At 72.0% G+C, this 57,671-nt stretch carries 54 protein-coding genes, 2 pseudogenes and 1 riboswitch (1 of these 57 cut by a window edge); of the genes and pseudogenes, 48 read left to right on the forward strand and 8 right to left on the reverse strand.

Annotation, left to right across the window (positions count from 1 at the left end):
• Both mltG and PCA76_RS11955 read left to right on the forward strand, forming a co-directional pair.
• Positions 1–90, forward strand: partial view of an endolytic transglycosylase MltG gene (gene mltG / locus PCA76_RS11950; RefSeq protein WP_272617566.1) — the 3' portion only. Its footprint begins 1,107 nt before the window's first position; 90 of the gene's 1,197 nt are visible here — the last part of the coding sequence; its start codon lies beyond the left edge, outside the window; the stop codon is at positions 88–90.
• Between the two features lie 427 nt (positions 91–517).
• Complete coding sequence (locus PCA76_RS11955) at positions 518–1,342, forward strand: shikimate dehydrogenase (RefSeq protein ID WP_272617568.1); 825 nt, start codon at positions 518–520, stop codon at positions 1,340–1,342.
• Positions 1,343–1,413: 71 nt separating this feature from the next.
• Here the strand turns inward: PCA76_RS11955 and PCA76_RS11960 are convergent, their stop codons facing one another.
• Positions 1,414–1,731, reverse strand: coding sequence for a hypothetical protein (locus PCA76_RS11960; protein ID WP_272617571.1), 318 nt, complete (start codon positions 1,729–1,731; stop codon positions 1,414–1,416).
• 494 nt (positions 1,732–2,225) lie between these two features.
• Between PCA76_RS11960 and PCA76_RS11965 the strand changes: the two genes are divergently transcribed.
• The 13 genes from PCA76_RS11965 (at position 2,226) to PCA76_RS12025 (ending at position 17,572) form a co-directional block, all read left to right on the forward strand.
• Positions 2,226–3,932 (forward strand): glycosyl hydrolase, encoded by a 1,707-nt coding sequence (locus tag PCA76_RS11965; RefSeq protein ID WP_272617573.1) that lies wholly within the window; start codon positions 2,226–2,228, stop codon positions 3,930–3,932.
• A 222-nt stretch (positions 3,933–4,154) separates the two neighbouring features.
• Positions 4,155–6,092: a hypothetical protein gene (locus tag PCA76_RS11970; RefSeq protein ID WP_272617575.1), complete on the forward strand. Its 1,938-nt coding sequence runs from the start codon at positions 4,155–4,157 to the stop codon at positions 6,090–6,092.
• Positions 6,093–6,187: 95 nt separating this feature from the next.
• Positions 6,188–6,739, forward strand: a complete 552-nt coding sequence (locus tag PCA76_RS11975; RefSeq protein WP_272617577.1) for an acyltransferase — start codon at positions 6,188–6,190, stop codon at positions 6,737–6,739.
• Entirely contained in the window at positions 6,732–8,330 is a 1,599-nt protein-coding gene (locus PCA76_RS11980) for a lipopolysaccharide biosynthesis protein (RefSeq protein WP_272617579.1), read from the forward strand. The genes PCA76_RS11975 and PCA76_RS11980 overlap by 8 nt, the downstream gene beginning before the upstream one ends.
• Positions 8,331–8,377: 47 nt before the next feature.
• Positions 8,378–9,691 carry an O-antigen ligase family protein gene (locus tag PCA76_RS11985; protein ID WP_272619330.1) on the forward strand — a complete coding sequence of 438 codons (1,314 nt, stop codon included), beginning with the start codon at positions 8,378–8,380 and terminating at the stop codon, positions 9,689–9,691.
• Positions 9,688–11,331, forward strand: a complete 1,644-nt coding sequence (locus PCA76_RS11990) for a lipopolysaccharide biosynthesis protein (protein WP_272617581.1) — start codon at positions 9,688–9,690, stop codon at positions 11,329–11,331. The genes PCA76_RS11985 and PCA76_RS11990 overlap by 4 nt, the downstream gene beginning before the upstream one ends.
• 8 nt (positions 11,332–11,339) lie before the next feature.
• Positions 11,340–12,242 (forward strand): sulfotransferase domain-containing protein, encoded by a 903-nt coding sequence (locus tag PCA76_RS11995; protein WP_272619332.1) that lies wholly within the window; start codon positions 11,340–11,342, stop codon positions 12,240–12,242.
• Positions 12,239–13,501: a hypothetical protein gene (locus tag PCA76_RS12000; RefSeq protein WP_272617583.1), complete on the forward strand. Its 1,263-nt coding sequence runs from the start codon at positions 12,239–12,241 to the stop codon at positions 13,499–13,501. Before PCA76_RS11995 ends, PCA76_RS12000 begins: the two co-directional genes overlap by 4 nt.
• Before the next feature lie 215 nt (positions 13,502–13,716).
• Positions 13,717–14,196, forward strand: coding sequence for a UDP-N-acetylglucosamine--LPS N-acetylglucosamine transferase (locus PCA76_RS12005; protein ID WP_442930222.1), 480 nt, complete (start codon positions 13,717–13,719; stop codon positions 14,194–14,196).
• Complete coding sequence (locus PCA76_RS12010) at positions 14,193–14,867, forward strand: glycosyltransferase (protein WP_272617587.1); 675 nt, start codon at positions 14,193–14,195, stop codon at positions 14,865–14,867. Before PCA76_RS12005 ends, PCA76_RS12010 begins: the two co-directional genes overlap by 4 nt.
• Complete coding sequence (locus PCA76_RS12015; protein WP_272617590.1) at positions 14,864–15,787, forward strand: glycosyltransferase family 2 protein; 924 nt, start codon at positions 14,864–14,866, stop codon at positions 15,785–15,787. Before PCA76_RS12010 ends, PCA76_RS12015 begins: the two co-directional genes overlap by 4 nt.
• Before the next feature lie 103 nt (positions 15,788–15,890).
• Positions 15,891–17,069, forward strand: a complete 1,179-nt coding sequence (gene aroC, locus PCA76_RS12020; RefSeq protein WP_272617592.1) for a chorismate synthase — start codon at positions 15,891–15,893, stop codon at positions 17,067–17,069.
• The gene (locus PCA76_RS12025; protein ID WP_272617594.1) at positions 17,069–17,572 is read left to right on the forward strand and encodes a shikimate kinase; all 504 of its coding nucleotides are present in this window, start codon (positions 17,069–17,071) and stop codon (positions 17,570–17,572) included. Before aroC ends, PCA76_RS12025 begins: the two co-directional genes overlap by 1 nt.
• A 42-nt stretch (positions 17,573–17,614) precedes the next feature.
• On the opposite strand, the gene PCA76_RS12030 is transcribed toward PCA76_RS12025, so the two are convergent.
• Complete coding sequence (locus tag PCA76_RS12030; protein ID WP_272617596.1) at positions 17,615–18,343, reverse strand: alpha/beta fold hydrolase; 729 nt, start codon at positions 18,341–18,343, stop codon at positions 17,615–17,617.
• Positions 18,344–18,422: 79 nt separating this feature from the next.
• Between PCA76_RS12030 and PCA76_RS12035 the strand changes: the two genes are divergently transcribed.
• From PCA76_RS12035 to nusB, 5 genes are all read left to right on the forward strand, one after another.
• Entirely contained in the window at positions 18,423–19,421 is a 999-nt protein-coding gene (locus PCA76_RS12035; RefSeq protein ID WP_272617598.1) for a helix-turn-helix transcriptional regulator, read from the forward strand.
• 10 nt (positions 19,422–19,431) lie between these two features.
• A complete protein-coding gene (aroB, locus tag PCA76_RS12040; RefSeq protein ID WP_272617600.1) occupies positions 19,432–20,511 on the forward strand; it encodes a 3-dehydroquinate synthase in 1,080 nt (359 codons plus the stop codon).
• Positions 20,508–20,933: a type II 3-dehydroquinate dehydratase gene (aroQ, locus tag PCA76_RS12045; RefSeq protein ID WP_272617602.1), complete on the forward strand. Its 426-nt coding sequence runs from the start codon at positions 20,508–20,510 to the stop codon at positions 20,931–20,933. The genes aroB and aroQ overlap by 4 nt, the downstream gene beginning before the upstream one ends.
• 86 nt (positions 20,934–21,019) lie before the next feature.
• A complete protein-coding gene (gene efp, locus PCA76_RS12050) occupies positions 21,020–21,577 on the forward strand; it encodes an elongation factor P (RefSeq protein ID WP_007458344.1) in 558 nt (185 codons plus the stop codon).
• Positions 21,578–21,600: 23 nt separating this feature from the next.
• The gene (gene nusB, locus PCA76_RS12055) at positions 21,601–22,011 is read left to right on the forward strand and encodes a transcription antitermination factor NusB (RefSeq protein ID WP_184188983.1); all 411 of its coding nucleotides are present in this window, start codon (positions 21,601–21,603) and stop codon (positions 22,009–22,011) included.
• 86 nt (positions 22,012–22,097) lie between these two features.
• On the opposite strand, the gene bldD is transcribed toward nusB, so the two are convergent.
• Positions 22,098–22,586 (reverse strand): transcriptional regulator BldD, encoded by a 489-nt coding sequence (gene bldD / locus PCA76_RS12060; protein ID WP_007458348.1) that lies wholly within the window; start codon positions 22,584–22,586, stop codon positions 22,098–22,100.
• 289 nt (positions 22,587–22,875) lie between these two features.
• Between bldD and pyrR the strand changes: the two genes are divergently transcribed.
• The 19 genes and pseudogenes from pyrR to PCA76_RS12155 all read left to right on the forward strand — a co-directional run bounded on the left by pyrR (position 22,876) and on the right by PCA76_RS12155 (position 45,087).
• Positions 22,876–23,460 (forward strand): bifunctional pyr operon transcriptional regulator/uracil phosphoribosyltransferase PyrR, encoded by a 585-nt coding sequence (gene pyrR / locus PCA76_RS12065; protein ID WP_272617613.1) that lies wholly within the window; start codon positions 22,876–22,878, stop codon positions 23,458–23,460.
• On the forward strand, positions 23,457–24,383 hold the full coding sequence (locus PCA76_RS12070; protein ID WP_204944570.1) for an aspartate carbamoyltransferase catalytic subunit: 927 nt from the start codon (positions 23,457–23,459) through the stop codon (positions 24,381–24,383). Before pyrR ends, PCA76_RS12070 begins: the two co-directional genes overlap by 4 nt.
• Positions 24,380–25,657, forward strand: coding sequence for a dihydroorotase (locus PCA76_RS12075; protein ID WP_272617617.1), 1,278 nt, complete (start codon positions 24,380–24,382; stop codon positions 25,655–25,657). Before PCA76_RS12070 ends, PCA76_RS12075 begins: the two co-directional genes overlap by 4 nt.
• Positions 25,658–25,715: 58 nt before the next feature.
• Positions 25,716–26,909, forward strand: coding sequence for a glutamine-hydrolyzing carbamoyl-phosphate synthase small subunit (carA, locus tag PCA76_RS12080; RefSeq protein ID WP_272617619.1), 1,194 nt, complete (start codon positions 25,716–25,718; stop codon positions 26,907–26,909).
• Complete coding sequence (gene carB, locus PCA76_RS12085) at positions 26,902–30,249, forward strand: carbamoyl-phosphate synthase large subunit (protein ID WP_272617622.1); 3,348 nt, start codon at positions 26,902–26,904, stop codon at positions 30,247–30,249. The genes carA and carB overlap by 8 nt, the downstream gene beginning before the upstream one ends.
• Positions 30,246–31,261, forward strand: a pseudogene (locus tag PCA76_RS12090) (quinone-dependent dihydroorotate dehydrogenase); the annotation flags it as partial. The gene carB and the pseudogene PCA76_RS12090, both read left to right, overlap by 4 nt.
• 173 nt (positions 31,262–31,434) lie before the next feature.
• Entirely contained in the window at positions 31,435–32,709 is a 1,275-nt protein-coding gene (locus PCA76_RS12095; RefSeq protein ID WP_272617624.1) for an adenosylmethionine--8-amino-7-oxononanoate transaminase, read from the forward strand.
• Between the two features lie 72 nt (positions 32,710–32,781).
• On the forward strand, positions 32,782–33,618 hold the full coding sequence (gene pyrF / locus PCA76_RS12100; RefSeq protein WP_272617626.1) for an orotidine-5'-phosphate decarboxylase: 837 nt from the start codon (positions 32,782–32,784) through the stop codon (positions 33,616–33,618).
• Between the two features lie 178 nt (positions 33,619–33,796).
• Positions 33,797–34,114, forward strand: a complete 318-nt coding sequence (gene mihF, locus PCA76_RS12105; protein WP_030335662.1) for an integration host factor, actinobacterial type — start codon at positions 33,797–33,799, stop codon at positions 34,112–34,114.
• Positions 34,115–34,139: 25 nt separating this feature from the next.
• Complete coding sequence (locus PCA76_RS12110; RefSeq protein WP_272617629.1) at positions 34,140–34,673, forward strand: guanylate kinase; 534 nt, start codon at positions 34,140–34,142, stop codon at positions 34,671–34,673.
• Between the two features lie 64 nt (positions 34,674–34,737).
• Entirely contained in the window at positions 34,738–35,001 is a 264-nt protein-coding gene (rpoZ, locus tag PCA76_RS12115; RefSeq protein WP_074318577.1) for a DNA-directed RNA polymerase subunit omega, read from the forward strand.
• A 14-nt stretch (positions 35,002–35,015) separates the two neighbouring features.
• The gene (gene coaBC / locus PCA76_RS12120; RefSeq protein ID WP_272617632.1) at positions 35,016–36,224 is read left to right on the forward strand and encodes a bifunctional phosphopantothenoylcysteine decarboxylase/phosphopantothenate--cysteine ligase CoaBC; all 1,209 of its coding nucleotides are present in this window, start codon (positions 35,016–35,018) and stop codon (positions 36,222–36,224) included.
• Positions 36,225–36,311: 87 nt separating this feature from the next.
• A complete protein-coding gene (metK, locus tag PCA76_RS12125) occupies positions 36,312–37,505 on the forward strand; it encodes a methionine adenosyltransferase (RefSeq protein ID WP_272617634.1) in 1,194 nt (397 codons plus the stop codon).
• 59 nt (positions 37,506–37,564) lie between these two features.
• Positions 37,565–39,480, forward strand: a pseudogene (locus PCA76_RS12130) (primosomal protein N').
• Positions 39,481–39,732: 252 nt separating this feature from the next.
• Entirely contained in the window at positions 39,733–40,716 is a 984-nt protein-coding gene (locus PCA76_RS12135) for an AAA family ATPase (protein WP_272617636.1), read from the forward strand.
• Positions 40,717–40,849: 133 nt separating this feature from the next.
• Complete coding sequence (locus PCA76_RS12140) at positions 40,850–42,118, forward strand: cytochrome P450 (RefSeq protein WP_272617638.1); 1,269 nt, start codon at positions 40,850–40,852, stop codon at positions 42,116–42,118.
• A 46-nt stretch (positions 42,119–42,164) separates the two neighbouring features.
• Complete coding sequence (gene def / locus PCA76_RS12145; RefSeq protein WP_272617640.1) at positions 42,165–42,722, forward strand: peptide deformylase; 558 nt, start codon at positions 42,165–42,167, stop codon at positions 42,720–42,722.
• A 5-nt stretch (positions 42,723–42,727) separates the two neighbouring features.
• Positions 42,728–43,654, forward strand: a complete 927-nt coding sequence (fmt, locus tag PCA76_RS12150) for a methionyl-tRNA formyltransferase (RefSeq protein ID WP_272617642.1) — start codon at positions 42,728–42,730, stop codon at positions 43,652–43,654.
• On the forward strand, positions 43,609–45,087 hold the full coding sequence (locus PCA76_RS12155) for an RsmB/NOP family class I SAM-dependent RNA methyltransferase (protein WP_442930257.1): 1,479 nt from the start codon (positions 43,609–43,611) through the stop codon (positions 45,085–45,087). Before fmt ends, PCA76_RS12155 begins: the two co-directional genes overlap by 46 nt.
• A gap of 48 nt (positions 45,088–45,135) precedes the next feature.
• On the opposite strand, the gene PCA76_RS12160 is transcribed toward PCA76_RS12155, so the two are convergent.
• Both PCA76_RS12160 and PCA76_RS12165 read right to left on the reverse strand, forming a co-directional pair.
• Positions 45,136–46,032 (reverse strand): septum formation family protein, encoded by an 897-nt coding sequence (locus PCA76_RS12160; RefSeq protein WP_272619335.1) that lies wholly within the window; start codon positions 46,030–46,032, stop codon positions 45,136–45,138.
• Positions 46,033–46,115: 83 nt separating this feature from the next.
• On the reverse strand, positions 46,116–47,006 hold the full coding sequence (locus PCA76_RS12165; RefSeq protein WP_272617645.1) for a septum formation family protein: 891 nt from the start codon (positions 47,004–47,006) through the stop codon (positions 46,116–46,118).
• Positions 47,007–47,260: 254 nt separating this feature from the next.
• Here PCA76_RS12165 and rpe point away from each other — a divergent pair, with 254 nt between their 5' ends.
• The 7 genes from rpe to ribH all read left to right on the forward strand — a co-directional run bounded on the left by rpe (position 47,261) and on the right by ribH (position 53,473).
• Positions 47,261–47,941 (forward strand): ribulose-phosphate 3-epimerase, encoded by a 681-nt coding sequence (rpe, locus tag PCA76_RS12170; protein ID WP_272617648.1) that lies wholly within the window; start codon positions 47,261–47,263, stop codon positions 47,939–47,941.
• A 1-nt stretch (position 47,942) separates the two neighbouring features.
• Positions 47,943–48,899 (forward strand): GGDEF domain-containing response regulator, encoded by a 957-nt coding sequence (locus PCA76_RS12175; RefSeq protein ID WP_272617650.1) that lies wholly within the window; start codon positions 47,943–47,945, stop codon positions 48,897–48,899.
• Positions 48,900–48,977: 78 nt separating this feature from the next.
• A riboswitch (FMN riboswitch) is annotated at positions 48,978–49,148 on the forward strand.
• Positions 49,149–49,314: 166 nt separating this feature from the next.
• The gene (ribD, locus tag PCA76_RS12180) at positions 49,315–50,376 is read left to right on the forward strand and encodes a bifunctional diaminohydroxyphosphoribosylaminopyrimidine deaminase/5-amino-6-(5-phosphoribosylamino)uracil reductase RibD (RefSeq protein ID WP_272617652.1); all 1,062 of its coding nucleotides are present in this window, start codon (positions 49,315–49,317) and stop codon (positions 50,374–50,376) included.
• Between the two features lies 1 nt (position 50,377).
• Complete coding sequence (locus tag PCA76_RS12185; RefSeq protein WP_272617654.1) at positions 50,378–51,022, forward strand: riboflavin synthase; 645 nt, start codon at positions 50,378–50,380, stop codon at positions 51,020–51,022.
• The gene (gene pnuC, locus PCA76_RS12190) at positions 51,022–51,708 is read left to right on the forward strand and encodes a nicotinamide riboside transporter PnuC (protein WP_272617656.1); all 687 of its coding nucleotides are present in this window, start codon (positions 51,022–51,024) and stop codon (positions 51,706–51,708) included. Before PCA76_RS12185 ends, pnuC begins: the two co-directional genes overlap by 1 nt.
• A complete protein-coding gene (locus PCA76_RS12195; protein ID WP_272617658.1) occupies positions 51,705–52,970 on the forward strand; it encodes a bifunctional 3,4-dihydroxy-2-butanone-4-phosphate synthase/GTP cyclohydrolase II in 1,266 nt (421 codons plus the stop codon). Before pnuC ends, PCA76_RS12195 begins: the two co-directional genes overlap by 4 nt.
• Before the next feature lie 2 nt (positions 52,971–52,972).
• A complete protein-coding gene (gene ribH, locus PCA76_RS12200) occupies positions 52,973–53,473 on the forward strand; it encodes a 6,7-dimethyl-8-ribityllumazine synthase (protein ID WP_272619337.1) in 501 nt (166 codons plus the stop codon).
• A 7-nt stretch (positions 53,474–53,480) separates the two neighbouring features.
• Here ribH and PCA76_RS12205 read toward each other — a convergent pair whose 3' ends face one another.
• The 3 genes from PCA76_RS12205 to PCA76_RS12215 are packed head-to-tail and all read right to left on the reverse strand — an operon-like array spanning position 53,481 to position 55,932.
• Positions 53,481–54,224 carry an amino acid ABC transporter ATP-binding protein gene (locus PCA76_RS12205; protein ID WP_272617660.1) on the reverse strand — a complete coding sequence of 248 codons (744 nt, stop codon included), beginning with the start codon at positions 54,222–54,224 and terminating at the stop codon, positions 53,481–53,483.
• Positions 54,225–54,226: 2 nt separating this feature from the next.
• Positions 54,227–55,072, reverse strand: a complete 846-nt coding sequence (locus PCA76_RS12210) for an amino acid ABC transporter permease (protein WP_272617662.1) — start codon at positions 55,070–55,072, stop codon at positions 54,227–54,229.
• Positions 55,069–55,932: an ABC transporter substrate-binding protein gene (locus PCA76_RS12215; protein WP_272617664.1), complete on the reverse strand. Its 864-nt coding sequence runs from the start codon at positions 55,930–55,932 to the stop codon at positions 55,069–55,071. Before PCA76_RS12215 ends, PCA76_RS12210 begins: the two co-directional genes overlap by 4 nt.
• Before the next feature lie 144 nt (positions 55,933–56,076).
• Between PCA76_RS12215 and PCA76_RS12220 the strand changes: the two genes are divergently transcribed.
• Complete coding sequence (locus tag PCA76_RS12220) at positions 56,077–56,340, forward strand: phosphoribosyl-ATP diphosphatase (RefSeq protein WP_030335709.1); 264 nt, start codon at positions 56,077–56,079, stop codon at positions 56,338–56,340.
• A 47-nt stretch (positions 56,341–56,387) separates the two neighbouring features.
• Positions 56,388–57,233 carry an ATP phosphoribosyltransferase gene (hisG, locus tag PCA76_RS12225; protein WP_272617667.1) on the forward strand — a complete coding sequence of 282 codons (846 nt, stop codon included), beginning with the start codon at positions 56,388–56,390 and terminating at the stop codon, positions 57,231–57,233.
• Positions 57,234–57,671: the final 438 nt, after the last annotated feature.

Genomic DNA, 57,671 nt, shown 5'->3' on the forward strand with positions numbered 1-57,671 from the left:
ATCGACAAAAATGGCAACTCGGCCTTCGCCGAGACCTACGAGGAGCAGAAGCGGAACGAGAACAAGGCTCGGGAGGCCGGAATCATCTGAGTCTGCTGGTCGGGCCATCCTGATGGCTTGCGGGACCAACTGTCACACCGAGTTGGATAGCGATAACCATTGATCGTTATCGCCCTCAGGCTGCGGTGAGCACCACCGGTGCCGCCGGGCGAGCCGTCTACGTCAAGAATGGTGACGTCGGTGGCTACCCTTCCCTAACGGCGGTTGAGTGCCCGGCGCGAGGCGAGGGCAATCCACGCCGCCGCCGGCAATGACAAAGGCGCCCTTCCCGCGACGACCGGTCTGTGGTCGCGGGAAGGGTGCCTTTGTATTAGCGGTGACTGGCCATTGCGGCGTCATTGTCAGTGACTCTTGGTACCGCCGGCGGCGTGCTGGGTAGGGTCGCTCCGACACGTACGGGAGAGCGGGGAAATGATGCGGACCTTGACTGGGCCTCCGAAAGTAGCCGGTGGTGATCGTGTCGACCCATAGGGCCGGGGTGCTGGGCAAGCCCATCGCGCACTCCCTCTCCCCGGTGATCCACACCGCCGGTTACGCCGCCGCCGGGCTGACCGGGTGGTCGTACACCCGGATCGAGTGCGCGGCGGCGGAGCTGCCGGCCCTGGTCGCCGGCCTGGGCCGGGAGTGGGCCGGGCTGTCGGTGACCATGCCGGGCAAGGAGACGGCGCTCGCGGTGGCCGCGGAAGCCTCGCCGGTCGCCGCCGCCGTCGGCGCGGCCAACACGTTGGTACGCCGTCCGGACGGCTCCTGGTACGCGGACAACACCGACGTCGCCGGCATGGTGCAGGTGCTGACCGACGCTGGGGTGACCGCCGGCGCTGCCGTGACGGTGCTGGGTGCGGGCGGAACGGCCCGCGCCGCGCTTGCCGCAGCCGCGCAGTTGGCCTGCTCTTCGGTGACGGTGGTGGCCCGCCGACCGGAGGCGGTCGACGAGCTGAGGCCGGTCGCGGACGCGCTGGGTGTCGTGCTGACCCCCGGCGACTGGGCCGACGCGCCCCGCCACCTTGCCGCCGCCGACGTGGTCGTCTCCACCGTGCCGAAGGGGGTCGCCGACCCGCTGGCCGGCGCGGTGGCCTGGCGGTCGAGCACGGTGCTCTTCGACGCGCTCTACGACCCGTGGCCGACACCGCTGGCAACGGCCGCCGACGAGGCCGGCTGCCGGATCGTCTCTGGCCTGGATCTGCTGCTGGCCCAGGCAATCGGGCAGTTCGAGCAGTTCACCGGCGTGGCCGCGCCGAGGGCGGTGATGGCCGCCGCGCTCGCGGCGGCCATCACCACTTGACCAATCACATCATGGGGTTGGGGTAATCCACGATCCGCCACCCCAGTGAACGATTTTCGACAACAGGCAGCCTACCGGCCGCAGGTTGGCGAATCCATGATCCGAATTTTGTCCACGATCTCCCCGCGAATGTGGGCGTTACCCCTGTTCGGGGGGAGGCAGTAGGTGTTTCCGTTGGTGTAGTGCAGGAGCGCCCCGTCGTCATTGCGGGTATTCCAGACAGCGAAAGAGCCCTCGGTGTCGGAGCCGAGATCCTGGTAGCCGCTGGTGAGGACCTGGTAGGAGCCTGTGGGGTTGTCGGCGTTCCACCGCGATTCGGTGAGATAGAAGCAGACGCGGGGGTACACGCAGCCGTTCGCGGTGCCGGCGCTGGCTGCGGAAACGTCCACTGCGACCAAACCAACAGTTGCCGTCGTTGCCGCTAGCGCTGTACCTAGTAATTGCCTGATCCGCACAATTCTCCCTCGTGTAGGTAAAGCGCCTTATGTTGCCGCTGTTACGACCATAGTGAGATAGACGTTCATGGTCAACACATGACGGAAACTGATTTCCGGACCTGAATCCACCCGGGATATGCTTGTCGATGCGTGCCACGCGACTCGCGGTGTCTCCGCGGTGGCCCCAGGAGGTCGCTGATCCGAGGGCCGGCCTGGTGGCCGGGTGCGGTGTTCTTCGGTGGCAACGGGCGCGCCGCCTCGGCACGTGCGCCTCCGGCAGGGCACGCGACGGGCTCCGGTCGAAGCTGTGGCTGGGGATCTTCGCTGGTGCGGCCCGTTCCTTAGCTGACGGTTAAGACGCGCTTACGGGAAACTGTCCTACCTGCGACATGCCCTGGTCATCGATACGCTGCTCACCGTTACGGCCGCAGACACAGGGAGTTTCCTTGACCAGGCACGGACTGCATCGCATCACCCGGCTCCGCAACGGACCTCGCCGAAAGGCGATCGCCGTCGGCGTGGTCGGCGGTTCGGTGGTGGCCGGCATCGTGGCGACCATGATGCCGCTGCTGGCCAGCGACGACCTGTCGATCCGGGCGGCGGCGGACACCACCGCGACGGCCGTCTCGCAGGATGGCGACAACGCGGCCAAGACGACCCTGGCCACCTGCCCGACGCGCTGCGACGGCAACCCGCGCGGTGGCCGCGAGGCCGTCATCGAGTTCGCGGTGACCACCGTGCCGGCGGCTGCGGTCAACATCCGGGCGACGCTGCGGGTGCATGCCTGGCAGCAGTTCGCCGCCACGGTGACGGCGCACGCCTCGCCGTTGAGCGCCCGCGAGGCGCGGCCGCCCCTGGCGTCGGCCGGTGCCGCGCTGGACAGCGTGACCGGTGTGTCCAAGGGCGCCAACGAGTGGGACATCTCCAAGCTGGTCACCGGCAATGGCACCTGGACGGTCTCGCTGGCCCAGAGCGGCCTGGAAAGCCGGATCTACTGGGCGTCGGTCGAGAACCGCAACCCGGACCTGCGCCCCAGCCTGGTGATCAGCTACGACATCGGGGCCCGGCCGTCGCCGGTGCCGACCACCAAGCCGGCACCGCCGCCGTCGCCGAGCGCGTCGCCGACAACCGCCGCGCCGAAGCCGTCGCCGACCGTCGCCCCGACCCGGACGGCGACCCCGAGTGCGAGCGGCACCGTGCCGGCCGGCCGATGCGGGTCCGTGTCGGACAAGCTCGTCCCGTCCTGCGGCGCCTGGTGGGGCATGTACTCACCGGCGGGGGCGGCCGGTGGCTGGGACCACGGCAAGGCTGTCACCGACGTGGAGACGCAGGTCGGGCGCAAGTTCGACATCGTGCACCGCTACCACGACTTCTCCAACGCCGGCAGCAACGGGGCCTTCCCCGACATGTACGAGCAGCAGCAGATGCGCGAGGGTCGGCTGATGTTCTTCGCCTGGGAGTCGCGCGACTTCTCCGCTGGCACCACCCTGAAGTGGTCCGATGTCTACAGCGGCCGGCAGGACGAGACCATCGACGCGGTCGCGGGCCGGATCCGCGCCGCTGGCGTGCCGGTGTTCATGGGATTCGACCACGAGCCGGAGGACGAGCCGAACAAGGGCAGCGACGCCGACTTCGTCCGCGCCTGGCGCTACGTCTACGACCGGTTCGCCAAGGCCGGCGCGACCAACGCGGTGTGGGTCTGGACGATGATGGGCTGGTCAGGCCACTACTCCCGGTACGCCAACCTGTACCCCGGTGACCAGTACGTCGACTGGGTGGCCTACGACCCGTACAACTTCCACGTCTGCAACGGCAGCACGGTGTGGAAGAGCCCGAGTACGACCGTGGGCGGTTTCTACCAATGGTTGGACAACAACGGCATCGGTGCTGGAAAGCCCCGGATGCTCGCCGAATTCGGCACCAACTTCAATTCCGCCGACCTGGGTGCCAAGCAGCGCTGGTTCCAGGAGTTCCCGGCGGCGCTGAAGGCGCACCCGAAGATCAAGGCTGCCATCTACTTCAACTCGGCAGGCATGACCAGCCGTACGGCGACCTGCGACATGACGATGAACCACGATGCCTCGGCCTTGGCCGGCTTCGCGAAGGCCGGGCAGGACCCGTACCTGCGGCAACCCACCGGAGGTAGCCGCTGACGATCACGACGAGCTGACAGATCGGCGGTTCGCCGGGGGTCGGACATCCGATCCTCCGGCGTTCTGTCGGCTAGCAGATTCATGCACCGCCCAATCGGCGGATTTTGTTTACCAGGCTGGACGAGGCACGCTACCTCGGGTTCTCATCCATCTTGGAGGCGAAGCGTGCCCAAACTCTCGCACTTGTGGCGTTCCGCAGGACGACGTCGTACTCGGGCGGGGGTGGTCGCGCTCGCGGTCGTCGCCGCGGTTCTGGGCGTACCCACCACCACGTCGGCTGCGGTGGTACCGGTCCCGGAGACGGCGACCCTGGTGTCCGCGAACCCCGCCGACTCGACCCCGCACGCGCGGGACGGCGAAACCCGCGCCTTCGCGCAGGTGGGCAACACGGTCTTCGTCGGCGGCAGCTTCACCCAGCTCCGGCAGACCGCCAGCTCCGCGTGGGTCACGCAGCGCTACCTCTTCGCGTACGACCGGACCAGCGGCACCATGTCCACCACCTTCCTTCCGGTGCTCGACGGCGCGGTCAACACGCTTCTCGCCGGCCCCGGCGGCACGCTGATCGTCGGGGGCGCCTTCAAGAACGTCAACGGCGTCTCCCGGAAGAACCTGGTCGCCCTCAACCCGTCGACGGGCGCGATCATCGACAGCTGGGTCGGGCGCTCCGACGGCGGCGCGATCCGTGACGTGGCGTTGCACGGCAACTGGCTGTACGTGGCCGGCGCGTTCAACTGGCTCAACGGCACCGCGCACTCCGGCCTCGGCCGGCTCAACGCGACCACCGGCGCGATCGACCCGAGCTTCAGCATCGACGCCACCGTCGGTCGGCACAGCACCACGTCGTACGTCTGGACCATCGACGTCGCGCCGGACGGCAACACGCTGGTCGTCGGCGGCAACTTCACGCTCGTCAACGACCTTCCGCGCAACCAGATGGCGTTGGTGGACGTCTCCGCGACGCCGACGCTGCTCGACTGGAGCACCGAGAAGTTCGTCCCGCCGTGCGCGGCGCCGACGACCTTCGTGCACTACGTGCAGGACGTGAAGTTCGGTGGCGACGGCAGCTGGTTCGTGGTCGGCACCAACGGCGGCGCCGGCTGGCCGACCGCGTACTGCGACGCGCTGGTCCGCTTCGAGACCGCCGCGCGGGGCAGCGGGCAGCTCGCCACCTGGGTCGACTTCACCGGTAACGACACCATCACGTCGCTCGAGGTGGCGGACAACGTGATCTACCTGGGCGGGCACTTCCGCTGGGTCAACAACCCGAACGCCAGCGACAACGCCGGCCCGGGCGCGGTCGACCGGCTCGGTATCGCCGCCGTCACCCCGGCGACCGGTATGCCGGTGAACTGGAACCCGCGCCGCAGCGGCAGCGCCTCGATGCCCTCGGGCACCAGCAACTGGGGTTCGTCGGTGCCGGTGCTCTGGCGTGGCACGGACGGCCTCTACTTCGGGCACAACTCCGATGGCATGGGCGAGGAGTACCACGGCCGCCTCGGCATGTTCCCGCTCGCTGGCGGGCGTACCTTCACCGCGAAGAATCCGCCCTCCGCCACCACCGGCAACCTCTACCTGAACACCGCTCCGGGCACCGTGGCGAAGGTGCCGTTCGACGGCACCGCGCTGGGCACCCCGGCCACGGTCAGCCAGCCCGCGTACACGGCGGCCGGCGCGACCTGGCGGGTGGCCGACCGGATCTACTGGGCGCACACGGTGGCCGGCACGCCCACCGGAAGTCGGATCGACATCTCGCTGTTCAACGGCGGCGCGATCGGCTCGCCGTGGGAGGCGTCCGGCTACAACGACTGGTACAACCCGGCGTTGCTGACCGGTGCCTTCTTCCTCGACGGCCGGCTCTACTACACCCGTACCGGGGCGAACAATCTCTACTACCGCTACTTCGAGATCGATGGCAACTACCTCGGTGCCACCGAATTCGCCCTGCCGACCACCGGCGTGACCTGGTCGGCGGTGCGCGGCATGGCCTGGGTGGGCGGCCGGATCGTCTACGGTGCCACCGACGGCACCCTGCGCAGCGTGCCGTTCGACCCGACGGCCGCGCCGACCGCGGTGGTCAATGGCGCCTCGGCGACCGTCATCAGCACCGCGACGCCCGAGTTGTCCTGGTCCACCCCATCGACGTTCTTCTCCGTGCAGTAACGGTCAACCGTTCGTAACGGAGCATCGGTAGATTGTTCACGTTGGGCCGGTGGCGGGCACCACCGCCGCCGGCCCCGCGACGTGGGGGAGGGTCGTTGCTCGGCGCCGCTGGCATCCGTACGAGACGCGCGGTGCGTCTGGTCTTCGCGGTCAAACGCGGCTGGTATCAGCTCCGCTACCGGCGGTTGACGCTCGGCCGGGACGTGGAGATCCGTGGCCGGATCCGGCTGCGTCGCGGTGTACGGGTGACCATCGGTGACCGCACCCGGCTGAACAAGCTCGTCCGCTTCGCGGGCCCCGGCGAGGTCCGCATCGGCGCCGACTGTCTGCTCAATGCCACGTGGATCGGCACCTGGACGTCGGTGACCGTGGGCGACCGGTGCCTCCTGTCGGATTGCGAGCTGCTCGACAACGACTTCCACAACCTGCCACCCGCGCAGCGGCACGCACCGCCCGGCCCGCTCACCCGTGCCCCGATCGTCCTCGAGGACAACGTGTGGGTCGGTGCGCACGCCCTGGTGATGAAGGGCGTGCGGGTCGGCCGGGACAGCGTCGTGGGCGCGGCGACGGTGGTCCGTACGGACGTACCACCCGGCGTCGTGGTCGTCGGCAATCCTCAACAGACGGTGAAGAAGTTCCATGACTGATGCAGCGCCCGCCTCCTGGCCCACGGACGGCCCGTCCTCCGGCACCCCGCGTGTCGTGACACTGACCGACCTGCTCCGGGTGCCGCTGCACCGGATGCGGCTGGTGGCGGCGGTGGCCATGATCGGTCTGTTCGCCGCGCTCGGCTACGTGCTGCTGGTGCCGGCGGCGCTGACCGCGAGCGCCGTGGTGGCGGTCCGACCGGTGGTGACCGACGCGTTCACCCCCAGCGGTGCGGGCGCCGACCGTGCGGTCAACATGAACGTGGAGAGCGGCATCGCCACCGGCACCGAGGTGGTGCAGCGGCTCGCCGACTCGGCCGGCGGCGACCCGCGTGACATCCGCGACGCGCTTGAGGTCGAGGTGCCCACCGGTGGGCAGATCCTGCGCTTCACCTACCAGGCGCGCGACGCGCACCGGGCGGTGCAGAGCGCCAACATGGCCGCCCAGGCATATCTGGACGTGCGCCGCACCATGTACGAGCAGCAGCGCGCCGAGATGCTGCGCTCCTACGACGCCAGCATCACCAAGGTCGTCGCTCAGCAGACCGCGTTGCAGAAGCGGGCGAGCACCGTCAAGGACACCGCTGCCGGCGATGCCCTGGTGGCCGAGCTGGCCGGGATCAACAACCAGCTCACCCAGCTCAACGCCGCCCGTACCGAGATCGCCGCGGTCGACGTCAACCCCGGCTGGGTCACCCAGACCGCCGAGAAGGCGCTGGTCACCTCCGCCGGGAACCGGCCGCTCTACCTGGTCGCCGGCCTGCTCGGTGGCGCGCTGGTCGGCATCGTGCTGGCGTACGCGTGGGAGTCGGCCGACCGGCGGGTCCGCTCGGTCGCCGACGGACGGGACGCCAGTGGCCTGCCGCTGCTCGGCACGGTGCGCCGGCCGTCGTTCCGGGGCAGCGCTCGGGCGGTCGACGCCGACATCCGGTACGTGGCGATGGCGGTCGCCGAGCGGGTCCGTCAGCCTGCCCGGGTGGCGTTGGTCACCGCCCGGGAGGACGCCACCGGGCTCACCGCCGGGCTCGCGGTGGCGCTCGCCGCCGACGGCCGGGAGGTCTTCGTCGCCGACGACAGCGGGCGGACCGAGCGGCTGCGGGCCACCGTGCTCGCCGACCGGGGGCGGCTGCCCATCGACCCCTCCCGACCGCTGGTGCCCAAGCCCCGCCCCGCCGGAAGCACCCCGGCCGTTGCCGGCGCCGCGGACAGCGCGGCCGCCCGCCGGCCCTCCCCGCACCCGCCCGGCGCCCGACCGTCCACCGATCCGGACGCCACGCTGACGCTGCCCCGGGTCTCGTCCGCCCGCCCGGAGAACGGTCGGGTCGTCGCCCCGGACGAGGTGGCTGTGGGTGTGGGCAGCGTCCGGTTCGGCACCTGGCGACAGGGCGCGGACCACGGGCTTGTGCTGTTCAACGCCCCGCCTGCCGAGTCCGACGAGCGCGGCGTCGCCGTGGCCCGGCAGGGCAGCGCGGTGGTGGTCGTCGAGCGGGACCGCACCCGGCAGAGCGACCTGCGACGCCTGGTGGAGCGGTTGCGCGCCGCCGGGGTCACCCCGCTGGGCTTCGTGCTCACGCGCAACGGTCGGGCCTGAGCGTGTCGGTCACCCGCGCCCCGACGACCGAACCGCCGCCCGGAGGCGTGCCGGACGTCGTCGCGCCGGTGCCGCCGCCCGCGCCGCCCCGGCTGCCGCTCTGGCCGCTGTCGCTGATGTTCGGCCTGGTGCCGCTCTGGTGGTTGCTCGGTGCCTTCTACCTCGGCTGGCCGTTGCTGGGCGCGTTGCTGTTCGCGTTGCTGCTGACCCGGGGGCGGGTGCCGTTGCCGCCGGCGGCCGGTATCTGGCTGCTGTTCCTCGCCATCGTGGTGGTCAGCGCCACCCAGCTGTCGTCGCCCGCCTCGCTGCTCACGTTCGCGCTGCGCCTGGCGTTCTACCTGACCGCGCTGGTGGTCGGCGTCTACGTCTACGCCGCCGCCCGGGAACGCGCCAGCCTGGTGGCGGTGCTCACCCCACTCTGCGCGTTCTGGTTCGGGCTGGTGGCGCTGGGCTGGCTCGGGGTGCTGGTGCCCCGGCTGGCCATGACGACCCCGATGGAGGTGCTGCTGCCCGCCGGCGTGGCCCGCACCCCGTTCATCCAGGACATGGTGCACCTCACCACAGCGGAGTACAGCGTCCGTTCGCTCAACCCGATCTACCGACCGGCCGCCCCGTTCGCGTACACCAACAACTACGGCAGCGCGTACGCCATGACCCTGCCCTGCGTGGTGGCCTTCGCGATGCTGCGCCGGCAGGGGTTGCTGCGCTGGGCTCTGCTGGCGTCGCTGCCGCTGTCGCTGGCGCCGGCGTTCCTCACCCTCAACCGGGCGATGTTCCTCAGCCTCGGCGCCGGGCTGGCGGTGCTCGGGGTGCGGGCCAGCCTGCGCGGCAATATCCGGGTGGCCGCGTCGATCGTCGGAGTGGTGGTGATCGGCGCGTTGGCCACGCTGGTCATTCCGATCACCGCCCTGATCAGCCAACGGGTCGACTCCAGTGACACCAACACCGACCGGCTCTCGCTCTACACCGAGGTGATCCGCCGGGTCCAGGAGTCGCCGTGGTTGGGCTACGGCGCGCCGGTGAACGTCGACACCGTCTCGGCGGCCGCGCCGATCGGCACCCAGGGGCAGCTGTGGATGGTGCTGTTCAGTCATGGCGTACCAGCGCTCATCTGCTTCCTGGCCTGGTTCGTCGCCGCAGCGGTGATCTGCGCGCGGGCGACCTCGGCGGCCGGTCAGTGGCTGGCGGTGGTGCCGGTGGTCTGCCTGGTGCAGATCCCGTTCTACGGAATGGCGAATCAGAACCTGGCGGTCGCGTTCTTCGCGGTCGCCTTCGCGATGGCGCTCAGTGAACGCGAACGCCTGACCCGGTTGGCCGGGTCGCCGCCGCCGGCCGTGCGCACCGCGGCGGTGCCCGCATGACCGCCGTCACCCGACCGCCGACCGGCCCCGACCGCCCGACCCCGGTCCCCGCCGGTTCGGATGAGCCGGTGGGGTCGGTCGCGACCACGGCGGTGGACGCGGGCTCGGCCGAGACCCGACGCAGCGCGCGCAGCGGTGTGGCCGGGCTGCTCGGCGCGGCCACCAGCGGGCTGTTCGGCTTCGTGCTGGCCGTGGTGATCACCCGGGGGTACGGCACGACCGGCTCGGGCGCGTTCTTCGCCGCGATCGGGGTGGTCACCGTGGCCACCGCGATCTGCACGCTCGGCGCGGAGACCGGTCTGATGTGGGCGCTGCCCCGCCGCAGTACCGGCGTGCGCGGGGACGCGGCCCGGGTGCTCCCGGTGGCGCTGATCCCGCCGCTGCTGGCCGGGCTCCTGGTCGCCGGCGTGGGTGTGCTGGCCGCCGACGCGCTCGCGCCCCGGCTGTTGGGCGGCTCCGGTGCGAGCGGCGCCGCCCTGCTCACGGTCACGTTCGCCGCGGTGCCGGTGGTGGTCGCGATGACCCTGCTGCTGGCCGCGCTGCGCTGCGTGCGGCCCATCCGTGCGTACGTCGCAGTGCAGTTCCTGCTGCTGCCGGTTGCCCGCCCGGCGCTGGTCGGTGCGGCCGCGCTGGCCGGCGGTGGCCTGCTCGCCGGCATGACCGGCTGGTTGGTGCCGGCGGCGTTGGCGCTGCTGGTCTGCCTCACCCTCGTCGCCGGGCCGCTCGGCCTGGGCCGGGGCGCGGCGCTGCGGCCGAGCCGCGCCGACTGGTCGACGTTCTGGCGCTTCGCGCTGCCCCGGGCCGCCTCGGCGGCCATCGACGCGGGCAGCATGTGGGTGGGTGTGCTGCTCACCTCGGTGCTGGCCGGGCCGGCGGACGCCGGCGTGTTCGGCGCGGTCGGCCGCTACGTGCTGGCCGGCCAACTCGCCATGCAGGGGCTGCGGGTGGCGGTGTCACCGCAGCTGTCCCGGCTGCTCGGGCGCGGCGAGCGGGCCGCGGCGGCGGCCGTGCACCGGCAGTTGACGACCTGGGGGCTGGTGCTGTCCTGGCCGGTGTATCTGCTGCTGGCGGTCTTCGCGCTGGCCTTCCTCCAGTTGTTCGGGCCGGAGTTCACCGCCGGCGTGCCGGCGATGACGGTGCTCGCGCTGGCGATGCTGGTCAACACCGGGGTGGGCAACGTGCAGAGCCTGCTGCTGATGGGCGGGCGTAGCGGGCTGCACCTGGTGGCCACCGTGGCCGGGTTGACGGTGACCGTCTCGCTGGGCCTCTGGCTGATCCCCCGCTACGGCGCCACGGGCGCGGCGGTGGCCTGGGCAGCCGGCATCGCCACCGAGAACCTCACCGCCGCCGGGTTCGCCCGGTCGGTGGTTCGGGAGCCACTGTTCGACACCGCGATGGTGCGTGCCGCGGCGGCGACGATCGCCGGTGTGGGCCTGGCGGCCGGCGCCGGTGTGCTGGCGGGCGGTCGCGGCCTGCCCGGCCTGGCGGTGGCGCTCGCGGTGCTGCTGGCCGGCTGCGTCGGCATGTTGACGTTGCGCCGGGTGCGCGCCGGCATCCAGGGGACCATGAGGCAGATCCGTGGAGGGGACAACGCGGCCACGGCCGCCGAGCCCGTCCCGGCATCGACGAGAGGCAGGTGAGGTCCGTCGTGGCGTCCATCCGTGACCGGGTCAAGCAGTTGGTCCCGACGCAGGTGACCACCCGGGTGAAGGAGTCGCTGGTCGACTACGGGGTACGCACCAGTGATCGCCGGCCGCTGCCGGACTTCCTGATCATCGGCACCAAGCGGGGCGGCACCACCTCCCTGTGGAACTACCTCATCCAGCACCCGCTGGTGCCCCGGCTCTTCCCCGCGTGGAACACCAAGTCCGCGCACTACTTCGAGGAGCACTGGGGTCGCGGCGAGTCCTGGTACCGCTCGCACTTCCCGACCGAGCGGCAGCGGGACGCCCTGGCCAAGCGGCACGGCGGTCCGGTCCGGGTCGGCGAGGCCGCCCCGCTGTACATGTTCCACCCCCTCGCCGCGCAGCGGGTCGCCGCGTTGATGCCGACGGTGAAGCTGATCGTTCTCCTGCGTGATCCGGTGGAGCGGGCGTACTCGCACTGGAAGGAACGCCGCACCCACGGGATCGAGCCACTGGACTTCGCCGCCGCGCTGGCGGCCGAGCCGGGGCGCACGGCGGGGGAGCGGGAGCGGTTGATCGCCGAGCCGGAGTCGTTCAGCGAGCCGTTCGACTGGTACACGTACCGGGCCCGGGGGCGCTACCTGGAGCATCTGGAGCCGTGGCTGGAGCGCTTCGATCGGGAGCAGATCCTCTTCCTGCCCAGCGAGGATCTCTACCGCGACTCCCGCGCCACCTATCGGCGCACCCTCGACTTCCTCGGGCTACCGGCGTACGACCTGCCCAACTTCAAGGTCTACAACGACCGGCGTTCGTCGCCGCTGGAGCCGGCGGTGCGCGCCGAACTGACCGACTACTACCGGCCGTACAACGACGCGCTGCGCCAGCGGCTCGGGCTGGACCTCGACTGGGCGGACCGGGCGGCGTGACGACGCGGGTGGACCCGGCCACGGACCCACGTTCCCGTGTGGACGGTCTGGGTTGGGTGAGCCGCGCGGTCTTCCCGGACGACCGGGTCGGCCTGACCGTGGGCGGTGCCCCGCCGGCCGGTCACCAGGCGGTGGCCCGGTACGCGGTGGTGCCGTCGGTCGCCCGGGCCCGGTTCCTGGTGCCGTTGGGCGCGCCCCGGGCCGGGGCGGCGTCGCTGTTGGCGTACAACGCCCTGCGGCCACCGAAGGTGCGGGCGCTGCGGGCGGTGCTCGGCGGGCTGGCCCGGTTCGGTGGGGTGGGGCTCGCGCCCTTTCCGACGCTGACCGTCTCGGTGCCCGCGGGGGCACCGGCCGCTGAGTTGCTGCTGACCGAGCGGCTGGCCGCCGACCTGGGTGGCACGCCGTTGCTGGCCGCGTTCGGTGTCCGGCCACCGGACCCGAACGGCAAGCCCACCCTGCAGCTCTTCGCCGCCGACGGTCGTCCGCGCGGCTACGCGAAGATCGGCTGGAACGACGCGACCCGCGCGCTGGTCACCGCGGAGGCGGCGGCGCTGCGGTCGTTGCGCGCGGTCGTCGGCGTCGCCGACCACCCGATGCCGCCGAGGCTGCTCACCGAGACCGCCTGGGCGGGCCAGGTGGTCGCGGTGATCGAGCCGTTGCCACCAGCGGTACGCGGTGTGCCGGTCGACGACCCACCGCGGATCGCGGCGCTGCTCGCGGTCGCCCGGCGCGGCGGCCCGGCGGGTACGCCCCGACCACTGGCCGGGTCGACATTCCTGACCCGGCTGGCCGAGCAGGCCGGTCGGGCCGCCGCAGCCGAGCCGGCCGGTGCCCGGGCGGTCGCCGCGGTGTCCGCGCTGGCCCGTCGGCACGGCGACACGGGCGTCGAGTTCGGCCACTGGCACGGTGACTGGGTGCCCTGGAACCTGGGCTGGCACGCCGGCCAGTTGGTCGCCTGGGACTGGGAGCACAGCGGGCCGGACGTGCCGCTCGGCTTCGATCTGGCGCACGACGCGTTCCAACGGGCCCTGGTGCTGCGGGGTGAGTCGGCCGAGGCGGCGGCGTCGGCCGTCGACGGGTACCTGGGCCGGCACGGCGACCGACTCGGCCTCAGTGCGGCGCAGCGTCGGCTCGTCGCCGACGCGTACCTGGTGGAGATGTGGCTGCGGACCTGGCGGCTGGCCGACGCGGGCGCGGGCTGGAACGGCGCGCTGCATCCCGCTCTCTTGGACGTCATCGAGAAAAGACATAGCGGCTGATCTGGGGGAATCGCGGCGGCGGGGGCGTGCCGCAGAGTGACGACGAAATCGCAGGTGGTGATGACGATCGATGGGACCTCGGGCGATCGGCGTACCCGACAGCCCGATGTGGAGATCGTCATCTCGTCCGGTCGCGCTATTCAACGACCGGAGAACGTGTGATCTGCTTCTGCGTGGCGTGAACGGAAATTCCAAGCGAACTTGTGGGGAGTCGCGTGGACACGAAGAACGACGACGGCGCGGCACCGGTGTTACTGCTGGTCGGATCCAGCGGTGGCCACCTGGCCCAACTACTCGCCCTGCGGCCCTGGTACGAACAGTGGCAGCGCTGCTGGGTCACCTTCGACACCCCGGAAGCGGTGTCCCTGCTGGCCGGCGAGGACCTGGTGCCGGCGCACCACCCGACCACCCGCAACGTGCCGAACCTGCTGCGCAACGCGCTGCTGGCCTGGCGGGTGCTGCGGGCACGGCGGGTCGCCGCGGTGGTCACCACCGGCGCCGGAGTGGCGGTGCCGTTCGTGGTGCTGGCCCGACTGCGGCGCATCCCGACCGTCTACATCGAGGTGTACGACCGGATCGACACCCCGACGTTGACCGCCCGGCTCTGCCGGCCGTTCCTGTCCGCGATGCTCGTGCAGTGGGACGAGCAGCGCCGGCAGTACCCCGAGGCGACCGTCGTCGGGACGCTGCTGTGACCGGGGAGACGGGCACCGCTCAGCGTCCGCAACCCGGGTCGACCGCCGAGGCGGCCCGGCTGCCCCGCCAGCGCGACAGCTCGCCGGCCGCCCAGATCCGACTGCTGGTCGCGGTCGGCACCGACAAGCACCCCTTCGACCGACTCGTCGACTGGCTGACGCAGTGGCACGCACAGGCCACCGCCCCGGTCGGGCTGACCGTGCAGCACGGGCACACAAGCGAGCCAGGGCTGCCCGGCGCGGTGCCGTTCCTCGGCCACGACGAGCTGCAGCAGGCGATGGCCGACGCCGACCTGGTGGTCTGCCACGGTGGCCCGGCGACCATCCTGGAGGCCCGCCGGCACGGCCACCTACCCATCGTGGTGCCCCGCGACCCGACGCGCGGTGAGCACGTCGACGACCACCAGCTCCTCTTCGCCCGCCGTCTCGGGGCCGCCGGGCTGGTGGCGCTCTGCGAGACCCGGGAGGCGCTGCACGACGCGTTGGCCGCCGGGTTGGCCGATCCATCCCGGTACGCGGTGGCCGCCGATCCGGACGCGCACGAGGCGCAACGGGCGGCGGTGGCCCGGGTCGGGCAGATCGTCGATGACCTGGTGGCCCGCTCGACCCCGCGCCCACCCCGGTGGCGGGCCTGGCCCCGGCCGCGCCCGGGTACGAAGGAGACCCGATGACCCAGCAGCCGAGCGTCAGCGTCGTGGTGCCCACCCGGGACCGCCCCGAGCTGCTGCGGGCCGCGGTGCGCGCGATCCTGGCCCAGGAGTACCCGGGCACGATCGAGGTCGTCGTGGTGTTCGACCAGTCCGTGCCTGACGAGTCGCTGACCGGGTTGGGGGACGGCCCCGCCCGCGCGGTGCGGGTGATCGGCAACGCCCGGACCCCGGGGTTGGCTGGGGCTCGAAACAGCGGCACCCTCGCCGCCGAGGGCGAGCTGGTCGCGTTCTGCGACGACGACGACGAGTGGCTGCCCGGCAAGCTGACCGCCCAGGTCGACGCGCTGGCCGCCGATCCGGGTGCCGAGTTCGTCTGCTGCGGCATCCGCGTCAGCTATGACGGGCACACCGTCGACCGGGTGCTCGAGAAGGACCGGATCACCCTGGACGACCTGCTGCGCGACCGGATGACGGAGCTGCACCCGTCGACCTTCCTGATCCGCGCCAGCGCGCTACGCGACGGGTTCGGTCTGGTCGACGAGGAGATCCCGGGCAGTTACGCGGAGGACTACGAGTTCCTGCTCCGGGCTGCGCGCAGCGCGCCGCTGATCAACCTGCGTACCCCGTCGGTGCTGGTCCGCTGGCACAAGCGCTCGTACTTCGCGCAGCGCTGGGACACCATCTCCGAGGCGTTGCAGTGGCTGCTGGAGCGCTACCCGGAGTTCGCCAGCCAACCGGCCGGTGCGGCCCGGGTGGCCGGGCAGATCGCGTTCGCCCAGGCCGCCTCCGGCGACCGTCGGGGCGCGCTGCGTTGGGCCCGACGCACCCTGCGGAGCAATCCGCGCGAGCCGCGCGCCTACCTGGCCCTCGCCGTGGCCGGTCGGGTGGTCCGGGCCGACGCGGTGCTGCGCACCCTGCACAAGCGCGGTCGGGGGATCTGAGCTGCCACCACCGTCGCCCGGCTGACCGGGCGCCGGTGTCCGCTGGGCGGGACGCGGCGGGCAGCGCGCCGGGGCGGTGGCCCGCCGTGACAGACTGATCGCTGTGTTGCGTTGGCTGACTGCAGGTGAATCGCACGGTCCCGCCCTCGTCGCGATGCTGGAGGGGGTGCCGGCCGGCATCGAGGTGACCACCACCGAGATCGCCGACGACCTGGCCCGCCGACGGCTGGGCTACGGCCGTGGTGCCCGGATGGCGTTCGAGCGGGACGAGGTCGAGGTGCTCGGCGGCCTGCGGCACGGCGTCACCCTGGGCAGCCCGGTGGCGATCCGCGTGGGCAACTCCGAGTGGCCGAAGTGGCAGACGGTGATGGCCGCCGACCCGGTCGACCCCGACGAGCTGGCCCGGCAGGCCCGTAACGCCCCGCTGACCCGACCCCGGCCGGGCCACGCCGACCTGGCCGGCATGCAGAAGTACGGCCACACCGACGCCCGGCCGATCCTGGAACGCGCCAGCGCCCGGGAGACCGCCGCCCGGGTCGCGGTCGGCGCGGTCGCCAAGGCGCTGATCCGTCAGGCGCTCGGTATCGAGATCGTCTCGCACGTCGTCGAGCTGGGGCCGGTGGCCGCGAAGCCCGGCCTGCGCCCCACCCCGTCCGATGCCGCCCAGATCGACGCGGACCCGCTGCGCTGCCTCGACCCGGAGGCCAGCGCGTTGATGGTCGCCGAGGTCGACGCCGCGAAGAAGGCCGCCGACACCCTCGGGGGCGTGGTCGAGGTGCTGGCGTACGGGGTGCCGCCGGGGCTGGGCAGCCACGTGCAGTGGGATCGCAAGCTCGACGCCCGACTGGCCACCGCGCTGATGTCCATTCAGGCGATCAAGGGCGTGGAGATCGGCGACGGCTGGCAGCAGGCCCGTTCCCGCGGCTCGGAGGCGCACGACGAGATCATCCCGTCGGCCACCGGCGTTCGCCGGGTCACCGACCGGGCCGGCGGGCTGGAGGGTGGCATCACCACCGGTGAGCCGCTGCGGGTCCGCGCCGCGATGAAGCCGATCTCCTCGCTGAACCGGGCGCTGGCCACGGTGGACGTCACCACCGGCGAGCCGGCCACCGCGATCAACCAGCGTTCCGACGTCTGCGCGGTGCCCGCCGCGGCGGTGGTCGCCGAGGCGATGGTGGCGCTGGTGCTCGCCGAGGCGGCCACCGAGAAGTTCGGCGGAGACTCGATCGCCGAGATCCGCCGCAACCTTGCCGGTTACCTCGACGCGCTGGTCATCCGCTGATGGCACCGGTCGTCGTGCTGGTCGGCGCGCCCGGCTGCGGCAAGACCACCGTCGGACGGGCACTCGCCACCACCCTCGGGGTGGAGTTCCGCGACACCGACACCGACATCGAGCAGATGGCCGGCAAGCCGATCCCGGAGATCTTCATCGACGAGGGTGAGGCGCACTTCCGTACCCTGGAGCGGGCCGCCGTGGCCGCGGCGCTGGCTGCCGCCACGGGCGTGCTCGCCCTCGGCGGCGGCGCGATCCTGGCGGAGGAGACCCGGGCCGCGCTGGTCGGGCACCGGGTGGTGCACCTCTCGGTCGAGCTGCCCGACGCGGTGAAGCGGGTCGGGCTCGGCGCCGGCCGGCCGCTGCTGGCGATCAACCCGCGGGCCACCCTCAAGCACCTGATGGACCAGCGCCGGCCGTTCTACAACGAGGTGGCCACCGCGACGGTGACCACCGACGGCCGGACCCCGGCGGCGATCACCGACGAGATCGCCGCCCTGCTTCCCCGCTGACGCCGGCCCGGCCGGTGAGCTACCGACCGGGCAGGTCTCCCCTCAGCCTCGGGCGGCGGCGTCGAGGACGTCGGCCAGAGCTTTCGGCTCGCTGAGCATCGGCCAGTGCCCGGTGGGCAGCTCGAACAGCTGACCGCCGGTCAGCCCGGTGAAGAACGGGTGCCCCTCGCCGATCATCTGCTCCACCACCGCCAGCGGGAACGTGCTGGCGACCAGCGCGGTCGGCACCGGGCGACCGCCGGTACGCCGCACCGGGTCGGTGGCGGCCCGCAGCGGCTGCGGGGTGGCCCGGGCACGCAGCAGGGCCAGCGTCGGCTCGTCCAGGCCGGCCAGGTTGGTCGGGTCGGCGGTCGGATCCCACGCTGGCGGCGGCAGCAGGTGCCCGGTGCCGATCGCGGTGCGCAGCCGCTGCTGCTCTTCCGGCGGCACCGTGTCGAACTGCGCCGTGCCGTCCGGCAAGGGGCCACTCTCCACGTAGACCACCCGGGCGATCCGGTCCGGAACGCGGTCCGCCGCCTGGGTGACCGGCATCCCTCCGCCGGAGTGCCCGACCAGCAGCACGTCGCGTAGGGCCTCGACCTCGATCAGCCGGACGATGTCGGTGGTGTGCGTCTCCAGGCTCACGTCCGGCCCGGCGAGGTGGTCGCGCTCGGCCACCCCGGTCAGCGTCATCGGGTAGACGTCGTGACCCTGAGCGCGCAGGGTCGCGGTCACCTCACGCCACGCCCAGGCACCCAGCCAGAACCCCGGCACCAGCACGAACGTCGCCATCTGTCACTCCTTCTCTCGGTTACCGACAGACCGTACGATCGAATCCGGACAGGATCCGCCCGGATTGAAGGAGTGGCCCGTGTCACATCCAGCCGGTCGGGTGCTGGCCCTGCTGGAGTTGCTTCAGGCCCGGCACCGTGCGACTGCCGCCGAACTGGCCGGCCGGCTCGGCGTCGACGAACGGACCGTGCGCCGGTACGCGGCCACCCTGGTCGAGCTGGGCATCCCGGTGACCGCCGACCGTGGCCGCTACGGCGGTTACCGACTGCACCCCGGCTTCAGACTGCCGCCGCTGATGCTCACCGACGACGAGGCGGTGGCCGTGCTCCTCGGCCTGGTCGTTGCCGAGCGGGTCGGGCTGGCCACCGAGCAGCCGGCCACGGCCACGGCGCTCGCGAAGATCCGTCGAGTGCTGCCGGCGGCGCTCGCCGACCGGCTCGCGGCCGTACAGGAGCACCTCGGCTTCACTCTGCGACGCCCCGAGGCGGAGTTGCGGCCGGCGTCGGGCACTCTGCTCACCCTGGCCGCGGCGGCCCGGCACCGGCAGCGGGTGGCACTGGACTACCGATCCTGGCGGGACGAGCCGTCGCACCGGGAGCTCGACCCGTACGGCCTGGTCTTCCACGCCGGCCGCTGGTACGTCACCGGCCACGACCACCGGCGCGGGGAGGTCCGCACGTTCCGGCTGGACCGCATCGGCGCCGTGACGCCGGGCGTGGCGACGTTCACCGTGCCGGAGGGCTTCGACCCGGTGGCCCGGGTGACCCGGTCACTGGCCGGCGTGCCGTACACGCACGAGGTCGAGGTGCTGCTGGAGACCGACCTGGTGGCCGCCCGGCGCCGCATTCCGCCCAGCGTGGCCGAGTTGACCGCCACCACCGACGGGGTGCTGCTGCGGGCCCGGGCGGAGAGCCTGCCCGGTATGGCCGCGCTGCTTGCCGGTCTGGGCTGCCCGTTCACCGTGCGACACCCGGATGCGCTGCGCGCCGCGGTGGCCGAGCACGCCCGCCTGCTCGCCGACTGGGCGGCCCGGCCAGCAGGTGGGCAGCCGCCCGCACCACGCCGCCCGCTCGACTAGGCTGCCGGCGATGGACGAGGTGACCCGGATCCCGGTCGGCGGCGAGCGGCCGTACGACGTGTTGGTGGGACGCGACCTGCTGGGCGCGCTGCCCGGCCTGCTGCCCGGCGCGAGCCGGGCGGCGGTGCTGCACGCGCCCCCGCTCAAGGCCCTGGCGGACGCGCTCGGCGAACGGCTGCGCGCCGCCGGCGTCGAGCCGCTGCCGATCGAGGTGCCCGACGCCGAGTCGGGCAAACAGATCGACGTGGCCGCCGCCTGCTGGGACCGACTCGGAGCGGCCGGCTTCACCCGCACCGACGTGGTGGTCGGGGTGGGCGGCGGCGCGGTGACCGACCTGGCCGGCTTCGTCGCGGCCTGCTGGTTGCGCGGGGTGCGCTGGGTGCCGGTGGCAACCTCGCTGCTGGGCATGGTGGACGCCGCGGTGGGCGGCAAGACGGGCATCAACACGGCCGCCGGCAAGAACCTGGTGGGCGCGTTCCACCCACCGGTCGGTGTGCTGGCCGACCTGGCCACCCTGGACAGCCTGCCCCCGGTCGACCTCGCGGCCGGGCTCGCCGAGGTGGTCAAGTGCGGTTTCATCGCCGACCCGGCGATCCTGGACCTGGTGGAGCGCGACCCGGTGGCGGCCACCGACGCGCGCGGGCCGGCGACGCGGGAGCTGATCGAGCGGGCGATCCGGGTCAAGGCCGACGTGGTCTCCGGTGACCTGCGCGAGTCGGGCGTGCGGGAGGTGCTCAACTACGGTCACACCCTCGCCCACGCGATCGAGCAGAACGAGGGCTACCGCTGGCGGCACGGCCACGCCGTCGCCGTCGGCCTGGTGTACGCCGCCGCGCTGGCCCGGCTCGCCGGCCGGCTGGACGCCCCGACCGCCGACCGGCACCGGGTCACCCTGACCGCGCTCGGCCTGCCGGTGAGCTACCCGGCCGACGCCTGGCCGCAACTGCTGGCCGCGATGCGGGTGGACAAGAAGGCCCGAGGCAGTCGGCTGCGCTTCGTGGTGCTCGACGGGCTGGCCCGCCCGGCGATGCTGGAGGGCCCGGACGACGCGTTGCTGGAGGCCGCCTACCAGGAGGTGGCCGCGGCGTGAGGGTCTACGTCCTCAACGGGCCGAATCTGGGCCGGCTCGGCACCCGCGAGCCCGACGTGTACGGCGCGACCACCTATGCCGACCTGGTGGCGCTCTGCGAGTCCACGGGCGAGCAGTTGGGGTTGGAGGTGACGGTCCGGCAGACCGATGCCGAGCACGAGCTGCTCGGCTGGCTGCACAGCGCCGCTGACGAGGGCGCCGCGGTGGTGCTCAACCCGGCCGCCTGGTCGCACTACTCGTACGCCGTGCGGGATGCCTGCGCCATGCTGCGGGGGCCGCTGGTGGAGGTGCACCTCTCCAACATCCACGCCCGCGAGGAGTTCCGGCACCACTCGGTGGTCTCCGCGGTGGCGACCGGGGTGATCTGCGGTCTCGGCATCGATGGTTATCGTCTCGCCCTGCACCATCTGGCCACCCGCTGAAGGGCCGCCCCGAGCGGGGGCCGTCCGATTCGACGCAGCTTGTAGACTTGCCAGGTCTGTCCGCCAATTGATGATCAAGGCAGGAAATGGCCTCCACCAACGACCTCAAAAACGGCCTGGTACTCAACCTGGATGGCGAGCTCTGGGCCGTCGTCGAGTTCCAGCACGTCAAGCCCGGTAAGGGTGGTGCCTTCGTGCGCACCACGCTGAAGAACGTGCTGTCCGGGAAGGTGGTCGACAAGACCTTCAACGCGGGCACCAAGGTCGAAACCGCGACCGTGGACAAGCGCACGATGCAATACCTGTACGCCGACGGCGAGGACTTCGTCTTCATGGATCTGGAGACCTTCGACCAGATCACCGTGCCCGGCGGCACCGTCGGTGAGGCAGCCAACTACCTGCTGCCCGAGGCGGAGGCGACCGTCGCCCAGCACGAGGGTGTGCCGCTCTACATCGAGCTGCCCACCAGCGTCGTGCTGGAGGTCACCTACACCGAGCCGGGCCTGCAGGGCGACCGCTCGACCGGCGGCACCAAGCCGGCCACCGTGGAGACCGGCGCCACCGTGCCGGTGCCGCTGTTCATCACCACCGGCGAGAAGATCAAGGTCGACACCCGCGACGGCCGTTACCTCGGCCGCGCCTGATGGCTGAGGGTTCCAAGCAGCAGATGCCGGCGCGCCGCAAGGCGCGCAAGCGGGCGCTGGATGTGCTCTACGAGGCCGACCTGCGGGACAAGCCTCCGGTGGAGGTGCTGGCCGGCTACGTGCAGCGGATCGAGCAGCCCCGACCGGAGCACCTGGGGTACGCGGTGGGCCTGGTCGAGGGCGTTGCCGAGCACCTCAACCGGATCGACGAGCTGATCGCCAGCTACGCCGAGGGTTGGACCCTGGAGCGGATGCCGGTCGTCGACCGTAATCTGGCCCGGATCGCCGTCTACGAGTTGCTCTACGTCGACGAGATCGACGACGCGGTGGCGATCAGCGAGGCGGTGGAGCTGGCCCGGCAGATGTCGACCGACGATTCGCCGCGCTTCCTCAACGGGGTGCTCGGCCGGATCGCCGAGTACGCCACCCGCTGAGCACCCCCGCTCAGCACCTGCACCGCTGACAGCAAGCGAAAAGGGCCCGTGCCGGATGGCACGGGCCCTTTCGGTGGAGCGACAGCTCAGGAGGCGAAGAACGCCCGGGGGTCGGCCACCAGCACACCGTGCTCGGTGAGCCGCTCGATCAGGCCCGACGGCGAGGCGTCGTACACGATCGCGAGCGCCCGCAGGTCGTCGGCGCGGATGGAGAGCACCCGGCCGTTGTAGTCGCCGCGCTGCTGCTGGATGGCGCGGGCGTAGCGGGCGACGTAGGCCAGGTCCTCGGAGGCCTCGTCGTAGAGCCGCTCCAGGTCCAGGACGATCTTGCTGGTGGGCTCGTGACGGACACCACTGCCGTCGGGCAGCAGCTCCGAGACGGGGACGCGGTAGAACTCGGCCAACTCGGCCAGACGGGACACCGTCACGGCCCGGTCGCCACGCTCGTACGAGCCGACCACCACGGCCTTCCACCGCCCGTTCGACTTCTCCTCCACACCCTGCAGGGAGAGACCCTGCTGCTGGCGGATGGAGCGCAGGCGGGCGCCCAGAGACTTGGCGTATTCAGAGGGCATTCGGACACTCCCAGTGCTGCTCGGGGTTCTCCCGTCGATCGCTACGGAGCGTGACGGTACGGGGAATGCGACACCTGGTCAAGTGGTCGTGACACTACCGTTGAGGAGCGTCCGGGAAGTTATCCCCATTTCGTGGGCCTGATCCGGTGGTCAGCGGCCGCCGTCCATCGGCCCGGTGACCACTGGTAACGTGGCGTGAAGCCCCGGCCCAGGTCCGCTGCGCGGTCCGGCCGGAGGTGCCCGACATCCTTTAACGACCCGTCCCGTGAGGCGGGGAAGGAGGTCCGCCGTGGCATACCCACCGGCTGCCCGCTCGTCACCACCGCGACAACCCTCGGTGAAGGTGATCCTCGCCAGCGCCGACGTGCAACGCGTGGTCGATCGCATCGCTCACCAGATCCTGGAGAAGACCCAGGGCGCCGCCGACACGGTGCTTCTTGGGATTCCCACCCGTGGCACCCCCCTCGCTCGGCGGCTCGCCGCCCGGATCAGCACCTTCGAGGATGTCGCCGTTCCGGTCGGTGTGCTCGACATCACTCTGTACCGCGACGACCTTCGCCGGCACGCCACCCGCGCGGTGGGCCCGACCGAGCTGCCGTCCGGCGGCATCGACGGCAAGCGGGTCATCCTGGTCGACGACGTCCTCTTCTCCGGCCGCACCGTCCGGGCCGCGCTCGACGCGCTCAACGACGTGGGCCGCCCAGCCTCCGTGCAGCTCGCCGTCCTGGTCGACCGCGGCCACCGGGAGCTGCCGATCCGCGCCGACTACGTCGGCAAGAACATCCCGACCTCGCTCGTCGAGAGCGTGAAGGTGACGCTCGCCGAGACCGACGGCGCCGACGAGGTCAGGTTGTACGGAGGGACCACCGCATGATCAAGCATCTGCTCTCCGGTGCGGACCTGGACGCCGACACCGCCACCGAGATCCTGGACACCGCCGCCGAGATGGCCACCGTCGCCGGCCGGGAGATCAAGAAGCTGCCCGCGCTGCGCGGCCGGACCGTGGTGAACCTTTTTTACGAGGACTCCACCCGTACCCGGATCTCCTTCGAGGCGGCGGCGAAGCGGCTCAGCGCCGACGTGATCAACTTTTCCGCGAAGGGGTCCAGCGTCACCAAGGGCGAGAGCCTGAAGGACACCGCGTTGACCCTGCAGGCCATGGGCGCCGACGCCGTCGTCGTTCGGCACCCCGCCTCCGGCGCGCCGCACCGGCTGGCCAACTGGGTCGACGGTTCGGTGGTCAACGCCGGCGACGGCACCCACGAGCACCCCACCCAGGCGCTGCTGGACGCGTACACCATGCGGGCCCGGCTGGGCCGGCTCGCCGGCCTGTCGGTCGCGGTGGTCGGGGACGTGCTGCACTCCCGGGTCGCCCGCTCCAACGTGCTGCTGCTCTCCACCCTCGGCGCCAAGGTCACCCTGGTCGGCCCCCCGACCCTCATCCCGGTCGACATCGCGGGAGCGTTGGCGCCGGCCACCGACGTCTCCTACGACCTCGACTCGGTGCTGCCGAACGTCGACGTGGTGATGATGCTGCGGGTGCAGCGGGAGCGGATGAACGACTCCTACTTCCCCTCCGCGCGCGAGTACGCCCGCCGCTACGGGCTGGACGGCCCGCGGATGCGCCGGCTGCCCGAGCACGCGATCGTCATGCACCCCGGCCCGATGAACCGGGGGATGGAGATCACCCCCGAGGTCGCCGACTCACCCCGCTCCACCATCGTCGAACAGGTCACCAACGGGGTCTCCGTGCGGATGGCCGTCCTGTACCTGCTGCTCGGAGGGAACAACCGGTGACCGCGTACCTGATCACCAGCGTGAGTGTCGTCGGCGGCCCGCCGACCGACCTGCTGATCCGCGACGGCGTGGTGGCCGAGGTGGGCTCCGGCCTGTCCGCGCCGGACGCAGGAGTCATCGACGGCACCGGGCTCGTCGCCCTGCCCGGCCTCGTCGACCTGCACACCCACCTGCGCGAGCCCGGTCGGGAGGACGCCGAGACCGTCGAATCGGGTTCCCGCGCGGCGGCGCTGGGTGGCTACACGGCGGTCTGCGCGATGGCCAACACCTCCCCGGTGGCGGACACCGCCGGTGTGGTGGAGCAGGTCTGGCGGCTCGGCCGGGAGGCCGGCCTGGTCGACGTGCAGCCGATCGGCGCGGTCACCGTCGGGCTGGCCGGCGAGCGGCTGGCCGAGCTGGGCGCGATGGCCGACTCCGCGGCCCGGGTGCGGATCTTCTCCGACGACGGGCACTGCGTCGCCGACCCGAAGCTGATGCGCCGGGCCCTGGAGTACGTCAAGGCGTTCGACGGGATCATCGCCCAGCACGCCGAGGAACCCCGGCTCACCGAGGGCGCCCAGATGCACGAGGGTGAGGTCTCCACCCGGCTCGGCCTGATCGGCTGGCCGGCGGTCGCCGAGGAGGCGATCATCGCCCGGGACGTGCTGCTCGCCGAGCACGTGGGCAGCCGACTGCACGTCTGCCACGTCTCCACCGCCGGCAGCGTCGAGGTGCTGCGTCAGGCGAAGGCGCGCGGCGTACGGGTCACCGCCGAGGTCACCCCGCACCACCTGCTGCTCACCGACGAGCGGGCAGAGTCCTACGACCCGGTCTTCAAGGTCAACCCGCCGCTGCGGACGGCCGCGGACATCGCCGCCCTGCGTGCCGCGCTCGCCGACGGTGTCGTCGACGTGATCGCCACCGACCACGCCCCGCACGCCGTGGAGGACAAGGAGTGCGAGTGGGCGTACGCCCGGCCGGGGATGCTCGGCCTGGAGACGGCCCTCTCCATCGCGCTGGACGTGTTCGGTCCCGAGTGGGACCTGATCGCCGAGCGGATGTCCCGCACCCCGGCCCGGATCGCCGGGCTCACCGGGCACGGCGTGGACCCGGCTCCCGGTGTGCCGGCCAACCTGACCCTGATCGACCCGGCCGTCCGCCGCACCATCGAGCCGGCGGAGTTGGCCAGTCGCAGTCGCAACACCCCGTACGCCCGCATGACGCTGCCGGGTCGCATCGTGGCGACCTTCCTGCGCGGCGAGCCGACGGTCCTGGACGGAAAGGCTGTCAAGTGAGCGCGAGGAATGCAGCGAAGCGGAGTCCCGCAGTCGCGAACGAAAGGCGGGCACAGTAATGGTCAAGCGCAGACCCGCAATCCTTGTGCTCGAGGACGGGCGCACGTTCCCCGGTGAGGCGTACGGCAGCGTCGGGGAGACCTTCGGCGAAGCGGTCTTCAACACCGGCATGACCGGCTACCAGGAGACCCTCACCGACCCGTCCTACCACCGGCAGGTGGTGGTGCAGACCGCGCCGCACATCGGCAACACCGGCGTCAACGGCGAGGACGACGAGTCCGGCCGGATCTGGGTGGCGGGCTACGTCGTGCGCGACCCGGCCCGGATCGGGTCGAACTGGCGGGCCACCGGCGGTCTCGAGGACCGCCTCGCCACCGAGGGTGTGGTGGGTATCAGCGGGGTGGACACCCGGGCGTTGACCCGGCACCTGCGTGAGCGCGGCGCCATGCGGGTGGGCATCTCCAGCGTCGACAACGACCCGCAGAGCCTGCTGACCCGGGTCCGGCAGGCGCCGCAGATGACCGGCGCGGACCTGTCCGCCGAGGTGACCACCGCCGAGCCGTACGTCGTCGAGGCCCTCGGCGAGCACCGGTTCACGGTGGCCGCTCTGGACCTGGGCATCAAGCGCAACGTTCCCCGTCGGCTCGCCACGCGCGGGGTGACCACCCACGTGCTGCCGGCCTCGTCGAGCATCGATCAGCTGCTCGCCACCGGTGCCGACGCGATCTTCCTGTCGCCCGGCCCCGGTGACCCGGCCACCGCCGACGCTCCGGTGGCGCTGGCCCGGGAGGCGCTGCGGCGGCAGGTGCCGCTGTTCGGCATCTGCTTCGGCAGCCAGATCCTCGGTCGGGCGCTCGGCTTCGGCACCTACAAGCTGGGCTACGGCCACCGGGGGATCAACCAGCCTGTGCTCGACCGGGCCACCGGCAAGGTCGAGGTGACCAGCCACAACCATGGCTTCGCGGTCGAGGTGCCCGGTGCGGGTGGCGGCGCGGTGGTCCCCGACCAGGTGATCGACACCGACTTCGGTGGCGTGCGGGTGTCGCACGTCTGCCTCAATGACAACGTGGTCGAGGGGCTGCGGGCCGTGGACGTGCCCGCATTCACGGTTCAGTACCACCCGGAGGCGGCGGCCGGCCCGCACGACGCCGACTACCTCTTCGACCGATTCGCCGAGCTGATCGAGGGCCGTGCCCTCGACCGGCAGCCCAGTGAAGGCCGGACCCACAGCAAGGGGCGCAGCAATGCCTAAGCGGACCGATCTCAAGCACATCCTGGTGATCGGCTCCGGGCCGATCGTCATCGGGCAGGCCTGCGAGTTCGACTACTCCGGCACCCAGGCCTGCCGGGTGCTGCGCAGTGAGGGGATCCGGGTCAGCCTGGTCAACTCCAACCCGGCGACGATCATGACGGACCCGGAGTTCGCCGACGCGACCTACGTCGAGCCGATCACCCCGGAGTTCGTGGAGCTGGTCATCGCCAAGGAGCGCCCGGACGCGATCCTGGCGACCCTCGGCGGGCAGACCGCGCTGAACACCGCGGTCGCCCTGCACCAGGCCGGCGTCCTGGAGAAGTACGGCGTGGAGTTGATCGGCGCGAACATCGACGCGATCAACCGGGGCGAGGACCGCCAACTGTTCAAGGACATCGTCGCGAAGGCCGGCGTACGCCTGGGTGTCGACGACCCGACCGGCCTGGTGCCGCGCTCCCGGGTCTGCCACTCGATGGACGAGGTCGAGGCGACAGTCGTCGAGCTGGGCCTGCCGGTGGTGATCCGGCCGTCGTTCACCATGGGCGGCCTGGGCTCCGGCATGGCGCACACCCCGGAGGACCTGGCCCGCATCGCCGGCGACGGCCTCGCCGCCAGCCCGGTGCACGAGGTGCTCATCGAGGAGAGCGTGCTCGGCTGGAAGGAGTACGAGCTCGAGCTGATGCGCGACCGGAACGACAACGTGGTGGTGGTCTGCTCGATCGAGAACATCGACCCGATGGGCGTGCACACCGGCGACAGCGTCACCGTGGCCCCGGCCATGACGCTCACCGACCGGGAATACCAGCGCCTGCGTGACCTGGGCATCGCCGTGCTGCGCGAGGTCGGGGTGGACACCGGTGGCTGCAACATCCAGTTCGCGGTCAACCCGGCCGACGGCCGGATCGTCGTGATCGAGATGAACCCCCGGGTGTCCCGCTCCTCGGCGCTGGCCTCCAAGGCGACCGGTTTCCCGATCGCGAAGATCGCCGCGAAGCTGGCCATCGGTTACACCCTCGACGAGATCCCCAACGACATCACGTTGAAGACCCCGGCGGCGTTCGAGCCGAGTCTGGACTACGTGGTGGTGAAGATTCCCCGGTTCGCGTTCGAGAAGTTCCCCGGCGCGGACCCGGAGCTGACCACCACCATGAAGTCGGTGGGCGAGGCGATGAGCCTCGGGCGCAACTTCAGCGAGGCGCTGAACAAGGCGATGCGCTCGATGGAGACGAAGGAGGCCGGCTTCTGGTCGGTCCCCGACCCGGCCGGCGTCAGCCTGGCGGACACCCTCGCCGCGTTGCGGATCCCGCACGACGGCCGGCTGTACACCGTCGAGCGGGCGCTGCGCCTCGGCGCGTCGATCGCCGAGGTCGCCGAGGCCTCCGGCGGGATCGACCCGTGGTTCCTGGACCAGATCGCCGCGCTGATCGAGCTGCGCGCGGAGATCGTGGACGCCCCGGTGCTCGACGCCGAGCTGCTGCGCCGTGCCAAGCGGGCCGGCCTGTCCGACCGGCAGCTCGCCGCGCTGCGCCCGGAGCTGGCCGCCGAGGACGGCGTACGGACCCTGCGGCACCGCCTCGACGTGCGCCCGGTCTACAAGACCGTGGACACCTGCGCGGCCGAGTTCGAGGCGACGACGCCGTACCACTACTCGACGTACGACCTGGAGACCGAGGTCGTGCCGTCGAACCAGCCGAAGGTGCTGATCCTGGGCTCCGGCCCGAACCGCATCGGGCAGGGCATCGAGTTCGACTACTCCTGTGTGCACGCCGTGCAGGCGTTGCGGGCGGCCGGCTACGAGACGGTCATGATCAATTGCAATCCGGAGACGGTCTCCACCGACTACGACACCGCCGACCGGCTCTACTTCGAGCCGCTGACCTTCGAGGACGTCCTGGAGGTCTGGCACGCCGAGGACTCGTCCGGCCGGGCGGCCGGCGGGCCGGGTGTGGTCGGGGTGGTCGTGCAGCTCGGCGGGCAGACCCCGCTGGGGTTGGCGCAGCGGCTCAAGAACGCCGGTGTGCCGGTGGTCGGCACCTCCCCGGAGTCGATCCACCTGGCCGAGGAGCGGGGGGCGTTCGGCGCGGTGCTGGCCCGGGCCGGGCTGCGCGCGCCGGCGCACGGCATGGCCACCTCGTACGACGAGGCCAAGACGATCGCCGACGAGATCGGCTACCCGGTGCTGGTCCGGCCGTCGTACGTGCTGGGCGGGCGGGGCATGGAGATCGTCTACGACGACCCGACGCTGCGCGACTACATCGGTCGGGCCACCGACATCTCCCCGGATCACCCCGTGCTGGTGGACCGGTTCCTCGACGACGCCATCGAGATCGACGTGGACGCTCTCTGCGACGCCGACGGCGAGGTCTACATCGGCGGCGTGATGGAGCACATCGAGGAGGCCGGCATCCACTCCGGTGACTCGTCCTGCGCGCTGCCCCCGATCACGCTCGCGGGCTCGCACCTGGCCGAGGTCCGCCGCTACACCGAGGCCATCGCCCGTGGCGTCGGCGTCCGTGGCCTGCTCAACGTGCAGTACGCGCTCAAGGACGACGTGCTCTACGTCCTGGAGGCCAACCCTCGGGCGTCGCGGACCGTTCCGTTCGTCTCCAAGGCCACGGCGGTGCCGCTGGCCAAGGCGGCGGCCCGGATCGCGCTCGGGGCGAAGATCGCCGAGCTGCGCGCCGAGGGCCTGCTGCCGTCGACGGGGGACGGGGGCACGATGCCCGCCGACGCGCCGATCGCGGTCAAGGAGGCGGTGCTGCCGTTCAAGCGCTTCCGGACCCGCGCCGGCAAGGGGATCGACTCGCTGCTCGGGCCGGAGATGAAGTCGACGGGCGAGGTGATGGGCATCGACACCAACTTCGGGCATGCCTTCGCCAAGAGCCAGTCGGCGGCGTACGGCTCGCTGCCGACCGCCGGGAAGATTTTCGTGTCGGTGGCCAACCGGGACAAGCGCGGCATGATCTTCCCGATCAAGCGTCTGGCCGATCTGGGCTTCGAGATCGTGGCGACCGCCGGTACGGCCGAGGTGCTGCGCCGGCACGGCATCGCCTGCGAGCAGGTCCGCAAGCACTACCAGGCTGGTGAGGGAGACGACGCGGTGTCGCTGATCGGCGGCGGCCACGTGGCGCTGGTGATCAACACGCCGCAGGGTTCGGGTGCCAGCGCCCGCTCCGACGGCTACGAGATCCGCAGCGCGGCCGTCACCGCGGACATCCCCTGCATCACCACGGTCCCCGGCGCCGCCGCGGCCGTGATGGGCATCGAGGCGCGGATCCGCGGCGACATGCAGGTACGCCCCCTGCAGGACCTGCACGCCACCCTCCGGGCCGCCCAGTGACCCTGTTCGAGCAGGCGGTGCGGCCGTGGCTGTTCCGGCTCGGCGGCGGTGACGCCGAGGCGGCGCACGAGTGGACACTGCGGCGGTTGACCGCCCTGTCGCGGCAGCCGGCCGCCCTCGCGGCGCTGCGGGCCCGGTACGCGGTCAGCGCGCCGCGCACGGTGTTCGGTGTGCGGTTCCCCAACCCGGTCGGTCTTGCGGCGGGGATGGACAAGGACGGCGCGGCGCTGCCGGCCTGGCCGGCGCTCGGCTTCGGTTTCGTCGAGGTCGGCACGGTCACCGCGCACGCCCAGCCGGGCAACCCCGGCCGCGGCTGTTCCGCCTGCCGGCCAGCGAGGCCGTGGTCAACCGGATGGGCTTCAACAACGCCGGGGCCGCCGCGCTGGCCGCCCGCCTGACGGCGTTGCCGCGCCCGCTCGGGGTGCCGCTGGGCATCTCGCTGGGCAAGTCCAAGGTGACGCCGCTCGACGAGGCGGTCGAGGACTACCTCGCCTCGTACCGGGCGCTGCGCGGGCACGGCGACTACTTCGCGGTGAACGTGTCCTCACCGAACACCCCGGGGCTGCGCTCATTGCAGGACCGTGCCCACCTGGACGCGCTGCTCGCCGCGCTGGTGGGGGAGAAGCCGGTGCTGGTCAAGATCGCGCCGGATCTGACCGAGGCGGCGATCGCCGAGCTGCTGGAGGTCTGTCTGGCCCGAGGCGCCGCCGGGGTGATCGCCACCAACACCACGCTGGCCCGTACCGGTCTGGCCACAGTGGACGTCGAGCGCGGCGCCCAGGCCGGTGGTCTCTCCGGCCGCCCACTCACCGGGCGGGCCCGCGAGGTGGTCGCCTTCGTCCACCGGGAAACCAACGGCCGACTCCCGATCATCGGCGTAGGCGGCGTGCTGGACCCGGACGACGCAACGCGGATGTTCGACGCCGGCGCCGCCCTGGTGCAGCTCTACACCGGCTTCATCTACCGAGGCCCAGCCCTAGTCCGCGCCACAGCCCGCACCGCCCCGCCCCCGCCCCCGCCGCGCCACCCCCCGCCGCGCCACCCTCCGCCGCCGCCCCCGCCGCGCCACCCCCGCCGCGTCGATCTAGGGCAGATCGTCGTGATCGGAGATCCACTGACGACAACCTGCCCTAGATCGACGAGGACAAGCTGCCCTAGATCGACGGGGAAAGGGACGACGCGCGCGTGACACCTGAGGAGATTCTGGCCGGGGATCGGGCGCACGTTTGGCATCCTTACGCCGCTATGCCGCCGGCTCACCCGCCTTACGTGGTGCGGAGCGCGGAGGGGGTGCGGCTGCGGCTTGCCGACGGGCGTGAGCTGGTGGACGGGATGTCGTCCTGGTGGGCGGCGATCCACGGATACCGACACCCGGTGCTGGACGCCGCGGTGACCGATCAGCTCGGCCGGATGAGCCACGTGATGTTCGGCGGGCTCACCCACGAGCCCGCCGTGCAGCTCGCCCGGACCCTGGTCGAGCTGACCCCGGATGGTCTGGAGCACGTGTTCCTGGCCGACTCCGGCTCGGTCAGCGTCGAGGTGGCGGTGAAGATGTGCCTGCAGTACCAGCGGGCCATCGGTCGGCCGCAGCGGCGTCGGCTGGCGACCTGGCGGGGCGGCTACCACGGCGACACGTTCCACCCGATGAGCGTCTGTGACCCGGAGGGCGGGATGCACCACCTCTGGGGCGACGTGCTGCCCCGGCAGGTGTTCGCCCCGGTCCCACCGGGAGGCTTCACCGACCCACCCGACGACGCGTACGTGGCGGCGCTGGTGGACACGGTGGAGCGGCACGCCGACGAACTGGCCGCGGTGATCGTCGAGCCCGTCGTCCAGGGCGCTGGTGGGATGCGTTTCCACCACCCGGGTTACCTGCGGGTGCTGCGCGAGGTGACCCGTGCGCACGGGGTGCTGCTGATCTTCGACGAGATCGCCACCGGGTTCGGCCGTACCGGTGCGATGTTCGCCGCCGAGCACGCCGGGGTGACCCCGGACGTGCTGTGCGTGGGCAAGGCGCTCACCGGCGGCTACCTGACGCTCGCGGCGACGCTGTGTACCCCGGAGGTCGCCCGGGGCATCTCCGCCGGCGGTGTGCTGGCGCACGGCCCCACGTTCATGGGCAACCCGTTGGCGTGTGCGGTGGCTAACGCCTCCATCGGGCTGCTGCGGGCCGGGGACTGGTCGGCGCAGGTGGCCAGGGTCGGCGCTGGCCTGCGCGCGGGCCTGGAGCCCTTGCGCGGTACGCCCGGCGTGGCCGACGTACGGGTGCTCGGCGCGATCGGGGTGGTCCAGCTCGATCACGAGGTCGACCTCGGCGCGGCCACCGCCGCTGCGGTCGACCAGGGAGTGTGGCTGCGCCCGTTCCGCGACCTGATCTACACGATGCCGCCGTACGTCACCGACGACGTCGACCTGGCCCGGATCGCGGCCGGGGTGGCGGCGGCGGTGGCGGCCGGCTGAGTCGGCCCGGTCACCGGGTCGACGGTTACCCGGGCGGGGCTGCCGTCCGGACGAGGAGAGGGGAACACTCCGATGGATAGCTTCGGTACCCGGCTGCACCGGGCGATCACCGAGCGGGGGCCACTCTGTGTGGGCATCGACCCGCATCCCGGTCTGCTGGCCCGTTGGGGCCTCGCGGACGACGTTCAGGGGCTTGACCGGTTCACCCGGACCGTCGTGGAAGCCCTCGGTGACCGGGTTGCGGTGGTCAAGCCTCAGTCGGCCTTTTTCGAGCGTTTCGGGTCCCGAGGTGTGGCGATTCTTGAGTCAACTATCCGACAGTTACGGAATGCCGGCTCGCTCGTTCTGCTCGACGTCAAGCGCGGCGACATCGGCTCGACGGTGAGCGCGTACGCCTCCGCGTACCTCGATCCATCCAGCCCTTTGTATGTCGACGCGGTCACCGCGAGCCCCTACCTCGGGGTCGGTTCGCTGGCGCCGATGTTCGAACTGGCCGCCAAGCACGGCGGTGGCGTGTTCGTGCTGGCCCTCACCTCCAACCCCGAGGGCGCGGCCGTGCAGCAGGCCCGCACGGCCGACGGCCGCACCGTGGCGCAGACCGTGATCGACGAGATTTCCCAGCTCAACAGCGGTGCGACCCCGCTCGGGAGCTTCGGTCTGGTGGTCGGCGCGACCATCGGCGACACCGGTCACGACCTCTCCGGTGTGGGGGGCCCGCTGCTCGCACCGGGGCTCGGCGCGCAGGGTGCTGGGGCAGCCGATCTGCGTACCGTCTTCGGTTCGAGCCTCGCCTCGGTGCTCCCGTCGTACTCCCGGGAGGTGCTCTCGGCGGGCCCCGATGTCGCCGCCCTGCGGGCCGCCGCGGACCGCGTGTTGGTCGACTGCCGGGCCGTTCTGCCTGCCCGGTGACTGACTGACGGGTCGGTCACTCTACGGTGATCATGCGGCCCCCACGTTGCCGAAAGCTCCGTTGGCCGCTAGTTTTCCCCGCGCTGGGAACCATGTACCCCTTGGTTCACAGCGACACCACGTTTCACAGATGCGGCGGTGCGCCCCGCCCGCCGCGATAGGGACCTGAGGAGAACTGGTGCCGCTCCCGTCACTGACCCCCGAACAACGCGCTGCCGCGCTCGAGAAGGCTGCGGAAATCCGCAAGGCCCGTGCTCAGCTGAAGGAGCAGCTCAAGCAGGGCAAGACCACGCTCGGTGCCGTCCTCGAGCGCGCCGAGAGCGACGACGTCGTTGGCAAGCTCAAGGTTTCGGCCGTCCTGCAGGCCATGCCGGGCATCGGCAAGATCCGGGCTACCCAGATCATGGAGAAGCTCAAGATCGCCGACAGCCGTCGCCTGCGCGGCCTTGGTGAGCAGCAGCGCAAGGCACTGCTTGGAGAGTTCGCCGCCAACTGAACCTGGCAGCGTGTAGAAACAAGCAGTGAGCACGGATGACGAGGCGCGCCCGGCGGCTCGGCTCACTGTCCTGGCTGGACCTTCGGGTTCCGGCAGGGAGAGTGTCGTCGAGCTCGTCCGGGCGCGTTCTCCGTCCGTGTGGATCCCGGTGCCGGCCATTACCAGGCCGCGCCGGGAGTCGGAGATCGACGGGGTCGACCGCGTCTTCCTCGCCCCCGCCGAGTTCGATCGCCAGCTCGCCGCCGACGAGCTGTTGGAGTGGTCCCGGATCGGCTCGTACCGCCGGGGCACCCCGTACCCACCGCTGCGTGCCCGGCTCGACGCCGGGCAGCCGGTGCTGCTCCCGCTCGATCTGCGTGGCGCTCTGCTGGTCCGTGCGCGCCTGCCCGATTGCCGGCTGGTGCTGCTGAGCCCACCCGGGTATCAACCCGACGCCGGCGTCGCGGCCACCGTCGAGCACACGCTGACCCACGACCTCACCGAGCGTGTGGTCGACGAGCTGGTAGGCTTACTCGGTTCTTCTTATCCGGATCCGGCCTGGTCGCGCGTACGCGGCTGACGGCTGGCCGCCGTTGAGACTCAGCACCGCGTCCGCGCGGCTCGAAAGACGCAGAGGTTAATTCGTGGGATCCATCGCCAACCCCGAAGGCATCACCAACCCGCCGATCGACGAGCTCCTCGAGAAGACGACGTCGAAGTACGCGCTGGTCATCTTCGCCGCCAAGCGCGCGCGCCAGGTGAACGCCTACTACAGCCAGCTCGGTGAGGGCCTCCTGGAGTACGTCGGCCCGCTCGTCGAGACCACCCCGCAGGAGAAGCCCCTCTCGATCGCCATGCGCGAGATCAACGGCGGCCTGCTCACCGCCGAGCCGACCGACCAGCCGTAAGCCCTCGCTGGCCGATGTCCGCCTCGATCGTCCTCGGGGTCGGCGGCGGCATCGCCGCCTACAAGGCGTGCGAGCTGCTGCGACTCTTCACCGAATCGGGTCACCGGGTTCGGGTCGTGCCGACCGCGTCGGCGCTCCGGTTCGTCGGGGCGCCGACCTGGGCGGCACTCTCCGGTCAGCCGGTGGCCGACGACGTCTGGACCGACGTCCACGAGGTGCCGCACGTCCGGCTCGGTCAGCAGGCCGATCTGGTGGTGGTCGCGCCGACCACCACCGACCTGCTCGCCAAGGCCGCGCACGGGCTCGCCGACGACCTGCTCACCAACACCCTGCTGACCGCTCGCTGTCCAGTGTTGTTGGCCCCGGCCATGCACACCGAGATGTGGGAGCACCCGGCCACCGTGGCCAACGTCGCCACGCTGCGGGCCCGGGGTGTCCTGGTCATCGAGCCCGCCGTCGGCCGGCTCACCGGCGTCGACACCGGCAAGGGGCGCCTGCCCGACCCGGCCGAGATCTTCGCCGTCGCCCGTCGGGTCCTGGCCCGGGGTGTCTCCGCCCCCACCGACCTGGCCGGCCGCCGGGTGGTCGTCACCGCAGGTGGCACCCGGGAGCCGTTGGACCCGGTCCGCTTCCTGGGTAACCGCTCCTCGGGCAAGCAGGGTTACGCGTTCGCCCGCGCGGCGGTCGCCCGGGGCGCCCGGGTCACCCTGATCGCGGCCAACGTCTCCCTCTCCGACCCCGCCGGCGTCGACCTGATCCGGGTGGGCACCACCGCTGAGCTGCGGGAGGCGACGCTGAAGGCCGCCGTCGAGGCCGACGCGGTGGTGATGGCGGCGGCTCCGGCCGATTTCCGGCCGGCGGCGTACGCGCCTGGCAAAATCAAGAAGTCGGACGATGGCGTCGCGCCCACCATCGAGCTCGTCACGAACCCGGACATCGCGGCTGAGCTCGGCAAGCGCAAACGACCGGGGCAGCTGCTGGTGGTGTTCGCGGCCGAGACCGGCGACGCGGAAGCCAACGGCCGTGCGAAACTCGCCCGGAAGCGGGCCGACCTCATCGTGATCAACGAAGTCGGTCCGGACAAGGTCTTCGGGGCCGACACCAACACGGTGACGGTCATCGGCGCGGACGGCTCGGTCAGCCGTTTGCCCGAGCAGGCCAAGGAGGCTGTGGCCGACACCGTCTGGGATCTGGTCGTGGCGCGGCTGACCGGTGACTCCTGACGGGTGGTAAAGGTCGCGACCGATCCCGACACCGACCGCAGTGGTGATTACACTGCCGCGGAACGACCTCAAACGCTTAGGAGTGCCGTGACACGCCGCCTCTTTACGTCCGAATCGGTCACGGAAGGCCACCCGGACAAGATCGCCGACCAGATCAGCGATGGCATCCTCGACGCGCTGCTGGCCGAGGACCCCCACAGCCGCGTGGCGGTGGAGACCATGATCACCACCGGCCAGGTGCACATCGCCGGTGAGGTGACCACCAAGGCGTACGCCGACATCCCGACGATCGTCCGTCGGACCATCCTCGACATCGGCTACGACTCATCGAAGAAGGGCTTCGACGGCGCCTCCTGTGGGGTCAGCGTCTCCATCGGTGCACAGTCCGAGGACATCGCGCAGGGCGTGGACAATGCCTTCGAGTTGCGGACCGGGGCGTCGGAGAGCGCGCTGGACGCGCAGGGCGCCGGCGACCAGGGCATGATGTTCGGCTTCGCCTGCTCGGAGACGCCCGAGCTGATGCCGCTGCCGATCGCTCTCGCTCACCGGCTGGCCCGTCGCCTCGCCGCGGCGCGCAAGGACGGCACGATTCCCTACCTGCGGCCGGACGGCAAGACCCAGGTGACCATCGAGTACGAGGGGCTGCGCCCGGTCCGGCTGAACACCGTGGTCGTGTCCAGCCAGCACGCCGCGGACATCTCGCTCGACTCGCTGCTCACTCCGGACGTGCGCGACCATGTGATCTCCCCGGAGCTGGAGAGCCTGGGTCTGGACACCGACGGCTACCGGCTGCTGGTCAACCCGACCGGCCGGTTCGAGATCGGTGGCCCGATGGGTGACGCCGGGCTGACCGGCCGCAAGATCATCGTCGACACCTACGGCGGGTACGCCCGGCACGGTGGCGGCGCGTTCTCCGGCAAGGATCCGTCCAAGGTGGACCGCTCTGCCGCGTACGCGATGCGTTGGGTGGCCAAGAACGTCGTCGCCGCCGGTCTGGCCGAGCGGTGCGAGGTGCAGGTCGCGTACGCCATCGGCAAGGCCCACCCGGTGAGCCTGTTCATCGAGACGTTCGGCACCGAGACCGTGCCGGTCTCCTCGATCGAGAAGGCCGTCGCCGAGGTGTTCGACCTGCGTCCGGCCGCGATCATCCGGGACCTCAACCTGCTCCGCCCGATCTACCAGCAGACCGCCGCGTACGGCCACTTCGGCCGGGAGCTGCCGGACCTGACCTGGGAGAGCACCGACCGGGCCGCCGACCTCAAGTCGGCCGCGGGAGCCTGACCGCCACCAGGCGTAGCGACCGGCGACCCGCTGAGGGGTCGCCGGTCGCGCGCGTCTGCGTGGATGTCCCGCTGGCGCACCTGGACCGGCCGTTCGACTACCTGGTGCCGGCGGAGCTGGACGAGGTGGCGGTGCCCGGAACCCGGGTGAAGGTGCGCTTCGCCGGTCAGCTCGTCGACGGGTGGTTGCTGTCCCGCGCCGACGACTCCGGGCACACCGGCCGCCTCGCGTACCTGGAGAAGGTGGTCTCGCCGGAGCCGGTGCTGGCGCCCGAGGTCGCCCGGTTGGCCCGGGCGGTCGCCGACCGGTACGCGGGCAGCCTCGCCGACGTGCTCCGGCTCGCCGTGCCGCCCCGGCACGCGCGGGTGGAGAAGGAACCCCGCGAGGACCAGCCCAGCCCAGCGGCCACCGCCGAGGCCGAGGCGGTCGACCCGCGCGGGTGGCGGGACTACCCGACCGGCCCGGCGCTGCTGCGCGCGCTCACCGACGGTCGGGCCCCCGCGCGGTCTGGTCGGCGCTGCCCGGCGAGGACTGGGCGGCGCGCTACGCCGACGCGGTGGCCGCCACCGTCGCCGGCGGGCGCGGCGCGGTGGTCGTGGTGCCCGACGCTCGAGACCTCGACCGGCTGGACGCCGCGCTCACCGCCGTGCTCGGGCCGGGGCGGCATGTCAGCCTCTCCGCCGCGCTCGGGCCGGCCCGCCGCTACCGGGCGTTCCTCGCCGCCCGCCGTGGGCAGGTGCCTGTGGTGATCGGTACCCGGGCGGCGATGTTCGCCCCGGTGGACCGGCTCGGCCTGGTCGCCGTCTGGGACGACGGCGACGACCTGCACTCCGAGCCCCGGGCTCCCTACCCGCACGCCCGCGACGTGCTGCTCACCCGTGTCCAGCTCGCCGAGGCGGGCGCGCTGGTCGGCGGGTACGCCCGCACCGCCGAGGCACAGCTGCTGCTGGAGACCGGCTGGGCTCGGGAGGTGGTGGCCGACCGGGCGACCGTGCGGGCTCGAATCCCGGCCATCGCGCCGACCGGCGACGACCCACAACTGGCCCGCGACCCCGGGGCCGCCACCGCCCGGCTGCCCAGCCTGGCCTGGACGGCTGCCCGCGACGCCATCCGGCAGGACCTGCCGGTGCTGGTGCAGGTGCCCCGACGCGGCTACCTGCCGTCGATCTCCTGCGACCAGTGCCGCACCCCGGCACGGTGCGAGCACTGCGCAGGCCCACTCGCGCTGCCCTCGGCCGGCGGCACCCCGGCCTGCCGGTGGTGCGCTCGGGTGGCCGCCGCGTACGCCTGCCCGCAGTGCGGTGGGCGGCGGCTGCGGGCCGCGGTGACCGGCGCCCGGCGCACCGCCGAGGAGCTGGGCCGAGCGTTCCCCGGCGTGCCGGTGCGCACCTCGGGGCGTGAGGAGGTGCTGACCGACGTGCCCGGCGGTGCGGCCCTGGTGGTGGCCACGCCCGGTGCCGAGCCGGTGGCCGAGGGCGGCTACGGCGCGGTGCTGCTGCTCGACTCGTGGGCCCTGCTGACCCGGGCCGACCTGCGGGCCGGCGAGGAGGCGCTGCGCCGCTGGCTGGCGGCGGCGGCCCTGGCCCGTCCGGCACCGTCGGGCCGGGTGGTGGTGGTCGCCGACGGCGCGCTCGCTCCGGTGCAGGCGCTGCTGCGGTGGGACGCCGCCTGGTTCGCCGGCCGGGAGTTGGCCGAGCGCCGGGAGCTTGGCTTCCCGCCGGCCGTACGGATGGCGAGCCTCACCGGTCCGGCCACGGCGGTGGCGGACCTGCTCGCCGCGGCCCGGCTGCCCGACGACGCCGAGGTGCTCGGGCCGGTGCCGGCCGAGGAGGGGCGGGAACGGATGCTGGTCCGGGTGCCCCGGGCCCGGGCTGCCGCGCTCGCCGAGGCGCTGCACTCGGCCGCGGGCGCTCGCGCTGCCCGTAAGGCCGCCGACCCGGTCCGTCTCCAGGTCGATCCGTTGAGCCTGTTCTGACTGTTTCGGCTGGTGCCGACACCTGGCTGCCCTGGCCCGCGGCGGTGGCCTCGCACACCGCGTCCGGCAAAGCGCTGGAGTCAGGGTGGTAGCATCGCCCGTCATGCTCGGGCGTACGACGGCCTCAGGTCACGGCACCGCGTCAGACGGGCGGGCCGAGCTGAAGTCCGCTGTATGGCGCGACGGTGGCGGGAACGCGTCGGACGCGATGTCGATGATGTCAAACAGCCGGTTATCAGGGGTGGACCAGTCGTGACCGTTCGACAATCGATCGTCTTCAACGGCGACCTCGGCAGCGGCAAGAGCACCGTGTCGGTGGAGATCGCCAAGCGGCTCGGGATGCGCCGGGTCAGCGTGGGTGATCTCTACCGGGAGATGGCGCAGCAGCGGCAGATGACCGCTCTGCAGCTCAACCTGCACGCCGAGCTCGACCAGGCCGTCGACGGCTACGTCGACCAGCTCCAGCGGGACATCGCCGCCTCCGGTGAGCCCCTGATCATGGACTCTCGGCTGGCCTGGCACTTCTTCACCGACGCGCTGAAGGTGCACATGATCACCGAGCCGGGCGAGGCGGCCCGCCGGGTGCTCGCCCGCCCCTCCGGGCCGGCGGAGAGCTACGCCTCCCTGGAGGAGGCCACGGACAAGCTCCGTGAGCGCAGCGCGAGCGAGCGCAGCCGGTTCATCATCCGCTACGGGGTGGACAAGGCCCGACTGCGCAACTACGACCTGATCTGTGACACCACCAGGGCCTCCGCCTCCGAGGTGATCGAGCAGATCATCGCCGCGTACGAGGGCACGCTCGGCGCCGAGGTGCTGCGCGACGGGCCGCCGCTGCTGCTGCTGGACCCGGCCCGGGTCTACCCGACCGAGGACATCGCCACCCTGCGCGGTCTGTGGGACACCGATTTCGTCGGCAGCGTGGCCGAGGCCGGCGTCGAGTCGCTGGAGCCGTTGAAGATCGGGTTCACCGGCGAATACTTCTTCGTCGTCGACGGTCACCGGCGGCTCAGCGCGGCCCTGCAGAGCGGCTTCTCCCTGGTCCCCGCCCAACTGGTCGCCGAGGTCGACGAGCCGGTGGTGGGTGGGATGACCGCGATCGACTACTTCGCCGCCCAGGTGCGCCCCGGCCTGGTCTACGACTGGGAGGCGGCCCACAAGATCCGCCTGCCGCTGCCCGAACCCGCGCTGGTCCGCGGCGACGCGGTGCTCGCCGGGGACCCGGGCGTCGGCGCCTGACGGGTTCGTTCCCCGCGCCGGTCTGAACCCGGCGTGGGGCCCCGGCCCGCCTCCGCTGCCCGCCATGAGGGCTGCCGGGATCGGCCGGCACCGGGATGATGGAGCCTCCGACGCATCGACGGGGAGGCCGACCATGGACGCTGCCGAGGCGCTCACACTGCTCATGTCGCCGCAGGGGCGCATCGACCCGTACCCGACGTACGAGATTCTGCGCGCGCACGGGCCGGTGGTGCAGGCCATGCCGGGCCTCTACGTGGTGACCGGCTATCCGGAGGTCGACGAGCTGCTGCGCGACCCCCGCCTCGGGGTGCTGGACGACGCGCTGCGGGATCAGGTCTGGCCGAACTGGCGGGAGAGCCCCGCGGTGTCGTCCATCGCCCGGTCCATGCTGCGGACCAACCCGCCCGATCACAGCCGGATGCGTCGGCTCGCCTCCGGTGCGTTCAGCCCGCGCCGGGTCGCCGGGATGCGCGACGTGGTGCGCGCCCAGGCCGAGGAACTGCTCGACGCGATGGTGGCCCGGGCCTCCGACGGTGAGCCGGTCGACGTGCTGGACGACTTCGCGTACCCGCTGCCGGTGGGTGTGATCTGCGCGCTGCTCGGCGTGCCGGCGGCCGACCGGCCGCTGTTCCGCCGCTGGGCCGGTGACCTGACCGGGGTGCTGGAACCGGAGATCACTGCCGAGGAGTTGGCCGTCGCCGATGCCGGCGCCACCGAGCTGCGCGACTACTTCGTCGACCTGGTCGTCGCCCGGCGTCGCGCACCGGCCGACGACCTGACCACGGCGCTGGTCCAGGTGCACGACGCCGACGGCGACCGGCTCACCGGCGACGAGCTGCTGGCCAACCTGGTGGTGCTGCTGGTCGCCGGTTTCGAGACCACCACCAACCTGCTCGGCAACGGGCTTGTCGTGCTGCTGGGTCACCCCGAGGCCGCCGCCGCACTGCGTGCCGACCCCGACCTCGTCCCGGCGTACGTCGAGGAGCTGCTGCGTTTCGACTCCCCGGTGCAGTTGACCACCCGGACCAGCACCGCGCCGGTGCGCTGCGGCGGGCTCGACCTGCCGGTTGGCAGCACGACGTTGCTGCTGCTCGGCGCGGCCAACCGGGACCCGCGGCGGTTCCCCGACCCGCAGCGCTTCGACCCGACACGTGACCAGGCGCACCCGCTCTCCTTCGGCGCCGGTCCGCACTACTGCCTCGGCGCCGGCCTGGCCCGGCTGGAGGCGCAGCTGGCCTTCCCGATGCTGCTGCGCCGCCTGCCCGAGCTGGCCCTGGCCGAGGTGCCCCGGCACCGCACCCGGCTCACCCTGCGTGGCTACGAGAGAGTTCCGGTGACGCTGGGCACACCGGCGGCGGCCGATCGAGGTACGCCGGCCGGCGCGCAGTCGGGCACTCCGTAGACTGGTACGGCACCGCTCGTCCCACCTGTAGAAGGAGCCGTCCCGCGTGACCGTCCAGCCCATCCGTCTTTTTGGGGATCCGGTGCTGCGCACGCCGGCCGATCCGGTGGTCAACTTCGACGCCGAGCTGCGTCGGCTCGTCGCCGACCTCACCGACACGATGCGTGAGCAGAACGGCGCCGGCCTGGCCGCGCCGCAACTCGGTGTGAGCCTGCGGGTGTTCACCTTCGACGTCGACGACGTGCTCGGGCACCTGATCAACCCGGTGCTCGAGTTTCCCGACGAGGAGGAGCAGGACGGCCCGGAGGGCTGCCTGTCGATTCCTGGGCTCTACTTCGACACGAAGCGTCGGCAGAACGTCATCGCCAAGGGCTTCAGCTCCTTCGGTGACCCGATGCAGATCGTCGGCACCGGCCTGATGGCGCGCTGCGTGCAGCACGAGACCGACCACCTCGACGGGGTGCTCTTCCTGGACCGGTTGGATTCGGAGGGGCGCAAGGAAGCCATGAAGGCGATCCGCCAGGCCGAGTGGTACGACGCGGGAGCCCCGCCGACGGTCAAGCTCAGCCCGCACATCAGCGACCCCTTCGGTCTGGGGCGGTGACCCGGATGCGCGTGATCTTCGCCGGTACGCCGGCTGTCGCCGTTCCCGCCCTGGCCGCCGTCGCCGCCTCCCGGCACGAGCTGGCCGCCGTGGTCACCCGGCCCGACGCACCCGCCGGGCGCGGGCGCGGTCTGTCCCGCTCCCCGGTCGGCGAGTGGGCCGACGAGCACGGCGTCGAGGTGCTCACGCCGGCCCGCCCCCGCGACCCCGAGTTCCTCGACCGGCTGCGCGAACTCGCGCCGGACTGCGTGCCGGTGGTGGCCTACGGCGCGCTGGTGCCGCCGGCTGCCCTGGAGATCCCCCGGTACGGCTGGGTCAACCTGCACTTCTCGCTGCTGCCCGCGTGGCGCGGCGCCGCGCCCGTGCAGCACGCCGTGCTGCACGGTGACGAGCTGACCGGGGCCAGCGTCTTCCACCTGGAGGAGGGTCTGGACACCGGCCCGGTCTTCGGCACCCTGACCGATGAGATCCGCGCTGCCGACACCTCCGGTGACCTGCTGGAGCGACTCGCCGATTCCGGTGCCGGGTTGCTGGTGGCGGTGCTCGACGCGATCGCCGACGGCACCGCCAGGGCTGAGCCGCAGCCCGCCGACGGGGTGTCGCTGGCGCCGAAGCTCACGGTGGACGACGCCCGGGTGCGTTGGAATGACCCGGTCTTCGCCGTGGACCGCCGGATCCGCGCCTGCACCCCGGCGCCGGGCAGTTGGACCACGTTCCGGGGCGAGCGGGTGAAGCTCGGCCCGGTGGTGCCGGCGCCCGACGGCCCACAGTTGAAACCGGGGGAGTTGCTGGTGGAGAAGTCGCGGGTGCTGGCCGGCACGGCGACCGTGCCGGTGCGGCTCGGCGAGGTCCGTGCCGCGGGCAAGCGGGCCATGGGCGCGACCGACTGGGCGCGCGGCGTTCGCGTCGGCACCGGCGAGGACTTCGCGTGACGGCCCCGGAGGGTACGCGCCCGACGCGCTCCGGCTCGTGGACCGATCGTGGCGGGGACCGTCGTCCGGTCCGGCCACCGATGGACCGACCGCGCCGCGCGGCGTACGAGGCGGTGGCCGCGGTGCACCGCGACGACGCGTTCGCCAACCTGGTGCTGCCCATCATCCTGCGGGAGGAGGGGCTGTTCGGCCGGGACGCCGCCTTCGCCACCGAGCTGACCTACGGCACCCTGCGTCACCTGGGCACGTTGGACGCGATCCTGACCGACGCGGCCGGCCGGGACGTGGCCCGGATCGACCCGCCGGTACGCGACGCGCTGCGGCTCGGGGCGTACCAACTGCTGCACACCCGGGTGCCGGCGCACGCCGCGGTCTCGTCGACGGTGGACCTGGTCCGCTCGGTCGCGCCGGGCGCCACCGGCTTCGCCAACGCGGTGCTGCGCGAGGTGTCCACCCGTGACTCGGACGCCTGGGTGGCGAAGCTCGCCCCACCGATGGAGACCGACCCGGTCGGGCACCTGTCCCTGGCGTACAGCCATCCGCAGTGGATCGTGCGGGCCTTCTCCGAGGCTCTCGACGGCGATCTGGGTGAGACGGCCCGCCTCCTGATCGAGGACAACGAGCGCCCGCCGGTGCACCTGTGCGCCCGGCCCGGGCTGATCGACCCGGTCGAGCTGGCCGACCAGGTCGGCGGGGCGCCCGGCGCCTTCTCGCCGTACGCCGTCTATCTGCCCGGCGGCGCGCCGGGCGACATCCCGGCGGTGGTCGACGGCCGTGCCCACGTGCAGGACGAGGGCTCCCAGTTGGTGGCCACCGCACTCGCCGACGCGCCGTTGGACGGCCCGGACGGGCGTTGGCTGGACCTGTGCGCCGGCCCGGGTGGCAAGGCCGGGTTGCTGGGCGCGCTGGCCGCGCAACGTGGTGCCCGGGTGACGGCGGTGGAGGTGGCCGAACACCGGGCCCGGTTGGTCTCACAGGCGACCCGGGGCCTGCCGGTGGCCGTGCTGACCATGGACGGCCGTGAGGTCGGCGCCGACCCGAAGCTGCCGGAGCAGCACTTCGACCGGGTGCTGGTGGACGCCCCGTGCACGGGGTTGGGCTCGCTGCGGCGCCGGCCGGAGTCGCGTTGGCGCCGCCAACCGTCCGACCTGCCGCCGCTGACCCGGCTGCAACGGGAGTTGCTCGGCGCGGCGCTGCGGGCGGTCCGCCCGGGTGGTCTGGTCGCCTATGTCACCTGCTCGCCGCACACCGTCGAGACGCACGTGACGGTGACCGAGGCGGCCCGCCGTAGCGGGGTTCCGGTGGACTTCGTGGACGCCCGTCCGCTGCTGCCGGCCGGCATGCCCGGTCTGGGCGACGGGCCGACCGTCCAGCTGTGGCCACACCGGCACGGCACCGACGCGATGTTCCTCGCCGTCCTGCGGCGAGGCTGACGGGACCCGCATCCGGCCGGTCCTGCGACCGGCCGGATGCGGAGGCGATCAGGTGACCGGGAGGCCCTTGGTGCCGGCGTTCTTCATCGAACGGGTCAGGTTCCGGTCGGAGATCCAGAGGAAGCACTGCACGCCACGGTTGCCGTTCTTCCACTCCTCCTCGTACGGCTGGTAATAGATCGTCCCGGCACGGAAGTCGAGCTGGGAGTTGTCCGGCACCTTGGCGTACTTGGCGATCATCGTCTGGCAGGCCCGGTGGGTCCGCGTGATGGTGCGGGAGAACTCGGCGTAACTGACGTCCGGAGCCTGCCAGACCCCGACGAACTCGGCGTGGTGCTTGGCGGTGCAGGCGACCGGCACCATCTCGTCGATGTCGTCCTTGACCAGCTTCGGGTTGAAGCAGCGGTACGCCAGCGGCGACGCACCGGTCAGCGCACCCCGGAGGCTGCCGGTGCGCAGATCGACGGCGGTGTCGTCGATGCTGGCGATCTCGGTGACGTCGCAGCGGTACCAGCGGGCCCCGCCCGCCCAGGCCTGAGGCGACGGCAGCACGACGGTCAGGCCGAGTCGCCCGGAACGCCAGTCGGCGCCCACCGCCTTGTTGACCTCCGTGTCGCACGCGGCCTGAGCGGCCCGCATGCCTACCGAGCCGGGCTGCGGGGCTGTGCCGCCCTCGGCGCCCGGGCCGGTGAGTGTGCCGACGTGCACGGTCTCGACCCGGTGCGACTCGGTGCACGCCGTCGGGTTGTAGCCGGTCAGGAAGCCGACCTGCTGGGAGGTCTGGTGGCAGACGTCGGCGGCGGGAACGAACTGCTGCGCCGTGACGGGCGCCGGCCAGTCGTCGATGAGGTCACGGTCGACTCCGGCGGGTGTGCCGCACCCGGCCAGCGCCAGGGCCAGGGCCAGGGCCGCGCCCCCGGCGAACGCCGCCAACCACCGTCGCATCCCCGACCTCCCGCCGCTGGTGGCCTCCAGCCGGACCTCGCCGGTCGGTAGCGCCACGGCGCAGCAGCATACGGCACCGATGTTCAGATCGCGGGTAGTCCCTCCGGGCCGGCGCCGCGCATCGAGCGGGTCAGTTTGCGGTCGTCGCTCCACAGGAAACAGCGCACTCCACGGTCACCCTCCTCCCACTCCCGTTGCGACGGTGGGTAGTAGATGGACCCGGCCCGGTACGGCAGGTCGCTGTTGTTCGGCACGGCCGCGTACTCGGCGATCAACGCCATGCAGCGTTTGTGCGCCTGCTCCGCGGAGTTGCTGAACGCCGCCCAGCTCATGTCGCTTTCCGTGTAGACGCCCACGAACTCGGCGCGGTGCGGCTCGGTGCAGAGCACCGGCGCCATGTAGTTGAGGTTGTCGCCGATGAGCTTGGGGTCGAAGCAGCGGTGGGCCAGTGGGCTGTCGCCGATCAACGCGCCGCGCAGGCTGCCGGTGCGGTTCACCGGGCGCGTGTTGTCGATGCTGCCGGTCTCGCTGAGGTCGCAGCGGAACCAGCGCGCGCCGCCGGCCCAGGCGGGTGCGGAGGGCAGCGCGAGGGACAGGGTGAGTCGGGCTGTGTGCCAGTCACCGCCCAGCACCTCCCGGGCTCGCTGGTCGCACTCGGCGCGGGCGGTGCGCAGCGCCGACCCGCCGGGCCCTGGCCGGGTCTCGGTCAGCACGTCAGGCCCGACGAAGGTGCCGACGTGGATGGTCTCGGCCAGGTGGTTGCGTGCGCAGTCCACCGTCTCGTATGTGCCGGCCTGCACGACCGCGGTGATGCGGGGCAGGCAGCTGTCGGTGGCCGGGGCGAACGGCGTCGGGACCCGCAGCGCCGGCCAGTCGTCGGTGAGATCACCGTCCGCGCCGCGCGCCGGCGTGCAGCCGGCCAGCAACACCGTTGTGACGCCGGCCAACACCAGCGCTGGAAGCCACCGTCGCATTGTCCGCCCTTCCGGGAGCTGGCGGCCGGTCACCGCGTCCCGCGGCGAGAACCCGGCGGGCGTGCAGCCTATGGCACCGTCCCGCTTGGAGTGTCGTCGCGTTTCGGTCGATCGGCCAGCCACTGATGTCTGTTCGTCCGGATTAAGGGGTCCGGAGCGTCCAATTCTGCACCATTGGTCACTGCTGGATCACAACGCGTCCCCGTGGGTGCCGCGATGCTGGTGGCGGGTGGCCACGTTCGTACACTGGCCCCGTGACCGTACCGCCGCCGATCGTCGCGCCGAGCATCCTGGCCGCCGATTTCTCCCGCCTCGCCGAAGAGGTCCGTGCCGTCGAGGACGCCGCGGACTGGTTGCACGTCGATGTGATGGACAACCATTTCGTGCCGAACCTGACCATTGGGCTGCCCGTGGTGCAGAGCCTGCGGGCTGTCACCGCGATGCCGTTCGACGTGCACCTGATGATCGAGGATCCGCGCCGGTGGGCCCCCGGTTACGCCGACGCGGGGGCGTACAACGTCACCTTCCACGCGGAGGCGTCCGACGACCCGGTGGCGTTGGCCAAGGACCTGCGCTCGGCCGGCGCGAAGGCTGGCCTGGCCATCGACCGGGACACCCCGATCGAGCCGTACCTGGACCTGCTGCCCAGCTTCGACACCCTGCTGATCATGACGATCAAGGCCGGGTTCGGTGGGCAGCGGTTCGTCCCGCAGTTGCTGGACAAGGTGCGCACCGCCCGCCGGCACGTCTCGGCCGGGCACCTGGAGCTGCGCATCGAGGTGGACGGCGGGATCGCCGCCGACACCATCGAGCAGGCGGCCGCCGCGGGCGCCGACGCGTTCGTGGCCGGCACCGCCGTGTACGGCGCTGCCGACCCGGCGGAGGCGGTACGGCACCTGCGGGCACTGGCGGAACGCGCGGCGCCCGAGGCCTGAGGTGGACCCCGACGGCGATCGTAAGGACATCATCCTCGTCGTCGACGACGACGAGGACATCGCTCGTTTCGTCGAGTTCAACCTGCGGCTGCACGGCTTCGAGGTGATCCACGCCAGCGACGGCCAGGAGGCACTGGAGGTCATCGAGCGCCAGCGGCCGGACCTCGCGGTGGTCGACCTCATGATGCCCCGGATCGACGGGCTGGAGCTGACCCGGCGGCTGCGCGCCGACCCGATGACCTCCGCCCTGCCGGTGATCATGCTGACCGCCAAGGGGATGACCGTGGACAAGGTCCACGGGCTCAGCGCCGGCGCCGACGACTACCTGGTGAAACCGTTCGACACCGCCGAGCTGGTGGCCCGGGTCTCGTCCACGCTGCGCCGGAACAAGGAGTTCCGGGAGGTCTCCCCGTTGACCGGGCTGCCCGGCAACAGCCGGATCCGTCGGGAGATCAGCGATCGGGTCCGGCACGGCGTGGACTACGCGGTCGGCTACGTCGACATCGACCGGTTCAAGAGCGTCAACGACCGGTACGGCTTCGTCCGCGGCGACGACTTCATCTCCACGCTGGCCCGCAGCCTGCACCGGGCGGTGGTGGCGGTGGGCCTGCCACCGGCCTTCCTCGGCCACGTCGGCGGCGACGACTTCGTCATCGTCTGCGCCCCGGACCAGGTTCGTCCGCTGACCTCCCAGGCGGTGGTCGATTTCGAGAACGCCGCCGACACGCTCTACGACCCGACCGACCGTGAGCGTGGCTTCGTCGAGCTGAAGGACCGGCGCGGCACCATCCGTCGCGCCGCCCTGGTCACGCTCTCCATCGGGGTCTCCCTGTCCGACGCCGGCAAGCGGTTCACCGACCCCCTCGAGGCGATTGCGATGGCCTCGGAGATGAAGACGGTGGCCAAGAGTCAACCGGGCTCGTACGTGGCCGTGGACCGGCGCCGCGGCGTCACCTGAGCGTGATAACGCTGTGAAGTAGCTCGCCTAGGTGGCGGCGCACACGGATCGGCGTGTAAGACTGCCGGTATACCCACCACGCGCTGGCGGGACTCGGTGAAATTCCGAACCGGCGGTGATCCACGGTCCAACCGTGGTCAGCCCGCGACCCGGACGGCTCTGCCGCCCGGTGGACCTGGTGAAAATCCGGGGCCGACGGTTGGGGGCGGTTCGTCCGCGCCCAGACAGTCCGGATGGGAGACAGCGCGCGGGACGGACGGGTCCGAGCCGGCCGCTGGCTTCAGCGTGCCGTGCCGAGCCCCCCGGGGCGGCTGTGCCGTTCCCGGAATCCGCCTCCGCCTGCCCGTGGCCCCATGGCCGCAGCCTCCCTGACCGCCCGCGCGCGGACCGGCGAGTGAGAGGCAGGGGCAGGGCGATGGCCAGCGTCTCCGTCGATGAGGCGATGCGGCGTGCGATCGAGTTGGCGGCGCGCGGGCTCGGCACCACCAGCCCCAACCCGGTGGTCGGTTGCGTGCTGCTCGATGAGGCTGGCCAGGTCGTCGGTGAGGGCTTCCACGCGTACGCCGGCGGCCCGCACGCCGAGATCGTCGCCCTGGCACAGGCCGGGCAACGGGCCAAGGGTGGCACCGCCATCGTCACCCTCGAACCGTGCAACCACACCGGGCGCACCGGCCCCTGCAGTTCCGCGCTCGTCCAGGCCGGGGTGGACCGGGTGGTCATCGCCGTATCCGATCCCAACCCGGTCGCTTCCGGCGGCGCCGCCACCCTGCGCGCCGCCGGGGTCCGGGTCGACCTGGGGGTACGCGGCGAGGAGGCCGAGGCCGGCAACGTCGCCTGGCTGACCTCGATGCGCCGGGGCTGGCCGTACGTGATCTGGAAGTACGCCGCCACGCTCGACGGGCGCTCCGCCGCGGCGGACGGCACCAGCATGTGGATCACCTCGGAGGCGGCCCGGATCGACGTGCACGCGTTGCGCGGCACGGTCGACGCGGTGCTCGCCGGGGTGGGCACCGTGCTCGCCGACGACCCCCGGCTGACCGCCCGCAACCTGCGCGACGGCAGCCTGGCCATCCGGCAGCCGCTGCGGGTGGTGGTGGACAGCTCGGGGCGTACCCCGGCTGACGCCCAGGTCCGCGACGGCGCCGCACAGACGTGGATCGCGACCGCCGACGAGGTCGGCGCCGGCCCGGACGGCCGGGTCGACCTGCCGGCGCTGCTCGCGGCGCTGCACCAGCGCGGGGTCCGCGCGGTGCTGCTGGAGGGCGGCCCCCGGCTGGCCGGCGCGTTCCTGGAAGCCGGCCTGGTCGACAAGATCGTCGGGTACGTCGCGCCCCGGTTGCTCGGCGCCGGCCCGACCGCCCTGGTCGACGCGGGAGTGACCACCATCGCTGAGGCCATCGATCTGGAGTTCGTCGACGTTACGCAGATCGGTCCGGATCTCCGGATCACCGCTTTGCCCCGCAAAAGGGAGGGCTGACATGTTCACCGGCATTATCGAGGAGTTGGGCGAGATCGTCCGGGTTGCGCCGACGGCGGGCGATTCCGCGCTGCTCGGCGTACGCGGTCCGCTGGTCACGTCCGACGCCCGGCACGGCGACTCCATCGCGGTCAACGGCGTCTGCCTGACCGTCGTGGAGGTGGCCGACGGGGTCTTCACCGCCGACGTGATGGGGGAGACGCTGCGACGCTCCGCGCTGGGCGCGCTGCGCCCCGGTGACCCGGTCAACCTGGAGCGGGCCGCCGCGCTCGGCAGCCGCCTCGGCGGGCACCTGGTGCAGGGCCACGTGGACGGGGTCGGCGAGCTGATCTCCCGGGAGCCGGCCGAGCAGTGGGAGACCGTCCGGTTCCGGTTGCCCGCCGCCCTGTCCCGCTACGTGGTGGAGAAGGGCTCGATCACCATCGACGGTGTGTCGCTGACCGTGGCCGAGGTGGGCGCGGACGAGTTCGCCGTCGGGCTGATCCCGACCACGCTCAAGCTGACCACGCTCGGCGCGAAGGGTGTCGGCGACCCGGTCAACCTGGAAGTCGACGTCCTGGCGAAGTACGTCGAGCGGCTGCTCGGCGCCCGGCTCACCGACACCGACGGTCACGGGGTGGCCGCAAGCACGGGCGGGGTGGCCTGATGGGCCCGCTCAGCTGGCTGCTGGACGCCCAGGTGCACGTGGCCGGCTCGCCGGTCCTGGCCCGGGAGATCGTCGGTAACGTGTTCGGGCTGGTCTCCGCGCTGCTCGGATTGCGCCGGCTGGTCTGGGCCTGGCCGGTCGGCATGATCGGTAACGCGCTGCTCCTCACCGTCTTCCTCGGCGGGGTGTTCGCCACCCCGCAGGAGCACGACCTGTACGGGCAGGCCGGCCGACAGGTGTTCTTCTTCGCGGTCAGCGTCTACGGCTGGTGGCGCTGGCAGCGCAACCGTCGCGCCGACGCTGGGCAGGCGGCGGTCGTCCCGCGTTGGGCCACCGGTCGGGAGCGACTGGTGATCCTGCTGGCCGCCGTGGTCGGCACCGCCGCGGCGTACCCGGTGCTCGCGGCACTGGGCTCGTGGGGTCCGCTCCCCGACGCCTGGATCCTCACCGGCAGCCTGCTGGCCACGTACGGCATGGCTCGCGGTTGGGTGGACTTCTGGCTGCTCTGGATCGCGGTCGACGCGGTCGGCGTACCGCTGCTGCTGCGCGGCGGGTTCTACCCGTCGGCGGTCATGTACCTGATCTACGGCGCCCTCTGCGCCTGGGGCTTCGCCGCCTGGTGGCGCACGTCGCGCGCCACCCGGCCGGCCCCCCTCACGCCCATCTACACGGAGGCCGTCGCGTGACCAGCTTTGGGAGTATTGAGCAGGCGGTCGCGGAGATCGCGGCCGGTCGGCCGGTCGTCGTGGTCGACGACGCGAACCGGGAGAACGAGGGCGACCTGATCTTCGCGGCCGAGCTGGCCACCCCGGAACTGCTGGCGTTCATGGTCCGCTACACGTCCGGATACGTCTGCGTGCCGTTGACCGAGAGCGAGGCCGACCGGCTCGACCTGCCGCCGATGCACCACACCAACCAGGACCGGCGCGGCACCGCGTACACGGTGACCGTGGACGCCCGGGAGGGGATCAGCACCGGCATCTCCGCGGCCGACCGCGCCCACACCATCCGGTTGCTCGCGGGCGCCGACACCGACCCGACCGACCTGGCGCGGCCCGGGCACGTGGTGCCGCTGCGTGCTCGGGAGGGCGGGGTGCTGCGCCGACCGGGGCACACCGAGGCGTCGGTGGACCTGACCCGGCTGGCCGGGTTGCGCCCGGCGGGCGTGCTCTGCGAGCTGATCAACGACGACGGCACCATGATGCGGTTGCCGGACCTGGAGAAGTTCTGCGCCGAGCACGGTCTCACGCTGATCACCATCGCCGACCTGATCGCCTACCGGCGGCGGACCGAGAAGCAGGTCGAGCTGGTCGCCGACGCCCGGATGCCGACGCGGCACGGGGTGTTCCGGGCGCTGGGCTACCGCGCCGAGCACGACCCCGCCGAACACATCGCGATGGTGCTGGGCGACCTCGGCGACGGCCAGGACGTGCTGGTCCGGGTGCACTCCGAGTGCCTCACCGGGGACGTTTTCGGCTCCCTGCGCTGCGACTGTGGACCGCAGCTGGACGCCGCGCTGGCCCGGGTCGCGAAGGAGGGCCGGGGCGTCGTGCTCTACGTACGCGGACACGAGGGCCGCGGCATCGGGCTGCTGCACAAGCTTCAGGCGTACCAGTTGCAGGACCTGGGCCGCGACACCGTCGACGCCAACCTCGACCTGGGCCTGCCGGCCGACGCCCGCGACTACGGCACCGGCGCGCAGATCCTCTACGACCTGGGCGTGCGCTCGATGCGGCTGCTGACCAACAACCCGGCCAAGCGGGCCGGGCTGGAGGGGTACGGGTTGACCATCACGGGCCGGGAGGGGTTGCCGGCCGGCGCGCACCCGGAGAACCTGCGCTACCTCCGCACCAAGCGGGACCGGATGGGTCACCTGCTGGACGAGTTGGACGAGGTGTCCGAGGCGCCGCTGGGGCGTCCGGTCGCCAACGACGAGATCGGAGCATGACGATGGCGGGTTTCGGTGAGCCGGGAGTGGACGCGGTGGACGCCGCGGGGCTGACCGTCGGGGTTGTCGCCGCCCGGTGGCACGGTGAGTTGACCGACCACATGCTGGAGCGTGCGGTGGCGGCCGTCGAGGCGTGCGGGGCTCGCTCCGTGGTCGCCCGGGTCGCCGGCTCGGTCGAGTTGCCGGTGGTCGCCCAGGCCCTCGCGCGTCGCTGCGACGTGGTGGTCGCCCTCGGCGTGGTCGTCCGCGGTTCCACCGCCCACTTCGACTACGTCTGCCGCTCGGTCACCGACGGGTTGACCCGGGTGGCGCTGGACGAGGGCAAGCCGGTGGCGCACGGAGTGCTCACCGTGGAGACCATCGAGCAGGCCCGGGACCGCGCCGGTCTGCCCGGCTCGGCGGAGGACAAGGGCTGGTCCGCCACCGTCGCCGCGCTCGACGCCGCGCTGGCCATCCGACGTGTGGCCGCCGCAAACGTGCAGCGGGTCGGCTTCGGCGGCTGAGGTTTCCTCACAGCCGACCCGCCTCGATGATCCGGTGCAGGAACTGCCGGGTACGAGGCTGGGTCGGTTCGCCGAGCACCTGCTCCGGCGGGCCGCTCTCGATGACCCGACCCGCGTCGAGGAAGCAGACCTCGTCGGCGACCTCCCGGGCGAAGCCCATCTCGTGGGTGGCCAGCACCATGGTCATGCCATCGGCCTTCAGGTCCCGGATCATCGCCAGCACCTCACCGACGAGTTCCGGGTCCAGCGCGGAGGTGACCTCGTCGAGCAGCATCAGTCGAGGTGAGTTCGCCAGCGCCCGGACGATCGCCACCCGCTGTTGCTGCCCGCCGGAGAGCCTGTCCGGGTAGGCGTCCGCCTTGGCGCCGAGCCCCACCCGGTCGAGCAGCTCCCGGGCCTGGGCCTCGGCCTCCGCCCGGGCCCGCCGGTGTACGCGGCGGGGCGCGAGGGTGATGTTCTCCAACACGCTCAGGTGCGGGAAGAGGTTGTACGCCTGGAACACCATGCCGATCCGCCGACGGACCCGGTCCGGGTCCACACGGGGATCGGAGATGTCCTCCCCGTCCAACTCGATGGTGCCGTCGTCGAGTTCCTCCAGCAGGTTCACACACCGCAGCAGGGTGGACTTGCCGGACCCGGACGCACCGATCAGCGCCACCACCCGGTGTTCGGCGACGGTCAGATCGAGGTGGTCGAGCACGACGTGGCCGGCGAACTCCTTGCGCAGGCCACGGCAGCGCAGCAGAGCCATGGTCAGCCTCCCGACTGTCGACGGGCCGCGCGCAGCGTCACCCAGTCGGTGACCGCGATCAGCGGGATCGCGAGCAGCACGAAGAGCACCCCCGCCACGATGTACGGCGTGTAGTTGAACGACTGGGCGGTGGCGATCTGGGCGGCGCGGACCGCGTCGATCGGCCCGGCGAGCGAGACCAGCCCCACGTCCTTCTGCAAGGCCACCACATCGTTGAGCAGGGGCGGCGCCACCCGGCGGACGGCCTGGGGCAGAACCACGTGCCGCATCGTCTGCCGGTAGGTCAGGCCCAGCGAACGGGCCGCGGCGAGCTGGCTGGGATGCACCGACTCGATACCGGCCCGGAACACCTCGGCGAGGTAACCGCCGTAGGTGAGGACCAACGCGAGCCCACCGAGCACCAGCACCGGCGGCATGCCCTGCAGACGCAGCCCAGGCACCCCGAGGGTGAGCAGGTAGAGCACGATGATCAGCGGCAGGCCGCGGAAGGTGTAGGTGTAGCCGGCGGCCAGTGCCCGGACCGGGAAGAAGATCGGGCCGCGCAGCGTCCGCAGCACCGCGACCACCAGCCCGAGCACCAGCGCGCCGACCGCACAGCAGACCAGCAGCCGTACGTTGAGCCAGAGCCCGCTCAGCACCGCCGGCAGCGCGTCCCGGGCGATCGCCGGGTCCAGGAACGACTGCCGGACCCGGTCCCAGCCGGGCGCACCGGTCACCGCGACGACCAGCAGCGTGCCGAGCGCCGCCGTGGAGACGGCCGCGACCAGCACGCTGTAGACGGTCTGCCGACGCCGGTACGCGGACCGCCGCAGCTGCGCCTCGGAGGGGACGTGATCCAGAAGGGTCACCGCAGCTCGGCCGCCCCCGCCACCTGCGCGAGCCACTTCTCCTCCAACTGCTTCAGCGTGCCCGCCTCGGTGAGCTGACCGACCGCACCGGTCACGCAGGAGGTCAGCGGTGAGTTCTTGTCCAGCAGCAACCCGAACGCCTCGGGCGTGCCGACCTGCGGCACCTGCCCGACGATCACCGCGTCGGTGATCTCCGCTCCGGTGATGTAGAACGCGGTCGGCAGGTCCACCACGAGACCGTCCAACTGCCCGTTCTGCAGCGCCTTCTTGGCGTCGTCATTGCTGTTGTAGACCTGGGGCTTGGCGGTCGGCTTGATCACGTCGGTGATCGCCTGGTAGCTGGTGGTGCCGACCTGGGCGCCGAGCCGGGCATCGCGGAGATCGGCAAGCGACGTCCTGCCGGCGATCTTCGAGGACTTCAACGCGATGACGGTCTGCCGAACCAGGTAGTACGGCGCGGAGAAGTCGACCGCCTGCTTGCGCTCCTCAGTGATGGAGAACTGGTTGATGTCGAAGTCGAAGGTCTTCGGTCCCGGCGCGATCGCGGTGTCGAACTTGACCCGAGCCCAGGTGACGTCGGCGCGGGCATAGCCGAGCTTCTCGGCCACCGCGTACGCGACGGCGGACTCGAAGCCCGCACCGTTGTCCGGCTTGTCGTCGGAGAACCACGGCTCGTACGCGGGCTGGTCGGTGGCGATGGTGAGCTTGCCCGGCGTACGGGTGGGCAGGCTGTCCTTGGCGCAGGACGGCGATGCGGTGATGGTGGGGGTCGGTCCCTTTTCCTCCGGCGCGCATCCGGCGGTGGCTACGACGACGGCACCGGCGAGGGTGAGCGCGAGGAGACGCGAGCTGCTGGCCATGGCGGACAGCGTAGAGCTCCATGGGCATCGATCGAAGATTGTCCCACCATGTCGATAGGGAATTGCCGCGTCGATGCCCGCTGGGTGGGTACCGGCGGACCCGGACGCGGGGCGTCGATCGGGCGGCTGGAAGAATCGTCTTCCGTGAAGACGTTCGAGGAGTTGTTCGCCGAGCTGCAGGCCAAGGCCGCCGCCGGCACCCCGGGCTCGGGCACCGTCGCCGCCCTGGACAAGGGGGTGCACTTCATCGGCAAGAAGGTCGTCGAGGAGGCGGCCGAGTCGTGGATGGCCGCCGAGCACGAGGGGCCGGAGCGCACCGCCGAGGAGATCTCCCAGCTGCTCTACCAGGTCCAGGTGCTGATGCTCGCCAGCGGTCTCGAGCTCAAGGACGTCTACCGACATCTGTGAGTGCCCCCACCCGTTGATCGCCATCCGGATCGAAGGAGCACTCCGTCATGCTGCGTGTCGCCATTCCCAACAAGGGCACCCTGGCCGAGCCGGCCGCCCAGATGCTGCGCGAGGCGGGCTACCGCCAGCGCACCGACCCCAAGGACCTCGTCTGCCGCGACGAGGCCAACGACGTCGAATTCTTCTACCTGCGCCCCAAGGACATCGCTACCTACGTCGGCTCCGGTGACCTCGACCTCGGGATCACCGGCCGGGACCTGCTGATCGACTCGGCTGCGCCGGCCGAGGAGGTCGTCGACCTCGCCTTCGGTCAGGCCACCTTCCGCTTCGCCGCCCGCCCCGACGACATCGCCTCCGTCCAGGACCTGGGCGGGCACCGGATCGCCACCGCGTACCCGGGGCTGGTCGAGCGGCACCTCGGTGAGGTGGGCGTCAAGGCCGACGTCATCCGCCTCGACGGTGCGGTGGAGAACGCCGTACGCCTCGGCGTCGCCGACGTGATCGCGGACGTGGTGGAGACCGGCGCCACCCTGCGCCAGGCGGGCCTGGTGGTCTTCGGTGAGCCGCTGCTGCGCTCGTCGGCGGTGCTGGTCCGGCGCGCCGGCGCACCCGCGTACCCGCAGGCCGAGCAGTTGCTGCGCCGCCTGCACGGTGTGCTGGTGGCCCGCCGCTACGTGATGCTCGCCTACGACGTGCCGGCCGGTCTGCTGGACCGGGCCAGCGGTCTCACCCCGGGCATCGAATCGCCCACCGTCTCGCCGCTGCACCGCGAGGGCTGGGTGGCGGTGCAGGCGATGGTGCTCCGCGACGACGTCCACCGCATCATGGACGAGCTGTACGAGTTGGGCGCCCGCGCCATCCTCGTCACCAACATCCACGCCTGCCGGCTCTAACCGCACGTCCGACCCGCAGCGGGTTCGGGCTCGCGCTCGGGCTCGCTGTGGCCCGGCACCCGGCGCCGTCGGTGGGTCCGGTCCGTCTGGGGTGGGTGCGGCCGCTTGATCAACTCGGGATTCACGATGTCGGGGTGTCCGCCCGGAAGGGACACCCCGACTTCCGTGATCTGGAGGGGATCTAGCGCCTGCTGAGCCTGGCCGCGTAGGCGGCGCGCCCGCCGATCACCCTTCGATATCGAAGATCGCGCTCGACCATGGAAGTAGTGGCCTCAGGCGCGGCCGAGGCCACTACTTCCCGGATTCAGCACGATCTTGCGGGGCGGCGTCGGCGTCGGCGCGGTGTGGCCCGGCTGGCCAGAGGCGCAACGCGATGCAGTGCCGCTCGGCGGTGCGGTGCCGTGCGGTGGTGCGGTGCGGTGCGGTGCGGCGGGCTGC

This window comes from Micromonospora sp. LH3U1, assembly GCF_028475105.1.
In the GTDB taxonomy this organism is placed as follows: Bacteria; Actinomycetota; Actinomycetes; order Mycobacteriales; family Micromonosporaceae; genus Micromonospora.

Coding starts and splice junctions, on each gene's coding strand:
- PCA76_RS12140 (WP_272617638.1), top strand. CDS start 40,850: ATGGACGCTGCCGAGGCGCTCACACTGCTCATGTCGCCGCAGGGGCGC.
- PCA76_RS12215 (WP_272617664.1), bottom strand. CDS start 55,932: ATGGCCAGCAGCTCGCGTCTCCTCGCGCTCACCCTCGCCGGTGCCGTC.
- carB (WP_272617622.1), top strand. CDS start 26,902: ATGCCTAAGCGGACCGATCTCAAGCACATCCTGGTGATCGGCTCCGGG.
- hisG (WP_272617667.1), top strand. CDS start 56,388: ATGCTGCGTGTCGCCATTCCCAACAAGGGCACCCTGGCCGAGCCGGCC.
- PCA76_RS12160 (WP_272619335.1), bottom strand. CDS start 46,032: ATGCGACGGTGGTTGGCGGCGTTCGCCGGGGGCGCGGCCCTGGCCCTG.
- PCA76_RS12015 (WP_272617590.1), top strand. CDS start 14,864: ATGACCCAGCAGCCGAGCGTCAGCGTCGTGGTGCCCACCCGGGACCGC.
- PCA76_RS12205 (WP_272617660.1), bottom strand. CDS start 54,224: ATGGCTCTGCTGCGCTGCCGTGGCCTGCGCAAGGAGTTCGCCGGCCAC.
- PCA76_RS12185 (WP_272617654.1), top strand. CDS start 50,378: ATGTTCACCGGCATTATCGAGGAGTTGGGCGAGATCGTCCGGGTTGCG.
- PCA76_RS12070 (WP_204944570.1), top strand. CDS start 23,457: ATGATCAAGCATCTGCTCTCCGGTGCGGACCTGGACGCCGACACCGCC.
- PCA76_RS11990 (WP_272617581.1), top strand. CDS start 9,688: ATGACCGCCGTCACCCGACCGCCGACCGGCCCCGACCGCCCGACCCCG.
- PCA76_RS12025 (WP_272617594.1), top strand. CDS start 17,069: ATGGCACCGGTCGTCGTGCTGGTCGGCGCGCCCGGCTGCGGCAAGACC.
- PCA76_RS11980 (WP_272617579.1), top strand. CDS start 6,732: ATGACTGATGCAGCGCCCGCCTCCTGGCCCACGGACGGCCCGTCCTCC.
- carA (WP_272617619.1), top strand. CDS start 25,716: ATGGTCAAGCGCAGACCCGCAATCCTTGTGCTCGAGGACGGGCGCACG.
- pnuC (WP_272617656.1), top strand. CDS start 51,022: ATGGGCCCGCTCAGCTGGCTGCTGGACGCCCAGGTGCACGTGGCCGGC.
- ribH (WP_272619337.1), top strand. CDS start 52,973: ATGGCGGGTTTCGGTGAGCCGGGAGTGGACGCGGTGGACGCCGCGGGG.
- aroB (WP_272617600.1), top strand. CDS start 19,432: ATGGACGAGGTGACCCGGATCCCGGTCGGCGGCGAGCGGCCGTACGAC.
- bldD (WP_007458348.1), bottom strand. CDS start 22,586: ATGCCCTCTGAATACGCCAAGTCTCTGGGCGCCCGCCTGCGCTCCATC.
- coaBC (WP_272617632.1), top strand. CDS start 35,016: ATGTCCGCCTCGATCGTCCTCGGGGTCGGCGGCGGCATCGCCGCCTAC.
- efp (WP_007458344.1), top strand. CDS start 21,020: ATGGCCTCCACCAACGACCTCAAAAACGGCCTGGTACTCAACCTGGAT.
- ribD (WP_272617652.1), top strand. CDS start 49,315: ATGGCCAGCGTCTCCGTCGATGAGGCGATGCGGCGTGCGATCGAGTTG.
- fmt (WP_272617642.1), top strand. CDS start 42,728: ATGCGCGTGATCTTCGCCGGTACGCCGGCTGTCGCCGTTCCCGCCCTG.
- pyrF (WP_272617626.1), top strand. CDS start 32,782: ATGGATAGCTTCGGTACCCGGCTGCACCGGGCGATCACCGAGCGGGGG.
- nusB (WP_184188983.1), top strand. CDS start 21,601: ATGCCGGCGCGCCGCAAGGCGCGCAAGCGGGCGCTGGATGTGCTCTAC.
- PCA76_RS12165 (WP_272617645.1), bottom strand. CDS start 47,006: ATGCGACGGTGGCTTCCAGCGCTGGTGTTGGCCGGCGTCACAACGGTG.
- PCA76_RS12030 (WP_272617596.1), bottom strand. CDS start 18,343: ATGGCGACGTTCGTGCTGGTGCCGGGGTTCTGGCTGGGTGCCTGGGCG.